47 protein-coding genes and 1 riboswitch (1 of these 48 cut by a window edge) are annotated in these 52,389 nt (G+C 70.7%); of the genes, 11 read left to right on the top strand and 36 right to left on the bottom strand.

Annotated elements, in window-relative coordinates:
* The 7 genes from SGA01_RS02165 to SGA01_RS02135 all read right to left on the bottom strand — a co-directional run.
* Nucleotides 1–211, bottom strand: a 211-nt coding sequence (locus tag SGA01_RS02165; protein WP_167533979.1) for an NAD(P)-binding domain-containing protein, incomplete at its 3' end; no start/stop codon positions are given.
* On the bottom strand, nt 208–1,296 hold the full coding sequence (locus SGA01_RS02160; protein WP_141292708.1) for an enoyl-CoA hydratase/isomerase family protein: 1,089 nt from the start codon (nt 1,294–1,296) through the stop codon (nt 208–210). The genes SGA01_RS02165 and SGA01_RS02160, both read right to left, overlap by 4 nt.
* The gene (locus SGA01_RS02155) at nt 1,293–2,444 is read right to left on the bottom strand and encodes an acyl-CoA dehydrogenase family protein (protein WP_141292706.1); all 1,152 of its coding nucleotides are present in this window, start codon (nt 2,442–2,444) and stop codon (nt 1,293–1,295) included. The genes SGA01_RS02160 and SGA01_RS02155 overlap by 4 nt, the downstream gene beginning before the upstream one ends.
* Entirely contained in the window at nt 2,441–3,940 is a 1,500-nt protein-coding gene (locus SGA01_RS02150) for a CoA-acylating methylmalonate-semialdehyde dehydrogenase (RefSeq protein ID WP_141292705.1), read from the bottom strand. Before SGA01_RS02150 ends, SGA01_RS02155 begins: the two co-directional genes overlap by 4 nt.
* A 230-nt stretch (nt 3,941–4,170) precedes the next feature.
* A riboswitch (cobalamin riboswitch) is annotated at nt 4,171–4,349 on the bottom strand.
* Nucleotides 4,350–4,500: 151 nt separating this feature from the next.
* Nucleotides 4,501–5,718: an MFS transporter gene (locus SGA01_RS02145; protein WP_141292703.1), complete on the bottom strand. Its 1,218-nt coding sequence runs from the start codon at nt 5,716–5,718 to the stop codon at nt 4,501–4,503.
* 7 nt (nt 5,719–5,725) lie between these two features.
* Entirely contained in the window at nt 5,726–6,199 is a 474-nt protein-coding gene (locus SGA01_RS02140) for an ArsI/CadI family heavy metal resistance metalloenzyme (RefSeq protein ID WP_141292701.1), read from the bottom strand.
* A gap of 47 nt (nt 6,200–6,246) precedes the next feature.
* A complete protein-coding gene (locus tag SGA01_RS02135; RefSeq protein ID WP_141292699.1) occupies nt 6,247–7,635 on the bottom strand; it encodes an NAD(P)-binding domain-containing protein in 1,389 nt (462 codons plus the stop codon).
* Nucleotides 7,636–7,802: 167 nt separating this feature from the next.
* On the opposite strand from SGA01_RS02135, the gene SGA01_RS02130 reads away from it, so the two are divergent.
* From SGA01_RS02130 to SGA01_RS02120, 3 genes are all read left to right on the top strand, one after another.
* Nucleotides 7,803–8,165, top strand: coding sequence for an ArsR/SmtB family transcription factor (locus SGA01_RS02130; protein ID WP_055645404.1), 363 nt, complete (start codon nt 7,803–7,805; stop codon nt 8,163–8,165).
* A gap of 134 nt (nt 8,166–8,299) precedes the next feature.
* Nucleotides 8,300–9,442: a hypothetical protein gene (locus SGA01_RS02125; RefSeq protein ID WP_141292697.1), complete on the top strand. Its 1,143-nt coding sequence runs from the start codon at nt 8,300–8,302 to the stop codon at nt 9,440–9,442.
* Nucleotides 9,443–9,499: 57 nt separating this feature from the next.
* Nucleotides 9,500–10,012 (top strand): GNAT family N-acetyltransferase, encoded by a 513-nt coding sequence (locus tag SGA01_RS02120; protein ID WP_141292695.1) that lies wholly within the window; start codon nt 9,500–9,502, stop codon nt 10,010–10,012.
* Between the two features lie 76 nt (nt 10,013–10,088).
* Here the strand turns inward: SGA01_RS02120 and SGA01_RS02115 are convergent, their stop codons facing one another.
* Both SGA01_RS02115 and SGA01_RS02110 read right to left on the bottom strand, forming a co-directional pair.
* Nucleotides 10,089–10,466: an ArsR/SmtB family transcription factor gene (locus SGA01_RS02115; protein ID WP_371865969.1), complete on the bottom strand. Its 378-nt coding sequence runs from the start codon at nt 10,464–10,466 to the stop codon at nt 10,089–10,091.
* A gap of 11 nt (nt 10,467–10,477) precedes the next feature.
* Entirely contained in the window at nt 10,478–10,807 is a 330-nt protein-coding gene (locus tag SGA01_RS02110) for an ArsR/SmtB family transcription factor (protein WP_229917725.1), read from the bottom strand.
* A 233-nt stretch (nt 10,808–11,040) separates the two neighbouring features.
* Between SGA01_RS02110 and SGA01_RS02105 the strand changes: the two genes are divergently transcribed.
* Together SGA01_RS02105 and SGA01_RS02100 are read left to right on the top strand one after the other, a co-directional pair.
* The gene (locus SGA01_RS02105) at nt 11,041–12,159 is read left to right on the top strand and encodes a permease (RefSeq protein ID WP_167533978.1); all 1,119 of its coding nucleotides are present in this window, start codon (nt 11,041–11,043) and stop codon (nt 12,157–12,159) included.
* Between the two features lie 132 nt (nt 12,160–12,291).
* On the top strand, nt 12,292–12,804 hold the full coding sequence (locus tag SGA01_RS02100) for a GNAT family N-acetyltransferase (RefSeq protein WP_141292691.1): 513 nt from the start codon (nt 12,292–12,294) through the stop codon (nt 12,802–12,804).
* Nucleotides 12,805–12,847: 43 nt separating this feature from the next.
* On the opposite strand, the gene SGA01_RS02095 is transcribed toward SGA01_RS02100, so the two are convergent.
* The 6 genes from SGA01_RS02095 to SGA01_RS02070 form a co-directional block, all read right to left on the bottom strand.
* On the bottom strand, nt 12,848–14,110 hold the full coding sequence (locus SGA01_RS02095) for an ATP-grasp domain-containing protein (protein WP_167533977.1): 1,263 nt from the start codon (nt 14,108–14,110) through the stop codon (nt 12,848–12,850).
* 359 nt (nt 14,111–14,469) lie between these two features.
* Entirely contained in the window at nt 14,470–14,778 is a 309-nt protein-coding gene (locus tag SGA01_RS02090; RefSeq protein WP_255325132.1) for an ArsR/SmtB family transcription factor, read from the bottom strand.
* Nucleotides 14,772–15,146 carry an ArsR/SmtB family transcription factor gene (locus SGA01_RS02085; RefSeq protein WP_141292687.1) on the bottom strand — a complete coding sequence of 125 codons (375 nt, stop codon included), beginning with the start codon at nt 15,144–15,146 and terminating at the stop codon, nt 14,772–14,774. Before SGA01_RS02085 ends, SGA01_RS02090 begins: the two co-directional genes overlap by 7 nt.
* Before the next feature lie 88 nt (nt 15,147–15,234).
* On the bottom strand, nt 15,235–16,293 hold the full coding sequence (locus SGA01_RS02080; RefSeq protein WP_141292686.1) for an ArsO family NAD(P)H-dependent flavin-containing monooxygenase: 1,059 nt from the start codon (nt 16,291–16,293) through the stop codon (nt 15,235–15,237).
* Between the two features lie 74 nt (nt 16,294–16,367).
* Nucleotides 16,368–17,459: an ACR3 family arsenite efflux transporter gene (gene arsB / locus SGA01_RS02075; protein WP_174867193.1), complete on the bottom strand. Its 1,092-nt coding sequence runs from the start codon at nt 17,457–17,459 to the stop codon at nt 16,368–16,370.
* Nucleotides 17,450–17,758 carry an ArsR/SmtB family transcription factor gene (locus SGA01_RS02070; protein WP_141292682.1) on the bottom strand — a complete coding sequence of 103 codons (309 nt, stop codon included), beginning with the start codon at nt 17,756–17,758 and terminating at the stop codon, nt 17,450–17,452. The genes arsB and SGA01_RS02070 overlap by 10 nt, the downstream gene beginning before the upstream one ends.
* A gap of 71 nt (nt 17,759–17,829) precedes the next feature.
* On the opposite strand from SGA01_RS02070, the gene SGA01_RS02065 reads away from it, so the two are divergent.
* On the top strand, nt 17,830–18,249 hold the full coding sequence (locus SGA01_RS02065) for an arsenate reductase ArsC (RefSeq protein WP_141292680.1): 420 nt from the start codon (nt 17,830–17,832) through the stop codon (nt 18,247–18,249).
* 5 nt (nt 18,250–18,254) lie between these two features.
* Nucleotides 18,255–19,244 carry a thioredoxin-disulfide reductase gene (gene trxB / locus SGA01_RS02060; RefSeq protein ID WP_141292732.1) on the top strand — a complete coding sequence of 330 codons (990 nt, stop codon included), beginning with the start codon at nt 18,255–18,257 and terminating at the stop codon, nt 19,242–19,244.
* A 214-nt stretch (nt 19,245–19,458) separates the two neighbouring features.
* Here trxB and SGA01_RS02055 read toward each other — a convergent pair whose 3' ends face one another.
* From SGA01_RS02055 to arsL, 6 genes are all read right to left on the bottom strand, one after another.
* Entirely contained in the window at nt 19,459–19,827 is a 369-nt protein-coding gene (locus SGA01_RS02055) for an ArsR/SmtB family transcription factor (protein WP_229917723.1), read from the bottom strand.
* 169 nt (nt 19,828–19,996) lie between these two features.
* Nucleotides 19,997–20,332, bottom strand: coding sequence for an ArsR/SmtB family transcription factor (locus SGA01_RS02050; protein ID WP_141292678.1), 336 nt, complete (start codon nt 20,330–20,332; stop codon nt 19,997–19,999).
* A 132-nt stretch (nt 20,333–20,464) separates the two neighbouring features.
* On the bottom strand, nt 20,465–21,253 hold the full coding sequence (locus SGA01_RS02045; protein ID WP_055645391.1) for a methyltransferase domain-containing protein: 789 nt from the start codon (nt 21,251–21,253) through the stop codon (nt 20,465–20,467).
* Nucleotides 21,254–21,272: 19 nt separating this feature from the next.
* Entirely contained in the window at nt 21,273–22,379 is a 1,107-nt protein-coding gene (locus tag SGA01_RS02040) for a GTP-binding protein (protein WP_141292676.1), read from the bottom strand.
* A 37-nt stretch (nt 22,380–22,416) separates the two neighbouring features.
* Nucleotides 22,417–23,679: a GNAT family N-acetyltransferase gene (locus SGA01_RS02035; protein ID WP_141292674.1), complete on the bottom strand. Its 1,263-nt coding sequence runs from the start codon at nt 23,677–23,679 to the stop codon at nt 22,417–22,419.
* 30 nt (nt 23,680–23,709) lie between these two features.
* Complete coding sequence (gene arsL, locus SGA01_RS02030) at nt 23,710–24,960, bottom strand: arsinothricin biosynthesis radical SAM protein ArsL (RefSeq protein ID WP_055645388.1); 1,251 nt, start codon at nt 24,958–24,960, stop codon at nt 23,710–23,712.
* A gap of 683 nt (nt 24,961–25,643) precedes the next feature.
* Here arsL and SGA01_RS02025 point away from each other — a divergent pair.
* From SGA01_RS02025 to SGA01_RS02015, 3 genes are read left to right on the top strand one after another with little or no spacing between them, the layout of a single operon-like run.
* Complete coding sequence (locus tag SGA01_RS02025) at nt 25,644–26,564, top strand: phosphate ABC transporter substrate-binding protein (protein WP_141292672.1); 921 nt, start codon at nt 25,644–25,646, stop codon at nt 26,562–26,564.
* A gap of 2 nt (nt 26,565–26,566) precedes the next feature.
* The gene (gene pstC / locus SGA01_RS02020) at nt 26,567–28,399 is read left to right on the top strand and encodes a phosphate ABC transporter permease subunit PstC (protein WP_141292670.1); all 1,833 of its coding nucleotides are present in this window, start codon (nt 26,567–26,569) and stop codon (nt 28,397–28,399) included.
* Nucleotides 28,387–29,175 (top strand): ATP-binding cassette domain-containing protein, encoded by a 789-nt coding sequence (locus tag SGA01_RS02015; RefSeq protein ID WP_141292668.1) that lies wholly within the window; start codon nt 28,387–28,389, stop codon nt 29,173–29,175. Before pstC ends, SGA01_RS02015 begins: the two co-directional genes overlap by 13 nt.
* 86 nt (nt 29,176–29,261) lie before the next feature.
* Here SGA01_RS02015 and SGA01_RS02010 read toward each other — a convergent pair whose 3' ends face one another.
* From SGA01_RS02010 to SGA01_RS01970, 9 genes are all read right to left on the bottom strand, one after another.
* Nucleotides 29,262–32,387 carry an alpha-mannosidase gene (locus SGA01_RS02010; RefSeq protein WP_141292666.1) on the bottom strand — a complete coding sequence of 1,042 codons (3,126 nt, stop codon included), beginning with the start codon at nt 32,385–32,387 and terminating at the stop codon, nt 29,262–29,264.
* A gap of 49 nt (nt 32,388–32,436) precedes the next feature.
* Entirely contained in the window at nt 32,437–34,083 is a 1,647-nt protein-coding gene (locus SGA01_RS02005; protein WP_141292664.1) for a glycoside hydrolase family 13 protein, read from the bottom strand.
* A gap of 60 nt (nt 34,084–34,143) precedes the next feature.
* Nucleotides 34,144–35,418: a Gfo/Idh/MocA family protein gene (locus SGA01_RS02000; RefSeq protein WP_229917721.1), complete on the bottom strand. Its 1,275-nt coding sequence runs from the start codon at nt 35,416–35,418 to the stop codon at nt 34,144–34,146.
* A gap of 47 nt (nt 35,419–35,465) precedes the next feature.
* Nucleotides 35,466–37,223 (bottom strand): glycoside hydrolase family 35 protein, encoded by a 1,758-nt coding sequence (locus SGA01_RS01995; RefSeq protein WP_141292662.1) that lies wholly within the window; start codon nt 37,221–37,223, stop codon nt 35,466–35,468.
* 54 nt (nt 37,224–37,277) lie between these two features.
* A complete protein-coding gene (locus SGA01_RS01990; protein ID WP_229917719.1) occupies nt 37,278–39,248 on the bottom strand; it encodes a glycoside hydrolase family 5 protein in 1,971 nt (656 codons plus the stop codon).
* Nucleotides 39,249–39,330: 82 nt separating this feature from the next.
* Complete coding sequence (locus SGA01_RS01985; protein ID WP_229917717.1) at nt 39,331–40,176, bottom strand: carbohydrate ABC transporter permease; 846 nt, start codon at nt 40,174–40,176, stop codon at nt 39,331–39,333.
* A 5-nt stretch (nt 40,177–40,181) separates the two neighbouring features.
* Nucleotides 40,182–41,171 (bottom strand): carbohydrate ABC transporter permease, encoded by a 990-nt coding sequence (locus SGA01_RS01980; protein ID WP_141292660.1) that lies wholly within the window; start codon nt 41,169–41,171, stop codon nt 40,182–40,184.
* Entirely contained in the window at nt 41,171–42,442 is a 1,272-nt protein-coding gene (locus SGA01_RS01975) for an ABC transporter substrate-binding protein (protein ID WP_141292658.1), read from the bottom strand. The genes SGA01_RS01980 and SGA01_RS01975 overlap by 1 nt, the downstream gene beginning before the upstream one ends.
* A gap of 179 nt (nt 42,443–42,621) precedes the next feature.
* Nucleotides 42,622–43,779 carry an ROK family transcriptional regulator gene (locus SGA01_RS01970; protein ID WP_218037799.1) on the bottom strand — a complete coding sequence of 386 codons (1,158 nt, stop codon included), beginning with the start codon at nt 43,777–43,779 and terminating at the stop codon, nt 42,622–42,624.
* A gap of 166 nt (nt 43,780–43,945) precedes the next feature.
* On the opposite strand from SGA01_RS01970, the gene SGA01_RS01965 reads away from it, so the two are divergent.
* Nucleotides 43,946–46,063, top strand: coding sequence for an alpha-galactosidase (locus tag SGA01_RS01965; protein ID WP_141292656.1), 2,118 nt, complete (start codon nt 43,946–43,948; stop codon nt 46,061–46,063).
* Between the two features lie 28 nt (nt 46,064–46,091).
* Here the strand turns inward: SGA01_RS01965 and SGA01_RS01960 are convergent, their stop codons facing one another.
* The 6 genes from SGA01_RS01960 to SGA01_RS01935 all read right to left on the bottom strand — a co-directional run.
* Nucleotides 46,092–46,997, bottom strand: a complete 906-nt coding sequence (locus tag SGA01_RS01960; RefSeq protein WP_141292654.1) for a helix-turn-helix domain-containing protein — start codon at nt 46,995–46,997, stop codon at nt 46,092–46,094.
* Nucleotides 46,994–47,758, bottom strand: a complete 765-nt coding sequence (locus tag SGA01_RS01955; protein ID WP_141292652.1) for a phytanoyl-CoA dioxygenase family protein — start codon at nt 47,756–47,758, stop codon at nt 46,994–46,996. The genes SGA01_RS01960 and SGA01_RS01955 overlap by 4 nt, the downstream gene beginning before the upstream one ends.
* A 173-nt stretch (nt 47,759–47,931) precedes the next feature.
* Nucleotides 47,932–48,864, bottom strand: a complete 933-nt coding sequence (locus tag SGA01_RS01950; RefSeq protein ID WP_141292650.1) for an ROK family protein — start codon at nt 48,862–48,864, stop codon at nt 47,932–47,934.
* A gap of 123 nt (nt 48,865–48,987) precedes the next feature.
* On the bottom strand, nt 48,988–49,851 hold the full coding sequence (locus SGA01_RS01945) for a heparin lyase I family protein (protein ID WP_141292648.1): 864 nt from the start codon (nt 49,849–49,851) through the stop codon (nt 48,988–48,990).
* Complete coding sequence (locus SGA01_RS01940; protein WP_141292646.1) at nt 49,848–51,872, bottom strand: outer membrane protein assembly factor BamB family protein; 2,025 nt, start codon at nt 51,870–51,872, stop codon at nt 49,848–49,850. Before SGA01_RS01940 ends, SGA01_RS01945 begins: the two co-directional genes overlap by 4 nt.
* 126 nt (nt 51,873–51,998) lie before the next feature.
* Nucleotides 51,999–52,389, bottom strand: the final stretch of a protein-coding gene (locus SGA01_RS01935) for a hydroxyacid dehydrogenase (RefSeq protein WP_141292644.1). 623 nt of this gene lie beyond the right edge of the window; only the last 391 of its 1,014 coding nucleotides appear in the window; the start codon falls outside the window, past its right edge; it ends in the stop codon at nt 51,999–52,001.

Raw genomic sequence — 52,389 nt, 5'->3', positions numbered from 1 at the left:
GGCGGCCCGCCGGCAGCATGGTGATCACGACGTCGGCCGCGGCGGCGGCTGCCCGAGCCGAGTCCGCCGTCTCCACCCCGGCCGCGGCGGCGGTCGCCAGGGCCTCGGGGACGAGATCGAATCCGAGCACGCGGTGGCCGGCGGCGGCGAGACGGGCGGCCATGGGGCCGCCCATGTGACCGAGACCGATGAACGCGATGGCGGTGGTCACCAGGGCACCTCCTGAAGCGGGTCGGGGGCCGCGAGCCGCAGCTCGCGGTCGGCTCCGAGCGGGGTGAAGTAGCGGGCCACGTCCTCGTCGGTGACGTCTGCGAGGTCGGCCGGGGACCAGCGGGGATCGCGGTCCTTGTCGATGACCTGGGCCCGGATGCCCTCGACGAGGTCCGGGGAGGTCAGGGCCGCACACGAGACGCGGTACTCCTGTTCGAGGACCCGCTCCAGCGGTCCGAGCCCGCGGGCCCGGCGCAACGAGGTCAGCGTGACCTTGAGGGCGGTCGGTGACTTGGTGGTCAGGGTGGCGGCGGCCTCCTTGGCTGCCGGCACTCCGCTTCCCATGAGCCGGTCGAGGATCTCCTCGACCGTGTCGGCGGCGTAGCAGTGGTCGATCCACTCGCGGTGGGCCGCCAGTTGCCCTGGCGGCGCCTGGCCGACATGTGCCGCCAGAGCGTCGTGGACGGACGTGTGCGCGAGCCCCGTGACCAGGCGGTCCAGCCGTTCGGCCGGTACGAAGTGGTCGGCGAGGCCGCAGAGCAGGGCGTCGGCGGCACCGACGGGTGCCCCGGTCAGGGCCAGGTGGACGCCGAGCTCTCCCGGCGCCAGGGCCAGGAGGTAGGTGCCGCCGACGTCGGGGACGAAGCCGATGCCGGTCTCCGGCATGGCGACGCGGGAGCGCTCCGTGACGATCCTTACGGTGCCGTGGGCCGAGACTCCGACCCCGCCGCCCATCACGATGCCGTCCATGAGGGCGACGTACGGCTTCGGGTAGCGGGCGATGAGGGCGTTGAGCCGGTACTCGTCCCGCCAGAAGGCGGCCGTGGCCGTGCCGCCCGTCCGCGCGTCCTCGTGGATGGCGCGGACGTCACCGCCCGCGCACAGTCCGCGGTCCCCCGCGCCGGAGATCACGACCGCTTCGATGTCGGGATCCTCCCGCCAGGTGGTGAGCGCCTCCTCGATGCGCAGCACCATGGGATGGCTGAGCGCGTTCAGGGCGCCGGGGCGGTTCAGGATGAGACGGCCCGTCCGCCCCTCGATGCGGACCAGGACCTCCTCGGTCCCGGTCGTCGCGTCCCCGGTCATCGCAGGTGCTCCGTCAGGCCGCGGGCGACGATGACGTTCATGATCTCGTTGGTCCCTTCCAGGATCCGGTGGACCCGCAGGTCGCGGACGATCTTCTCGATGCCGTACTCGCTGAGGTAGCCGTATCCGCCGTGCAGCTGCAGCGCCCGGTCGGCGACGGAGAAGCCCGTGTCGGTGGCGAACCGCTTGGCCATGGCGCAGAGTTGCGCGGCCTGCGGGTCGCCGCGGTCGAGGGCTTCGGCAGCCTGTCGGACCAGTGCGCGGGCGGCGGCGAGTTCGGTGGCCATGTCGGCGAGCCGGAACTGCAGACCCTGGGCGTCGAGCAGCCGGGCTCCGAAGGCCTCACGGTCGGCGAGATGGGTGAGGCTTCGGTCGAGGGCGCTCTGCGCCCCGCCGAGCGAGCAGGCCGCGATGCCGAGGCGGCCACCGTTGAGGCCGTGCATGGCGATGCGGAAGCCCTCGCCCTCGGCGCCCAGGCGCCGGTCGGCGGGGATGCGCACGCCGTCGAGGACGACTTGGCGGGTGGGTTGCGCGTTCCAGCCCATCTTGCGTTCGTTCCCGCCGAAGGAGACTCCCGGGTCACCGCGTTCGACGAGGAAGGCGGAGATCCCGCCGGGACCGGCCCCTCCGGTGCGAGCCAGGACGACGTACAGGCCGGAGGCTCCGGCGCCGGAGATGAACTGCTTCACGCCGCTCAGGACGTAGTGGTCGCCCTGCCGCTCGGCGCGGGTGCGCAGTGCGGCGGCGTCCGAGCCGGCGCCCGGTTCGGTGAGGCAGTAGCTGCCCAGGGTCTCGGCGGAGCAGAGGCCGGGCAGCCACCGGGCGCGCTGGGCCTGGTCTCCGTACCGGTCGATCATCCAGGCGACCATGTTGTGGATGGAGAGGTAGCCGGCGATGGAGGGGCAGCCGGTCGCCAGGGTCTCGAAGACGAGGACGCCGTCGGCCCGGGTGAGTCCGGAGCCGCCGTGCTCCTCCCGTACGTAGACGCCGCCGAGGCCGAGCGAGGCGGCGCTGCGGATGACGTCGACGGGGAAGTGCTTGTCCTGGTCCCAGGCCACGGCGTGCGGGGCGAGCTGCTCCTGGGCGAAGTCCAGGGTGACTTCGGCGAGGGCGAGCTGATCCTCGGTGAGGGTGGTCACGGCGCTCATCCCATCGTCGGCATGGTGAAGCTCGCGCCTTCCTTGACCCCGGAGGGCCAGCGCGAGGTCACGGTCTTGGTCCGGGTGTAGAAGCGGATCGAGTCCGGGCCGTGCTGGTTCAGGTCGCCGAAGCCGGAGCGCTTCCAGCCGCCGAAGGTGTGGTACGCCACGGGGACCGGGATGGGGACGTTGACGCCGACCATGCCGGTGTTGACGCGTCGGGTGAAGTCGCGGGCGGTGTCGCCGTCGCGGGTGAAGATGGCCACGCCGTTGCCGTACGGGTGCTCGCTCGGCAGCCGGAGCGCCGACTCGTAGTCGGCGGCCCGTGCGACGCACAGCACCGGGCCGAAGATCTCCTCCTGGTAGATCCGCATGGCCGGGGTGACCCGGTCGAAGAGGGAGGCGCCTGCGAAGAAGCCGTTCTCGTGTCCTTCGAGCGTGAACCCCCTTCCGTCGACGACGAGTTCCGCGCCTTCGCCGACCCCGATCCCGACGTAGCGGTTGACGCGGTCCAGGGCGTCCCTGCTGACCAGGGGACCGAAGTCGGCGTCCGGGTCGTCGGAGGTCCCGATGCGCAGGGAGGCGATGCGCTCCTTCAGCTTCGCCACCAGCGCGTCGGCGGTCTCCTCCCCGACGGGGACGGCGACGGAGATCGCCATGCAACGCTCGCCCGCGGAGCCGTACCCGGCGCCGATCAGCGCCTCGGCGGCCTGGTCGAGATCGGCGTCCGGCATCACGATCATGTGGTTCTTGGCACCGCCGAAGCATTGGGCGCGCTTGCCGTGGGCGGCGGCGGTGGCGTAGATGTGCGCGGCGATCGGGGTGGACCCGACGAAGCCGAGCGCCTGGACGCGGGGGTCTTCGAGAAGGGTGTCGACGGCCTCCTTGCCGCCGTTGACCACGTTCAGCACACCGGGCGGGAGGCCGGCTTCGAGGAAGAGTTCGGCGAGGCGGAGCGGTACGGAGGGGTCGCGCTCGGACGGCTTGAGGATGAACGCGTTTCCACAGGCCAGGGCAGGCGCGGCCTTCCACAGCGGGATCATCGCCGGGAAGTTGAAGGGAGTGATCCCGGCGACCACACCGAGCGGGGCGCGCAGCGAGTGGACGTCGATGCCGGTGCCCGCGCTGTCGGTGAACTCGCCCTTGAGCAGGTGCGGGATACCGGCGGCGAACTCCACGACCTCCAGGCCGCGTTGCAGGTCGCCGTGGGCGTCGGCGACGGTCTTGCCGTGCTCGGCGGACAGCAGCCGCGCCAGGGAGTCCCTTTCTCCTTCGATGAGTTGGAGGAAGCGCATGAGCACGCGGGCGCGTCGCTGCGGGTTCCACTGGCCCCACTCCCGCTGGGCCTCCTCGGCGTCGGCGATCGCCGCCTCGGCGTCGGCGCGCCCGGCCAGGGGGACCCTGGCCTGGACGGCGCCGGTGTTGGGGTCGTAGACGTCGGCGAAGAGTCCGGACGTGCCGGTGGTGTGCTTTCCGCCGATGAAATGGGTGAGCTCGCGGACCATCGAAGCCTGCTCTCGTCAGGTGAGGATCCGAGGAAGGCGCGGCGAGGGGCCGCGACGCGACACCGATCGGGGTGCGCGCCGCGGGTCCGACCGCGGGACAAGGGAAGGCGAGGGCGCCTTCGTCGAGTCACGAACGCGGGGACAGGGCCTCGGGGTTCGGGTACTCCGCCGGATCACCTGGGCCGTGGTCACGTACCGGTGCCATGCGTGTCTGCTCCATCCTCGTGGACAACACGGAACACCCCACGGCCGGTATCCTGACTCCCGGATCAGCGCGCGCTCTCCGGCCTTCCCGACGGATGGTTTCCGCCAGTGGCCTCTCTTGCTGAAGAGCACACTCCCCGGTCACAGTGGCGGGACCGCGCCGGATTCACACCGGCTTCCCTGCACCGCGGGCTTGTCACGAACATATAGTTGGACGTCCTAGTAAGTCCACCCCCCCCATCCTCGGCGCGGGCGTGTCGTCCGGGCCCGGCGGCCCGGGCACCTGAGGCCCCGGCCGCCCGCACGTGACCGTTCTCAGTTCTCGCGGTGTCGAACCAGCCCTTGACCCCAGGGGCCTACACATCCCTCCGGACGGAGGTCGCCGTCGCGACCAGCGCCGCCACCGCCGCGAGACCGGCGAGCGCGGCGAACAGCTCCGGGTAGCCGCCCAGCGGGCCGGCGAGAAGGGCTGCGGCGAAGGGGGCGAGGGCCGAGGCCGTCATGGCGGGGGCGTTGAGGATGCCGGAGAGTCGGCCGTAGTGCCGGGTGCCCCAGCGGTCGGTGATGGCGGTGGCCTGGAGGAGGGTGAGGTTGCCGCGGACCATCCCGGCCACGATCGACACGGCGATGACCAGGCCGTACGGGCCCGGGGTGACGGCGAGGGCCGCGGTGGTCAGGGCGCCGAGTGCGATGAGCGTCGTGGTGCGGAGCGTCGGGCCGGTGTGGCGGGCGAGCGGGGCGTAGAGGGTGCGGCCGAGGGTTTGGCCCGCACCCCCGAGGCCGAGGGCCCAGGCGGCTTGGGCTGTGGTGTAGCCGCGTTCGAGCAGGAGCGGGACGAGGGTGACGACCACGGCGTACATCGCGAAGGCGGAAAGCGTGAACGCGACCGCGAGCAGGAGGAACGGCCGGCTGCGGGTCACCGTGCCGGGGCTCGTGTCCGCACCCTCCGGGGCGGACGGCGCCGGCGGCCAGGGGGCGCGCAGGGCGAGGGCGTGGGCCGGGAGGGTGACGATGGCGAGGATCGCGGCCAGCACGAAGTAGGTCTCACGCCACGACAGGTGCTCGGCCAGCGCGGCGGTGACCGGGGCGAAGACGGTGGAGGCAAGACCGCCGGCGAGGGTGACGATCGTGAGGGCGCGGACGTGGTCGGGAGCCCACCAGCGGGTGAGGGCGGCGAACGCGGGTTGGTAGAAGGTGGCCGCCATGGAGAGCCCGGCGAGGATCCAACCGGCGAAGAAGACAGGCAGGTTCGGCGCCAGGGCCACGATCCCGAGGCTCAGGACCCCGGCAGCGGAGCCCGCGGTCATGATCGTGCGGGGGCCGCGGTGGTCGATGATCCGGCCGACGCGGATTCCGGCCAGGCCGGAGACGACCAGGGCCAGCGAGAAGGCCGCCATCGTGGCGCCGGTGGGCCAGCCGGTGTCGGCGACGATCTGGGGGTTGAGGACAGGGAAGGCGTAGTAGACGATGCCCCAGCTGGTGATCTGCGTGGCGCAGAGCGCGGGCAGGACGGCGCGGAGCCGCGACCGGTCCCCTGTTCCGGTCGCGGCTCCGCGGGTGTGAAGTTCGGTCATGGAGTGATCAGCAGCAGCCGACGGAGGCGGCGGCGACCGGTTCGCCGGCATCGTGCCCGGCGGTGTCCGTCGTGCCGGTGCAGCAGGTGCTGCCCTGTTGCCTGGTCAGGGTGTCGGCGTCGGCCTTGACGACGTACACCTCCCACGGTTCGCGGCCGGGGCCCTGGACCCACACCTTGTCCTGGACGGCGTAGCAACAGGTGGTGTCGTTCTCCTCCTTCGTCGCCAGACCTTCCTCGCCCAGCCGCGCGGTGGCGGCATGGACCGCCTCGGTGGTGTCGACCTCCACGCCGAGGTGGTCGAGACGGGTGTCCTCGTCGTCGGCGCCTTCGATGAGGACCAGCTTGAGCGGCGGCTCCGCGATGGCGAAGTTGGCGTAGCCGTCACGGAGTTTGGCCGGCTCGGTGCCGAAGAGCTTGGTGTAGAAGGCGACCGATGCCGCCAGGTCGGGTACGCGCAGGGCGAGCTGTATGCGGGACATCGTGTTCCTCCGGCTGTGGGTGTGGTGGTGAGGTGGATGGGGCAGGGTCAGCAGCCGCCGGAGGCGGCCACCGGGACGCCGGCACCGATGCCGACGCCGATCTGGAGCGGAGCCGGGGTCGGGGTCGCGCAGCATTCTCCGCCGTCGGCCTCGGTGTCGGCAGGCTGGTCGAAGAGGCCGGCGCCGCCGCAGACTCCGGTCTCGGGGAGTACGAGTTCGACGCGCTCGGCCGACTCGCGGTCGCCGGCGATCGCGGCGACCACCGAGCGGACCTGCTCGTAGCCGGTGAGGGCGAGGAAGGACGGGGCGCGGCCGTAGGACTTCATGCCCACCAGGTACACGCCTTCCTCGGGGTGCGACAGCTCCTTCACACCGTGCGGGTAGACGGTGCCGCAGGAGTGCAGGTTCGGGTCGATGAGCGGAGCGAGCTCGACGGGGGCCTGGAGCCGCTCGTCGAGACCGAGGCGCAGTTCGTCGAGGAAGGTCAGGTCGGGGCGGAAGCCGGTCAGGACGATCACCTCGTCGACCGGGTCGAGTCGGCGCCCGTCCTCGGCCACGAGGACCAGCTGCTGGTCCGCGCGCTCGATGGCGTCCGTACGGAAGCCGGTGACGGCTTCCGCGTACCCGTCCTCGACGGCGGCCTTCGCGGCGAGGCCGAGGGCGCCGCGGGCCGGGAGCTGGTCGGCGTCTCCCCCGCCGAAGGTGGCGCCGGAGATGCCGCGGCGCAGGATCCAGGTCGCGTGGGTGCTCGTGCCGTCCTCGGCCTTCGCGAGAGCGGCAAGGGAGGCGAGGGCGGTGAAGGCAGAGGCGCCGGATCCGATGACGGCGGTACGTCGGCCCGCGTAACGGGCCCGCACGGCAGGGTCCTTGAGGTCGGGGACGCGGTAGGAGATCCGGTCGGCCGCCGCACGCTCACCGAGGGCCGGGAGGCCGTCGCCGCCGGCGGGGCTCGGGGTGGACCACGTACCGGAGGCGTCGATCACAGCCCGCGCGAGGACGCGCCCCTCGTGTCCGTCGCCGTACCGGATGTGGACGGTGAAGGGCTGCTCCTCGCGCTCGGCGTCGACGACGCGGTCGCGGCCGGTACGGGAGACGCCGGTGACACGGGCGTCGAGCCGGACCCTGTCGCCGAGGACGTCCGCGAGGGGCTGGAGGTAGTCGCCTGCCCAGTCCGCGCCGGTCGGGTACGTGCCCGTGTCGGGCTTCACCCAGCCGGTCGGGGCCAGCAGCTTCTCGGCGACCGGGTCGACGACCTCGCCCCAGGTGGAGAAGAGCCGCACGTGCGACCACTCGCGTACCGCCGCGCCGGCCCGGGTTCCGGCCTCCAGGACCAGCGGCTCCAGCCCCCGGTCGACGAGGTGCGCGGCAGCGGCCAGCCCGGCGGGCCCGGCTCCGACGATCACGACAGGCAGCTGGTCGGTGGCGGTGACGTTCACGGCTCTTCCCCTTTTGATTCGACGTTTGTCGATGTCTTGCACCTTCAGCTTGGCACCTGATTCGACAGCCGTCAACATAGACATTCATCGAATTCATGAAGCCCTGGGCCGAACGCCAGGGGAGCGAGTCCCTGGGCGGCTGGTTCGACATGTGTCAACATAGATAGATGTCGAACGTGAAGATGTTGCCGGTACTGGAGCCCGAGATAGCGCCGTGCTGCCCGCCTCTGAACGAGCGGCCACTGACCGCCGAGGAGGCCGAGCGGACCGCCGTCATGTTCAAGGCGCTCGGCGATCCGGTCCGGCTGCGGCTGTTCTCCGCCGTCGCCTCGCACGAGGGCGGGGAGGCCTGCGTCTGCGACATCTCCGACGTCGGCGTCTCCCAGCCGACCGTCTCGCACCACCTGAAGAAGCTGAAGGAGGCCGGGCTGCTCTCCTCCGAGCGGCGCGGCACCTGGGTGTACTACCGGGTCGAGCCCGCCGTCCTCGCCGCCATGGGAGCCCTCCTCACCAAGGCGGCCTCGGCCTGACACCACCGCCACTGCCGCCGCTGCCCGCGGGCCCGGGCGAGTGGCGTCACCGGCAGGCGAACCGCGGGACGCACGGCCCGATGTCCGAGGAGCGTCGTAGTCTTCCCCGCGTGTGATCACCCTGGGAGGTTCGCTTGTCCGCTCGCGCTCGGCTCCGTGCCACCGTTCCCGCGCTCATGCCCGCGTCACGGTCCGGCCCTCCGGAGATCGCGGGACTGCCGGGGCGCAGGATGCTCGTCCAGCGGAACGACGAGGAGGTCGTGGCCCAGCCTCTGGACGATGCCTTCGTCCCACGCTCCGGAGAGAGCGTCCGCTTTCCCGCGCCCTGGCCGCGCCATCGCGGGACGTGGGAGGTGGCGCCGGACGCGAGTGTGACCGTGTTCGCCGGCGTTCACGCCGTGCGGGCGGTGGAGCCGTCGGGTGCGACGCGCTGGGAGGTCCGGCACGGCTGTTGGTACGGCGCGTGCCGAGAGATGCACGAGTCGTACGACGAGTACGCGGATCGGCCGGACCATCGGTACCCGGAGAGCGGCTCCGTGGGTTTCTCGGCGGACGGCAAGATCGTATGGGCCCACGTACGCGGCCCGTTGCCCGAGGGTGAACTGAACCCTGACACGGTCGACGAGTGGCTGGTCGTCGACGCCGAGAACGGTCGAGTGCTCGCACGCGCCAACGCCGAGGCCGCGGCCGCGGGCAGCGTCCACCTGACCCACCCCACCGACCCGCGCCAGATGGGACTGAGCATCGGCGAAGGGCAGGACGGGGCGCCGCTGCGCTGGGGCCGATGGGACGGGAAGGAGCTGACGGTGGACCACCTGGAAGGCGACCTCTGCCTGCTGAGCCTCAGCCCCTCGGGCGACCGGCTGATGACCGTCTCGCATGACCAGGACTCGCTCGCCGTACGCGATTCCAGCGGAACCGTCATGGAGGCGCTGGAATGGGAGGCCGAGGCTGTCATCCCCAGACACCCTGAAGCCGCCTCTGCCGATGAGGATGACGATGATGACGACGACGAAATGCTCGTCTGCTGGGACTGGGCAGGTGGCTTCCTCGATGAGTCGACCCTCGTCGCCTCCACTGCCGAAAGCGACGACGAGTGGGGCCAGGGACGGCACTGGCTGATCGACACCGCGGGGGCGGCCGGCTTCGTGCCGATCACCTACCCCTCGCCGGTCTCCTGCGAGCCGACCGCGCTCGGAAACGGCACGTGGTCGACGGTGTCCGAGTCCCGTGACGTCCTCCATGTCTGGGGTGTGCACCTCCCGAACGGCGCCTGATCTCGGCAGCCCAGGGACGTTCCGGCGCTCGGCGCTGCGTCTGGGAGACTCCGCCCCATGACCGGATCAGCCACGGGCTCCATCACCGTCGTACCGCTCACCGCCGACCATGCCGACGAGGTCGTCGCGATCTATCAGGCCGGGATCGACGAGGGAAACGCCACCTTCGAGACCGTCGCCCCGACCTGGGAGCAGTTCGACGCGGCCAAGCTGGCCGAACACCGCTTCGCCGCGCTCGACGAGAGCGGCCGGGTGCTCGGGTGGGTGGCCGCCACGAAGGTCTCCGACCGGTGCGCGTACGCCGGCGTCGTCGAGCACTCCGTGTACGTCCACCCCGACGCCCGCGGCCGGGGCGTCGCCTCCGTACTGCTGAAGGCGCTCGTCGAGTCGACCGAGGCGGCCGGGATCTGGACCGTTCAGTCCGGTGTCTTCCCCGAGAACTCCGCGAGCCTCGCCGTCCACGCCCGTGCGGGCTTCCGGGTCATCGGCACTCGCGAGCGCGTCGGTCGTCACCACGGGGTCTGGCGCGACACCGTCCTCATCGAGCGTCGCAGCCCGTACATCGACTGACCCGGACAGGGGCAGAACAGCTCACGCCGCCCCGGATGCAGGGCTACGGAGCCGCGTGTCAGGAGGCCTGGGCCGCCTACGGAACCTCTGACTCGCCGCGTTTCTCGGTGTCGGCGAGAAACGCTCCCAGTGAGGCCAGGACGCCGGGCGCGGGGCGGTAGTACACCCATGTTCCGCGGCGCTCGGAGGTGAGCAGGCCCGCTTCACGAAGCTTCTTCAGGTGGTGGCTGACCGTGGGCTGGGAGACGCCCACGTCGGCTATGTCGCAGACGCATGCCTCACCGTTGGGGTGTGAGGCCACTCTGGACAGGAGTCGGAGGCGGACGGGGTCGGCCAGCGCCTTGAACATCGCGGCCATGATCTCGGCGTCCTGTTCGGAGAGCGCGGCGGTCACGATGGGCGGGCAGCAGGCGCCGATCGGCGCGCCGGCTGCGCGAAGGGTCGAGTCGGTCAACGAGCCCGACCTCAGACGGAGGCCGCGGGGCGGCCCATGACGGCGTCGGCGGCGCTGGGGAAGCAGGCCACGCAGGCGACGTTGATGCTGTACAGCATGGACGTCCCCCGGCGCTCACGCCGGACGAACCGCGCATCGGCGAGCAGCTTCAGGTGGTGGGACACCGTCGACTGTCCGACGCTCAAACGGTTCACGATCTCACCGACACTCATCGGCTCGGCCGCGAGCGCGAGGAGATTGAGGATCCGCACGCGGGTGCGATCGGAGAGGGCCTTGAACCAGGTGGCATAGGACTCGGCCGCACGTCGGTCGATCGGCCGGGCATTCATCGCGCTGCTCATGATCCATCGATGCTATTCGATGACGATCCGCGACGACAAGCCTCTTCCGCCACCACTGACACAGTCACCACCCGTCCCCGATCTCCATTGCAGGGCATCCCATTAATCGTCTATCATCGATATTCGATAAAGCGGATGCCGAACGACCCTCCCCACGCAGCTCGCCACGTTCCCCGTACGCCCCTGCACGGCGCCGCTCCCCTCATGTGTCACCGTCTCAGAGAGGTTCACCTGTGGACGAATTGCGGGCGCTTGCCCTGTTCATCCTGTTCGAGGTGCTGCACTATCTCCCGTGGTTCCTGGTAGCCATCGTCCTGGGGATCGCCGTCCAGCGTCTGTCCATCGACGTCGTCGCGCGCCGCAGCTTCGCCCACGGGCGAAAGGGCGTCCTCGGCATCGCCATCGTCACGGCCATCGGAGCGTTCAGTCCCTTCTGCTCCTTCACCGTGATCCCCCTGATCCGCCGCTTCCTGATAGCCGGCGTCCCGCTCTCGGCGGTCATGTCGTTCTGGATCGCCTCCCCGTCCATGGACCCGGAGATCTACGCCCTCTCCGCCGCCCAGCTCGGGATCCCCATCGCCACGGCCCGCCTCATCGGCGCGCTGGCGCTGAGCTTCGGCGCGGGTCTCATCGTCCTGGCGCTCGAACGGCGCGGACGGTTCGCCGATCCGCTGCTCGACTCCACCGAGGAGAAGACGCCCGCCAAGAGCTGCTCGCAGGAGACGGTGACCGTTCCCGAGACGGCGTGCTCCACGACGAAGGCGACCGTCCCCGAGCCCGTCACCGTCGGTGGGGGTGGCACCGGCGGCGGCACGTCCGAGGGAGGCTGCGGCGCCGCCCAGGAGCCCGCGCCCGAGGCCGGCGGCTGCTCCGCCGCGGCGCGGAACGACGCGGACGACGACGGCACGCCGTGGCGCGTACTCGTCCGGCGTGACATCAAGAACCTCCGCGCCGGCGAGATCCTCAAGGAGATCGTCAGCGACTCCCTGATCCTGGGCAAGTGGCTGCTGCTGGCCATCGTCCTCGAAGCCCTGATCATCCGCTACGTGCCCACCGACGTCGTGTCGGGCGTCCTGGGCACTGACGGCGCCCTCTCCGTCCTGGTCGCCGGACTCATCAGCGTCCCCTTGTACCTCAACGGCGTCGGTGCCATCCCGGTCGTCGAAGGCCTTCTGAACCAGGGCATGGTCGCCGCCGCAGGTGTCACCTTCCTCCTCGGCGGTGCCATCACGACGATCCCGGCGATGGTGGCCGTCAAGAGCGTCGTCAAGGCGAAGGTCTTCGCGTTCTACCTCACCGTCGGTCTCCTCGGCAGCGTGGGCATCGGGCTCGTCGCACTGCCCTTCCTCTGACCCGAACGCTCCCCCACACCCCCCACACCCCCCACCCACGATCCTGTGGCGGCCTGTGCCGCCACAGGATCGTCGCCGTACCCCGGCCGCCCGTACGCCGCTTCCTGGAGCGCACCTCGGAAAGGAGCAAGCATGACCACATCCCCGCGCACCGACATCACCCTCGCCCCCATGACCGACGATCACGCGCCTGCCGTCATGGCGATCTACCAACAGGGCATCGACGAGGGAAACGCCACGTTCGAGACGGCCGCACCCCCGTGGAGCGCCTTCGACACCGCCAAGCTGCCCGCACATCGGTTCGTCGCGCTCGGCCGTGAACGGCGGGTCGTCGGATGGACGGCGGTGTCCCGCGTCTCGGCTCGCCCCGCCTACGCGGGGGTGGTCGAGCACTCCGTGTACGTCTGTCCCACGGCACGCGGAGCGGGCGTGGGGCGCACGCTCCTGGAAGCGTTGGTCGCCTCCACGGAGAAGGCCGGTATCTGGACGATCCAGGCGGGCATCTTCCCGGAGAACTCGGCGAGCCTCGCTCTGCACGAGTCCGTGGGGTTCCGCGTTCTCGGCCGACGGGAGCGTGTGGCCCGGCATCACGGCGTCTGGCGCGACGTGCTGCTCGTGGAACGCCGTAGCCCGGTGGTCGCATGACTGATGCCGGTCACCATGGTGACCGGCATCAGGGCGGAGGGTGTCAGGCGTCCAGGGGACGCGAGCGCAGTTCGACGAGCGCGGGCGCGGCATCCGCGTCGGCAGTCACCTGGTCGCGGTCCTCGCCGACGGCGATGACGTAGCCGTACCGGTTCATGTACGCCCGGGGCGGGAGGGCCAGCGTGGTTCCGGGGCCGGCCGTCGCGACCGCGCTGTGCACCGTGGGCCCGAAGAGGTCGGTGCGCACGGTCACCTCGACGGCCTCGCAGTCGCTCTCCGGGTACAGGAACCTGATGGCAGCGGTCTTCCGGGCCTTCGGCGCGGTGTCCGGAGTGAGCCCGGCCGCCACCTGGGCGGCGGCGACGGCGGGGTCGGTACCGGTGGCGAGCATGCCGATGAGAGGGATGAAGTCACCACCGAGGCGCGCGTTGATCTCGACGAGTCGGGGGCCCTTGGGGGTGAGCTTGAACTCGGTGTGCGTGGCGCCGTGTCCAAAGCCGAGCGCCCGGTGGATGCGGTGCAGTTGGTCCAGGAGCTCCGGGTCCTGGAGCAGGGGGTCGGCGGCGTCGACGGTGTGGCCGGTCTCTTCGAAGTACGGGTCCATGCCGACCTGCTTGCGCGCCACGATCATCGGGGTGCACACGCCGTCGACGACGACCGCGTCGATGCTGATCTCGGGACCGGTCAGGTACTCCTCGACCAGGACGTCGGCCTCGTAGCGGGGCACTCCGGGCCAGTTGGCGGAGCTGGCGGCTTCGAAGGCCGCTTCGACGGCGTCGCCGTCGTCGGCGCGGACGACGCCGAGGCTTCCGGCGAGTCCACGGGCCTTGATCACCACGGGGTAGCCGGTCCTGTCGGCCGCGCTGCGGGCCTCGGCGGCCGTGGCGACCGGTGTGCAGGCCGGCTGCGGGACGTCCGCGGCGGCGAGCCGTGCCCGGGTGGTCGCCTTGTCGCGGCACGCGAGCACCGCGTCGGGCGCGCTTCCGGGCAGGCCGAGGGCTTCGGCCAGCCGTGCTGCGGCGTGTACGAGCGACTCGTCGTAGGTGAAGACGCCGACGACGGGGAGCTGTTGCATGACCTTCTTCGCCTCGGCGAGAAGTTCGTCGAGGTTCTTGGTGTCGAGGAGCGAGGTCCCCTCCACGTACGGCAGCTGCCAGCTCGGCTCGTGCGCGTCGAGGAGCCACAGCCGGAAGTGGCGGGAGACGGCCGCCACGATGTACTCCCGGTAGCGGCGGTCGCCGCTGCCCATGACGAGCAGGACCGGTGCCTCGGTGGTGGGCGAGTGCGGGTGGGGCGTGGCGGCCATGGTGGGAAACCTTCGTGTCGACGTGTGGTCGGGGCCGGGGCCGGCCGACGGGGCGGGGTCAGAGCCCAGGTCGGCAACTACGCTGTCTGCCGACGGCCGGAACCCTGTCAGCATTAAGCGATGCATGTCAATAGATCGATGAATGGTCGACGAGGCGCCCTCAGTCGAGGGTCATCACCAAGGAGAGCCGCCCGCCTTGCGTGACACACGGGCGGATGTCGATCGGCAGTCGTCGATACCCTCGCGAGCGACAAGCGACCGGAGTAGCGTTCGCGCACGGATCACGATGCGCGGCCTGACGGGTCACGGGCGAGTCGGCGTCGGGATCCGAGAGCTCCGAAGAAGCGGCGTCCGGGTTCTCAGCCGCAGGGCCGCCGCACCGGGGCCGTTTCCCGCCCCCCGTCGCCCAGGCCGTTGAAGAACGAGGCCAGATGAACCAGCGCCTCGGGACGAAGCCGGTAGTAGGTGAAGCGCCCGCAGGGCTCGGTCTCCACGACGCCCGCTTCGCGGAGAACCCGGAGATGGTTCGACAGGTTCGTCTGGCGTGCACCCGTCTCCTCGACGAGATGAGTCGTACACAGCGACTCACGGGCAAGAAGGCACACGATGCGAAGCCGCAGCGGGTCCGCCAGGGCCCTGAGCAGTTCCGCGTTCACCGACGTCAGCATGGCCCGATAGCTCGTGGGAAGGCCCGCCCCCTGAGCTCCTGAAGAGCCTCCCAGCGGATGGAGAACCAGGCCCAGGTCCCTCGCTGTTCACGCCGCAGGAGTCCGGCGGTGGCGAGGATCTTCAGGTGGCGGCTCACCGTGGGCTGTGCGAGGTCGAGCGACTCCGTCAGATCGCAGACGCAGAGCTCTCCGGCCGGCGACTGGTCGATGAGGTGAATGATCTGGAGACGGGTCTGGTCGGCCATCGCCTTCAACTGGGCGGTCAGCGTCTCGACTTCGTCGCGGTCGATCAGTGTCCCCGGAGAGCAGGGCTCGCAGATGTCCTTGCTCGCGTCCTCGATCGGTGCACCCGCCAGCGGAATTGCCATCCGGACACCATACGAGCCGACAAGATCGCACGGCGAATCCGGGTGACGATTTCCGTCAGACTTCACCTTCTGTTCACCCGCAAACGCCTCAGTGCAGGAGGGCGGCGATGCTGCGGGCGGCTTCGCGGGCGGGACGGCCGACGCCGATGAGGGTGGCCGAAGCAGGGCCGGTCCAGTCGCCGTACCCGAGCAGATGAAGACGAGGCTCTCCGACGGCTTCGGTTCCCACGGTGGGGATGTGTCCGCGAGGTCCGCGGAGCCCGAGCGGAGCGAGATGGGCGAGGGCGGGGCGGAAGCCGGTACACCAGATGATCACGTCGGCGTCCGCCCGCGTACCGTCGGCCCATTCGACACCCGTCCGCGTCAGGCGCGTGAACATCGGCTGCGCCTTGAGGAGTCCGGCGTCGCGGGCCTCGCGCACCGGCGGGACGGCGACGATGTCGCCGAGCGAGGCCACTCCCCCGACGTCGTCCCGCCCCTCGTCCAGGGCTCGGCGGCGGGCGGTCGCGTGGTCGAAGAGCGCGCGGCCGTCGATGTCGTCGGCGAGGAACCGCGCGGGTCGCTGGGTGACCCAGGTGAGGTCGGTGCCGTACGCGAGATCGGCGGCGACCTGCGCTCCGGAGTTCCCGCCTCCGACGACGACGACCCGCAGTCCGGCGAACTCGCCGGGGGTGCGGTACTCGACGGTGTGGAGCTGCCGCCCCTGGAACACCTCGCGGCCGGGGACGGAGGGAAGGAACGGCCGTGTCCACGATCCGGTGGCGCTGACGACGGCGCGGGTGCGCCAGGTGCCGGAGTCGGTCTCGACGCGAAGGTGCTCGCCGTCGCGGCGGACCGCCTGAACCCGGACGGGCCGGTGGACGGGGAGCTCGTAACGCTGCTCGTAGTCGGTCAGGTAGTCGACGACGTGGGCGGCGTCGGGGTACGTCTCCCCTTGCTGCGACGGCATGAGGCGGCCGGGCAGGGAAGAGTACGCGGCCGGTGAGAACAGGCGCAGCGAGTCCCAGGTGTGCTGCCAGGCGCCGCCCGGTGCGGGCTGGGCATCCAGGACGGCGAAGTCGAGGCCGCCGAGGCGACGCAGGTGGTAGCCGGCGGCGAGTCCTGCCTGACCGCCGCCGATCACGATGACGTCGACTGCCCTGCTCATCTCCCTGACTTCCCTTCGTACGGCCGTGCCTCGCCCGTGTGAGGGGCGAGGCGCGGACTGGTGACACGGCGGGGCTACTGCCCGACGGAGGCGAACTTCTTGCGCCAGGCCAGCGACACGTACACGAGCGCGACCAGGACGGGCACCTCGATGAGGGGTCCGACGACGCCGGAGAGGGCCTGGCCGCTGGTGACGCCGAAGGTGGCGATGGCGACGGCGATGGCCAGCTCGAAGTTGTTTCCTGCGGCGGTGAACGCGAGCGTCGCGGTGCGGTCGTAGTTCAGGCCGATGGCCTTGCCGAGGGCGAACGTACCGAACCACATGACGGCGAAGTAGACGAGGAGCGGCAACGCGATCCTCGCGACGTCCAGCGGCTGCGACGTGATGGTCTTCCCCTGGAGGGCGAAGAGGACGACGATCGTGAAGAGCAGTCCGTAGAGCGCCCAAGGACCGATCCTCGGCAGGAACTTCGCCTCGTACGACTCACGGCCCATCCTCTTCTCGCCGATCCGGCGGGTGAGGAAGCCGGCCACCAGCGGGATGCCGAGGAAGATGACGACGTTCAGGGCGATCTTCCACATGGAGATGTCGAGGGTCTCGCCCTCGCCGAGGCCCAGCCAGCCGGGCAGCAGGTCGAGGTAGAACCAACCCAGGAGGCCGAAGGCGAGGACCTGGAAGACCGAGTTCAGAGCGACCAGGACGGCGGCCGCTTCACGGTCGCCGCAGGCCAGGTCGTTCCAGATGATCACCATGGCGATGCAACGCGCCAGGCCGACGATGATCAGGCCGGTGCGGTACTCGGGCAGGTCCGGCAGGAAGATCCAGGCGAGCGCGAACATCAGCGCCGGGCCCAGGATCCAGTTGATGACCAGCGACGAGACCATGAGCTTCTTGTCGCCCGTGACGGCGTCGAGCCTGTCGTAGCGGACCTTGGCGAGGACCGGGTACATCATGATCAGCAGGCCGACCGCGATGGGCAGCGAGATGCCGCCGATCTCGACCTTGGCGAGCGCGTCGTTCAGGCCGGGGATCAGTCGACCCAGGCCGATCCCGAGACCCATGGCCAGGAGGATCCAGACGGCCAGGAAGCGGTCGAGCGTCGACAGCTTCGCGACGACGGAGGAGCCCTCCGCGGCGGTGGGCGCGTGGGGTGCGGTCACGGACAGACCCTCTTGTTCTCAGTGGCGGCACGGGCGGATTCGGCCAGGTCGGCGAACTGGCCGGCGAGCTGGGCGATGACGTCCGGCTTCAGGCGGTAGTACGTGAATCGGCCGCAGGGTTCGGTCTCCACGACGCCGGCCTCGCGCAGCACGCGCAGGTGGTTGGAGAGGTTGGTCTGCTTGGCGCCCGTCTCCTCGACGAGGTGGGTGGTGCAGAGGGTCTCGCGGGCGAGCAGGGTCACGATCTGGAGCCTGAGGGGATCGGCCAGAACCCGGATCAGATCAGTATCGACTGACGTCATCATGGACTGATACTGTCACATCACTCGCTGCTGATACCAGCCGGGGCTGACCTCTTGCCGGCAAGGAAGAACCGATGACCACCGCTCCGCTCGCCTCCGTGCTCTTCGTCTGCGTCCACAACGCGGGCCGCTCCCAGATGGCCGCCGGATTCCTCGACCACCTCGCCGGCGACCGCATCGAGGTCCGCTCCGCCGGCTCGGTCCCGGGCGACCGGGTCAACCCGGCAGCCGTCGAGGCCATGGCCGAGGTCGGCGTCGACATCTCCGACCGGAAGCCGAAGGTCCTCACCACCGAGGCCGTCCAGGCGTCGGACTACGTCATCACCATGGGCTGCGGCGACGCCTGCCCGATCTTCCCCGGCAAGAAGTACCTCGACTGGGCCCTGGAGGACCCGGCCGGCCAGGGCGTCGAGGCCGTCCGCCCCATCCGCGACGAGATCAAGGTGCTCATCGAGGGCCTCATCGCCGAGATCGACGCGAAGCAGGAGGCGTGACCGAAGTGACCGAGCCCCTCACCGACGACGTCCGCGAGGTCATCGTCATAGGCTCCGGCCCCGCCGGATACACCGCCGCCCTCTACACCGCACGCGCCCAGCTGCGACCCCTGCTCTTCGGCAGCTCCATCTTCGTCGGCGGCTCCCTGACCACCACGACCGAGGTCGAGAACTTCCCCGGCTTCCCCACCGGCATCGACGGCCCCGACCTCATGGACAACATGCGGGCCCAGGCCGAACGCTTCGGCGCCGAGATGATCGACGACGACATCGTCTCCGTCGATCTCACGGGCGACATCAAGGAAGTCACCGACAGCGAGGGAACGGTCCACCGCGCCAAGGCCGTGATCATCGCGACCGGCTCCGGCTACCGCAAGCTCGGTCTGCCGAACGAGGACGAGCTCTCCGGCCGGGGTGTCTCCTGGTGCGCGACCTGTGACGGCTTCTTCTTCCGCGACCGCGACATCGTCGTGGTCGGTGGTGGCGACACCGCCATGGAGGAAGCCACCTTCCTCACCCGCTTCGCCCGCTCCGTCACCGTCGTCCATCGCCGCTCGACCCTGCGCGCCTCGAAGGCCATGCAGAACCGCGCCTTCACCGACGACAAGATCTCCTTCGCCTTCGACAGCGAGATCGCCGAGATCAAGGCCGAGAACGGCATGCTCGCCGGCGTCGTGCTGCGCGACACCTTCACCGGCGAGACCCGCGACCTCGACGCCACCGGCCTGTTCATCGCCATCGGCCATGACCCGCGCACCGAACTCTTCACCGGCCGGATCGACCTCGACGACGAGGGCTACATCAAGGTCGAGGCGCCCTCCACCCGCACGAACCTCCCCGGCGTCTTCGCCGCCGGCGACGTCGTCGACCACACCTACCGCCAGGCCATCACCGCCGCCGCCTCCGGCTGCCAGGCCGCGCTCGACGCCGAGCGGTACCTCGCCGCTCTCGCCGACAGGAACAAGCTGGCCGCGGGCGTCTCCGTCACGGCCTGAAGCCATCGACGAGCTCGCATCCCGGACGCCCTCCGCGCCGCCGGCCCACCCATGAACACCAGCTTCTGCCCGCCGCGTTGGCGGACCTGGCAGGCAGGAGCTGGACCCCAACCTGGGCCTCACCTGGGGCCGGACCGCACGCTGAGCCGCACCGAGGCCGGAGCGCGCCAAGGATCCGCCACGGAGAGTGGCGGATCGAGTACGTCCGAAATCCTCAGGCGGAAGCGGCGGGGCGTCCCATGACCGCGTCCGCGGCGCTGGGGAAGCAGGCCACGCAAGCGACGTTGATCGAGTACAGCATCGAGGTGCCCTGGCGTTCGCGAAGGACGAACCGGACGTCCGCGAGCAGCTTCAGATGGTGCGACACCGTGGACTGCCCGATGTTCATCCGGTCCACGATCTCGCCGACGCTCATGGGTTCGGAGGCCAGCGCCAGAAGGTTCAGAATCTGCACACGGGTGGGATCGGAGAGGGCCTTGAACCAGGTCGCGTAGGACTCGGCAGTCTCTCGATCGATCAGCTGGGCATTCATCGAACCACTCATGATCCATCGATGATATTCGATGGCGGTGTCATTCAGCAAGGCTCTTGACGATCTCCGGGCATGCATGCCGTGGCACACCCCCGAAGGTCACCGGCACCGTGGGCGATCCGGGGCGGCTCCCCCTCAGGGGGCGATCTTCGGGAGGAAGCCGTTGCCACGCCCCACTCCATCGCCAATCATCGATTCTCGATGCAGGAGTGAGGGAGCGTCAGCTGGATCCCGGCTCCTGACAGGAGCGGATCGGGGCGCCGAGGAGGATGTCGGCGGCGCTGGGGAACTCGGTGACGCAGCGGGGGTTGACCGCGTACCGCATGCTGGCGCCGGCCCGGCGCCTGGTGAGGAATCGGGCGGTGTGGAGGATCTTCAGGTGATGGGAGACGGTCGACTGGTTGAGTCCAAGGTGGACGACGATCTCCCCCACCGGCACGGGGTCCGTACGGCCGCTGAGGAAACGCATGATGCGGATGCGCGTGGGGTCGGCCAGAGCCCGGAACCAGCGGGCGTACTCCTCGACGGTCTCGGGAGCGAGCGAGGTCTCGGACATGGGAATCCTTTGCGGACCATGGGGAAGTCCGCCGCCGCTCCGGCCGGCGGAGGGATCGGTATGCCTGCGCGCACGCCGTGCGGGCCGTGGCCGGAGTCTCGGCTCCGGCCACGGCCCGGGGGTGCGGCCGGGTCAGCAGCAGGTGCCGCCAGGGGCGCATTCGGACGGTGCGGTGAGGCTGTCGACGGGCTTGTGGGCGCGGATGATCGCGGCGTGCAGGCCGTCAGCCGCCTCCTGGGTGAAGACGACCTCCGCGTCCTTCAGACCGACCGCGTCGAGGAGTTCCTTGTACTCGGCGACCGACAGCGCGCCGGCGATGCACTGGCTGTGTCCGCCGCGCTCGGCCCGCTCCTCGGGGCTGAGCCGGTCCTCGGCGACGACGTCGCTGATGCCGAGGCGGCCGCCGGGGGTGAGGACGCGCGCCATCTCGGCGAAGACGGCGGGCTTGTTCAGCGACAGGTTGATCACGCAGTTGGAGATGATCACGTCGACGGTGTCGGCGGGCAGCGGGATCGACTCGATCGTGCCCTTGAGGAGGACGACGTTGTCGATCTCGGCGTCGGCGACGTTCCGGGCGGCGAGGGCGAGCATCTCCTCGAGGAAGTCCAGGCCGAAGACTCGGCCGTCGGGGCCGACGCGCCGGGCGCTGAGGATGACGTCCAGGCCGCCGCCGGAGCCGAGGTCCAGGACCGTCTCGCCCTCGCGCAGCTCGGCGACGGCGCTCGGGTTGCCGCAGCCGAGGCTGGCGAGGAGGGCGGCATCCGGGGCGGTGCCGGGGCCGATCTCGTCGTACGCGGCGGGGCCGAAGGTCTGCGGGTCGGGCGAGCAGCAGGCACCGCTCGTCTCGGCTTCGGCGGCCTTGGCCCGGTAGTACTCCCGGACCTCTTCCTGCAGGCTGCCGGCGGTGGTGGTGTCGCTCATGGCGGGTGGTCCTTCTCGGTCAGGCGCCGGCGGGGGCGAGGCGGTGGACGGGGCGCGGGTAGGAGGGCTTGAACGACACCGGGGTGGTCGCCGAGGAGGTGACGGCGGTGGCCGCGTCGGCGGCCTTGACCGCCGCGGTCACGGCCGCGTCCAGAGCCTCGGGCTCGCAGGCGACCCGGGCGTTGACGACGGCGCGCCCGGACGGCGCCTGCGTGCCGGCGGCGCGGTCGAGCGTGGGCTGCGCGCCGGACTCGGTGAGGCTGAGCTTGGCGAAGTCGCCGTCGGCCGTCTCCACGGTGATCTTGGCGTGGCCGATCACGGCGTCGTGCTCCGCGGCCCAGGCGGACAGCTCCTGAAGGACGGTGCGGGCCCAGGCGGTCGCGTCGAATCCGTCCTCGGCGGCGGTGAGGTCGAGCTCCTGGTTCATCCAGGCGAGCTGGGCCTCGGCGGCCGCGTAGCGGTCGTAGTCGATGTCGAGGACGACGTCCTCGTTCGTGGCCGGTGCCTGCCACGCGTCGAGCAGCGTGTCCAGGTGGGCGCCCGTGGTGGCGGAGTATCCGACGACGGTCGCCTTCGGGTTGCCCGCACGCAGCGAGGCGAGGAGTTCCTCGGCCCGGTCCGGCTTGATGGTGTCCAGCTTGTTCACGGCGATGACGTCGGCCTCGGTGACCTGCTGGCGGAAGAGGTACGACAGGTCCGACTCCGGCTCGCCCCGCTCCGCGGCACGGGCGAAGGCCAGGTGCCGCAGCGGGTCGACCACGGTGGTCAGGGGCGCGACGACCATGTCGTCGCCGTAGTACTGACGCAGCGGCCGTACGACGGTGGCCTGGAGGTCCGTACAGCTGCCGACGGCCTCGGCGATCACGGTGTCGACGCTGTCGGAGGCGACCAGCGCGACGATGGCCTCGACGAGGTCCTCGAACTTGCAGCAGAAACAGCCGCCGGTGACCTCGGCGACGCTGTCGAGCTTGCTCCGTACGAGCTTGGTGTCGACCAGTTCGACGCCCTGGTCGTTGGTGATGACGGCGACCTTGCGGCCCTGCTCCTGGAGCGCGAGCGCGGCGGCGGTCATGGTCGTGGTCTTGCCCGCCCCGAGGAATCCGGTCAGGGGGATGAAGGTGATCATGTGGTCCTTCTCGTCCTTGTCGTGGAGTCGGGCGGGGTCAGCCGCAGCAGCCGCTGTCGCCGGAGCCGCCCAGCAGGGGCAGGTTCGCGGGCTGGGCCGGTGCGGGTGACGCGGCGCCGAACGCGACGCTCCTGCTGTTCCCGAAGGCGTCGAGCCAGGCGCTCGCCTGCGGCCGCAGCGCCGGGTCGGACAGCAACATCGAGGTGGTGACCTCGCGCGGGGTGCAGCCGCGCAGGGCCTTCGCCTGGTGGGCGCCGGCGCCGAACTCGACGGTGCGCAGCCCCTCGGCGTACGCGTCGCGGACGGGTGCGTCGAGGACGAGCGCGAAGTAGATGCCGCTGCGCTCGCCGATCGCGGCGTAGTCGAATCCGGCCCACTTCGGGAAGAGACGGTGGTTCTTGCGGATGGTGACGCAGGTGGCGACCAGCGCGCCGTCCTTGTAGCCGAGGTAGGCGCGGACGTCCGCGCCCTCGTCGATGAGCGCGGAGAGGATGCCGACGATGTGCGCGGGCTCCTCGCCGGCGCCGTTCTTCTCCCGGTTGAGGCAGGTGAGTTCGGCGATACGGTCGACGTAGGGGCGGATGTCGGTGCCGTCGACGCGCTCGATCGTCACGCCGGCGGCTTCGGCACGGCGGACGTCGCCCTTGATGCGCTGGCGCTTCTTGAGCGGCAGGGCGGCGAGGTGCCCTTCCCAGTTCGGCGCGTCGAGGCTCATGAAGTCCTCGTAGCCCCAGAAGGTGCTGGAGGCGCCGGCCGCGTCGAGCGCGTCGACCAGGGCGTCGTTGCCGCGCCGGCTGGGGATCCAGGGCGCGATGATGCAACGGATGCCGGCCTCGAACGCGGCGGGCACGAGCTTGTCGACGATCGACCCCATCAGGGTGGGGGTCCAGAAGTTGTAGGCGACCTCGGTGCGGTAGCCCAGCGGGGAGCCGAGCAGGAGGGTCGGGAAGAAGGGCTCGGTTCCCAGGGCGTCGACCTCGGCGCTGCGCGCCGCGTCGGTCTCGGCGCCGCAGCAGACCTCTTCGCCGGAGGGTGCCTGCCAGCCCAGGTAGGTGCGCGGCTCGTGGTCGACGACCGGCGGGGTGGTGAGGATGTAGCCGGGGAGGAGGGCGAGCTCGCCGCGGGCGCGGTGGGCGAGGGTGTGCCAGGGCTGGACGTCGGGGAGTACCTTCTCCGTGGCCCGCAGCCAGGTGGGGCCGAGGTACGGCCAGGAGTCGGTGAGGCCGGCGAGCTCGCCGGTCCAGTCCATGTCCGGGAGTGCCTGGCCGGTGGAGATGACGACGCGGGGTGATCCACCCATGTCAGTGTCCTTGTCTCGTGAGCGGGTGGGTCAGCACTTCACGCAGCAGCGGATCTTGCCTGCGTCCTCGGCGTCGGTACGGCGCTCCTGCCAGAGCTCCTCGACGCGCTTGTCGGGGTGCGTCCACTCCACCCAGAACCCTCGGTCGACGGTGGCGATGTCCTCCATCCACGGCGAGGAGAGCAGCGGGGAGCCCTTGAACAGCAGCAGTCGCGTCTGCAGGGCGGTGGGGTCGGTGACCCGGGCGAGGCCCGTCTCGACCAGCCAGTCCTCGAAGCCGAGGAGCTCCTCGTACTCGATCCACGGGGTGAACGGGATGAAGGTGGGGTACAGCTCGAAGCCGATCCGCTCGGCCTCGGCGACCGCCTCGCGCATGTGGTCGACGTCGATGTGCTTGTCGAAGATGCGCAGGATGCGGTTCGAGGGGAACTCGAGGGCGCACGTGACGCGGCGCAGCCCGAGCGAGACGAGCTTCTCCAGTTCCTTGGTGTAGTCGAGGACGTGGTCGACGCGGGTGGTGAACTCGAACGTGATCGGGCCGATGGCCTCGACGAGCCGCTCGACGACACCGATGCCGATGGTCCGCGAGTTGAAGAACTCGGCGTCGATGAAGCAGAAGTGCCGGACGCCTTCCTCGGCGAGCTGCAGGGCGTCGGCCAGGACGCTGTCGGCGTCGTACGCGGCGACACCGCCGTCGTACGCGCCGTAGACGGAGCAGTAGGTGCACTTGTGGTGGCAGCCCCGGGACGCCTCGATGTTGCCCATCAGGCCGAACGGCGAGTGGTGGGCGGGGTAGTGCACGAGGGAGGGGAAGAGTTCGCGGGCGGGCCTGGTGACCGAGATCCGCCGACGCGGGGGCTTGGGCCGCATGCCCGTCCGGGTCATCAGGGCGGGCACCGCGTCGAGCGCGACGGTGCCGGCGGCGAGCTGGACCAGCTCCTCGCTGATGAGCTCGGGCTCCTCCATGATGATGCCGTCGGCGACCTGGAGGAACTCCCGGTGGTTCATCTGCGCGTACTGCCCGAAGGTGACGACCGTGGTGCCGTACGCCTCCGACACCCTGCGGGCCAGGGCGATTCCGCGCTCGAGGCCTTCGAACTGCTGGACCGACACGAGCGTGAGGTCGAAGGGGCCTTCCGGTATGGCGTCCGGAAGCAGGTGCGCGTCCCAGCCGACGACATCGGCGCCGTGGTGTTGCAGAGCGGCGGCCGCACACGCGGACGTCAGGGGTTGGAGCTCCGCTTCGAACGCGGAGGCAACCAGAACACGGGGACTTCTCACACTTCCCCCCAGGGAGTGATCAAGGTGCGTGACGGATCGAGATCGGGCCGGGTCAGAGCCCCGGTCGGTAACGACGCTGTCGACCGACGGCCGGAACCCTGCCAGCGTTGAGCGATGTATGTCAATAGATCGATGAATGACGGAAAGGCCATTGCTCCACCCCGCCGTCGCCGCAGAACGCGGCTGCCCCGATTCGCCCTCGTCTGTTGCTGGTTGCGAAGAGACGCCGATCCCTTGATTCGGTTCGTTTGCACAGCTTGTGGCCGTCCGGGACGAGGGCTTCGAACGGCGACACAGACGCCTTCGAAATCCGCAGCCGAGGCGAGCCGGCGTACTTGCTCCGCCCGCGCATGACCCGAATTCAATCGCTGATCGTCGATGATTTCAGCCCGTCGACATATCGCCAGGAGGACACGGAGGCGATAGCGTTCGCCCACGGCATCGCGGTCCGCACCTGGGGTCAGCGGGTGAACGGGTACCGATTTCCGATGCCTTGGGCCCTTCAAAGGGGAGCGGGCCCCACACCGGTCGTCCAGGCGCATGAGCGCCATGCGGCGGCCTCGTACTCCTCTTCTCCCTCCCGACGGCCGACAGCCGACCTGTACTCCTGTGTGTCCAAGGGCCGGCGATCTGCTGTCGCGTTCCTCGATTCCCACCCCATCTCTCACCGCAAAGGCACCGCCATGTCTTTCCTGTCCACCGAAACCCGCCGCGCAGCGCCACCCCTCACCGGACGGCGTGTCCGCCAGGGCGCCTCCGTCGCCTCCGCCGGCCTCCTGCTCTCCGCCGCCCTGACCGGCTGCGCCGGCTCCGCGAAAGCCGGCTCGGATGCCATCCAGGCCAGCGGTTCCACCACGGTCGCCCCGGTCGCCTCCGACGCCGCCGAGGCACTGAAGGCCAAGGGCCTGAACATCACCGTCGCCACCCAGGGCGGCTCCGCCGGCGGCATCTCCCAGCTCGGCACCGGGCAGATCAACATCGCCCTCAGCTCCAAGCCCCTGTCCGACAAGGACCACAAGGCCTACCCCGACACGGACTTCGTCGCCACGCAGATCGGTGCGGACGCCGTCGGTGTCATCATCACCAAGGAAGTGGTCGACGGCGGCGTCAAGGGCCTGACCAAGGCTCAGGTGGCGGGCCTGTTCGAGGGCAGGATCACCAACTGGAAGGAGGTCGGCGGCCCCGACCTCCAGGTCTTCGTGTACGACAAGGAGCCCGGCCGCGGCACCCGTGAGGTGCTCGACAAGTTCATCTACGGCAAGGGCGAGCCGCCGGCCCCGCCCAAGTCCGCGAACTACGCCGTCGTCGGCGGCAACCTGGAGACCCGCAACAAGCTGAAGTCCACGCGCGGTTCCATCGCCCCGCTGTCGACCGGCTTCATCGAGGGTCACCCCGACCTGGTCGCCGTACCCCTGGAGGGCGTCGCCCCCACCCTGGCGAACGTGGCGTCCGGCACGTACCCGATGACCCGCCCGCTGTACATGATCACCAACGGCAAGCCTCAGGGCACCGTCAAGCAGTACATCGACTACATCCTCTCGTCCGAGGGCCAGAAGCTGCTGCCCAAGCACGGCTACCTCACGCGCGAGCAGATGGGCCTCTGACGATGGGTCTCATTCTGGAGCGCCCTGCCCGGGCGCCCGGACCCGCCGTGTCGCGGCCCTCCTCCGGGAGCGGCCGCGGCAGCCGGGCGAGATGGGTCTGGAGCTGGGCGTACAGCGGCATCCTGTCCGTGCTGCTCACCCTCGCCGTCCTGCTCGGCTACCTGGTCACGGGCATCGCGAGCGGAACGGTCGACTGGACGGCCCTGCTCACCTCGTCCACCTGGAGTCCGGGGAACCTCGCCTTCGGCGGCCTGGCCATGATCTACGGCTCGGCGGTCGTGTGCGTCCTGGCACTGGCGCTCGCCGTCCCCGTCGGCTGGGCGGCGGCCGTCGCCCTGTCCGAGTACCTGCCGCCCCGGCTCGCCAAGCCGCTGCGCCTGAGCATCGAACTCCTGGCAGCGGTCCCCTCCATCGTCTACGGCCTGATCGGCATCATGGTGATCCGGCCGTTCGTGGCGGACCTCGGTGACGTGCCGGGCGGAGACAGTCTGCTCGCCGCCGGCATCGTGCTCGCCGTGATGATCACGCCGACGATCGTGGCCGTCAGCGTGGACGCGCTGGCCTCCGTACCCGGCCGGTACCGCGAGGCCGCGTACTCCCTCGGTCTCACCCGCCGCGAGGTCATCCGATCCGCCGTCCTTCCCCAGGCACGTCCCGGCATGCGCGCCGGCGTCCTCCTCGGACTGGCCCGGGCACTGGGTGAGGCCATCGCGGTCTTCATGGTCATCGGCCGCGCCGACGGGCGGCTCCCGGAGTCAGCGGGAGACGTCTTCTCCTCCCTCGTGCGCCCCGGCCAGACGCTCACCACCAAGCTGGCCGGCCCCGAGCCGATGCTCGCGGGCACCTCCGGCCCGTACTTCGCGGCCCTGTGCGGGCTGGGCATCATCCTGCTGGTGCTGGTCGCCGTCGCCACCGTGTGGGGCACCCGCGGCTCCACGGGCCGGGCCGCGCGAGCTCCACGTGCCCGGCGGTCCTCCGCGTGGCTGCGCACTCCGAAGGACCGGCTCACCACCGTGGTCCGGCTCGGGGCCCTGCTGCTGCCGGGGGCCCTGCTCGTCGGCATGCTCGGCATCCTGCTGGCCCGCGGAGGCGCGGCACTCAACCCGGTCTTCTGGTTCTCGGCCTCCGAAGGCGCGTCGGGTGGCGGCATCCGCGACCAGATCCTCGGCACCCTCCTGCTCCTCGCGACCGCAGCCCTGATCGCGCTGCCGCTCGGGTACGGAGCGGGCATCGTGATCGGCACGCGTGCCTCGGCGAGAACCGCCCGCGTGCTGGAGACGCTGACCGTGGCGGTCGGCGGGACACCCACCATCCTGCTGGGCCTCGCCGGGTACGTCCTCTTCTGTACGACCATGGGCTGGGGCCGTTCCTGGCTGGCCGGCGCCGTGGTCCTGGTGCCGGTGGTGGTGCCGGTGGTCGCCCTCACCACAGCGGGCCGGATCCGGAGCATGCCGGGCGAGATCACCGAGGCCGCGCTCGCCCTCGGCCTCACCAGCTCCCAGTACGTCCGCTCCGTGGTCATCCCGTACACGTGGCCGGCCACGCTCACCGGCCTGCTGCTCGGCCTGGCCCGCGCGGCGGGCGAGACGGCCCCCCTGATCTTCACCGCCACGGTGTTCTTCGGGGCACCCGCCCTCCCGACCGGCATCGTCAACGCTCCGGTCCAGGCCCTGCCCACACACATCTTCACGCTGTCCCAGGACTCGGGCGCCCCCGAGGCGATCGCCCAGGCATGGGGCAGCGCCCTCGTCCTGGTCCTGATCACCGCGGGCCTGCTCAGCCTGGCGGTCCTCCTGCGCAACCGCTTCGAAGGAGCACGACGATGGACGACGTGACAACGGGTGTCACGACCCTGGACGACACGATCGACACGGTCGATTCGGTCGACACCGTCGATTCGGTCGATTCGGTCGATTCGGTCGACAAGACCGTCATCGCGGTCCGCGACCTGCAGATCCTCTCCGGCACCAAGCGCCTCGTCGGACCGGTCACGTTCGAGCTGTCCGCCGGATCCACCACCGGCCTGTGCGGTCCGTCGGGCGCAGGCAAGTCCACCGTGCTCCGCGCCCTTGTCGACCTGCTGCCCCACGGTCTCCGCCGCCAGGGCGAGGTGGAGGTCCTCGGCCGTCCCGTCCGGTACGGCAAGGGCGACTCCGGTCTGCGCAGCACGGTCGTCCTCGTACCGCAGACCCCCGTCGTCTTCGGCGGCAGCATCCTGGACAACGCCCTGTTCGGCCTCCGCCACCTGGTGCGGGCCTCCCGGACCGAGATGCACGACCGCGTGGAGCAGGCCCTGCGCGAGGCAGGCCTGTGGAGCGAGGTGTCCCACCGCCTGGACACACCGGCCCAGACCCTCTCCAACGGCCAGCGCCAACGGCTCTGTCTGGCCCGGGCGTTGGCCCTGGAGCCGGCCGCCCTCCTGCTCGACGAGCCGACCAGCGCCCTGGACGAGCGAAGCCGCGACACGGTCGAGGAGTCCGTGGCCGCCCTGCGTGGCAACCGCACGGTCCTGCTCGTCTCCCACGACCCCGCACAGGTGGAACGGCTCTGCGACCGGACGATCCGTGTCGACCTGCCGACGGCCACCGAACCTTCCCTGGCAGCGGTCTGAGCGCTCACCCACTCCGCACTTCGTGCACGCTGTGCCCCGGGCCCGGTTCCCCGCGAGAGACCGCGAGGAACCGGGCCCGACGTCCGTCACCCCGGCAGCCGGTGCGGCTGTGCCGTGGAGGTGGACCTCAGCCGGAGGGTGATGATCTGGAACGGGCGCAGGGTCAGGGACAGCTGTCCGGCGGCGGTCTGTCGGGCGGCACCGGAGTCCTCGCCGGGGGCGAGCGGGCGTTCCAGGAGGTCGGTCACGGTGGCCGACTCCAGCGGGAAGCCCGTGTTCAGCAGGGCCGTGGCTCGTCCGCCGTGTGCCTCGTAGAGGCGCACGACGACGTCACCGGAGCGGTCGTCGGCGAGCTTGACCGTGTCGATGACGACGGCGTCGTCGTCCGTGGCCACCAGGGGGACGACCTCCGCCGAAGAACCGGGCACGGAGCGCCCGGGCACGTTGAAGCCGTATCCCTCGCGCACCGCGTCCGCGATGTCGGCGCCGATCACGAACCCGTATCGCAGGTGGTGCCGGCCCCGGTCGGAGTCCGGGTCGGGGTAACGCGGGGCACGGAGCAGCGAGAGTCGGACCGTCGTGGTGGTGCCGCCCTCGGAGCGGACATCACGCGTCACCTCGTGCCCGTACGTCGAGTCGTTGACCACGGCCGCGCCCCAGCCCCGTTCGCCGACGTGGAGGAAGCGGTGGGCGCAGAACTCGAACTTGGCCGCGTCCCAGCTGGTGTTGGTGTGGGTGGGACGCTGGACGTGCCCGAAGGGGATCTCCGCGCTGGAGTGGTCGGCCCGCACGTCGAGCGGGAAGGCGGCCTTGAGGAGCTTCTCCCTCTCGTTCCAGTCGATCACGGTGTCGATGTCCAGGCGCCGGGATCCCTCCCCGAGGGAGAGGAACTGCTCGATGCGGGAGTCGCCGACGGTCCGCACGATCCGCACACCGTCCGCCTCCGCCGTCACCGAATCGGCTTCGGTGAGGTCGTGCACGGTGTTGCGGTAGAAGGCGTCGATGTCCCAGGCGTCGTACTCGTTGGGGAAGTCCTGGTGGAGCTGGAGGAGGTTCGCCGTCGTGCCGGGGGCCAGGGCCTCGCGGGCCGCCGTGATGTCGTACGCCGAGGTCACCAGGCCCCGGTCGTCGAGGCGGACGCGGACGAGCCCGTTGTCGAGGACATGGCCGCCCTCGGCCGGCGCGGGCGCGACCGGGCGGGCCGGTGAGTCCGTGCGGGGCGCCGCGCCCAGGGCGGGGACGCCGTCTCGGGTGTACGGGGAGGCGTTGAAGACGACCCGCTCCTCGCCCTCCCCCGCCAGCGCGTGCTGTGCCGCGGCGGTGATCGCCTCCAGCTCGGCGGTCACCGCGGCGTAGGTCGCCTCGGCCTCGCGGTGCACCCAGCCGATGGAGGAGCCGGGCAGGATGTCGTGGAACTGGTGCAGCAGGACCGTCTTCCAGAGCCGGTCGAGAGCCTCGTGAGGGTAGGCGAGTCCGGTGCGGACGGCCGCGGTCGCCGACCACAGCTCGGCCTCCCTGAGAAGGTGTTCGCCGCGTCGGTTGCCCTGCTTGGTGCGCAGCTGGCTGGTGAGCGTGCCGCGGTGGAACTCCAGGTAGAGCTCGCCGAGCCAGACCGGGGCGTCGGGGTACTCCGCGTGTGCCCGCTCGAAGAAGTCGGCCGGGCTCTCGATGGCGACTCTCGGCGAGCCCTCCAGGTCCTCGACCCGGGCCGCGCGGGCCAGCATCTCGCGGGTGGGGCCGCCGCCGCCGTCTCCGTAACCGAACGGGAGGAGCGAGGTGTTGGCCGCCTCCTTGTCCTGGAAGTTCCTTACGGCGTGGGCGAGTTCGGCGCCGGTGATCTCGGCGTTGTAGGTGTCGACGGGCGGGAAGTGGCTGAAGATGCGGGTGCCGTCGATGCCCTCCCACCAGAAGGTGTGGTGCGGGAACTTGTTGGTGGTGTTCCAGGAGATCTTCTGGGTGAGGAACCAGCGCACGCCGGCGAGCTTCATCAGCTGCGGCATGGCCGCGTTGTAGCCGAAGGTGTCGGGCAGCCACATCTCTTCCGTCTCGACGCCGAACTCGTCGAGGTAGAAGCGCTTGCCGTGGATCAGCTGCCGGGCGAGGGACTCGCCGCCGATGATGTTGGTGTCGGGTTCCACCCAGAGGCTGCCGACGGGGAGGAACTGTCCGGTCTTCGCCTTCTCCTGGACGCGGCCGTAGACCTCGGGGCGGTGCTCCTTGAGCCAGGCCAGCTGCTGGGCCTGGGACATCGCGAAGCGGAAGTCGGGGTGGTCGTCCATGAGGTGGGTGACGTTGGACAGCGTCCTGGCGACCTTGCGTACCGTCTCGCGCAGCGGCCAGAGCCAGGCGGTGTCGATGTGGGCGTGTCCGACGGCGGACATGCGGTGGGCGCTGGGGGCGGCGGGAGCCGCGAGCGCGGGTCGGAGCACCTCGCGGGCGGCGGTGGCGCTGCCGGACACGTCCTGCAGGTCGATGCCGTCCAGCGCCCGCTCGATGGTCTGCAGGAGTTGCCAGCGGCGCGGTTCGGACTCGGGGAGCTCGCGCATGAGCTCGCCGAGGACGTCCAGGTCCTGGGCCAGTTCCCACACCTCGGTGTCGAAGACCGCGAGATCGAGGCGGAGCAGCTGATAGATCGGGGCATCCACGTGCGGGCGGCCGATGTACGGGTTGCCGACGTCGCCGGCGACAGGGCCGCCGTGGTCGCTCCCGCCGCCGGTCAGCCAGGCGGGCCGGTCGCCGGTGTGGCTGGGCAGGTGGTCGTCGTTCAGGTTCGGGTTGGCGGCGGCCTCGACGTAGTACGTGAACTCCTCGCCGCCGACCGCCGGATCGGCGACCGGAATATAGGCGTTGCGCGGGTTGAGGGCCTTCACGACGGTGCCGTCGGCGCGGTAGACCAGGCCCTCGCTGGAGAAGCCCGCGCCGGTGAAGTTGAAGCCGATGTCGACGACGGCCTCGACGCGGCGGCCCGCCCACTCCTCCGGCACTCTGCCGCTGATCCGGAACCAGCTCGTGGTCCACGCGGGCCCCCAGCGGTGGCCGAGCGTCACCGGCTCGTACGGTGCGGCCAGCCCTTCGGCGACGGGTACGGGTTCGCCGGGGACGTCCCAGATCGCGATGTCGAGCGGGGCCGTGAGGGCGTGGACGGCCGGCCTGATGCGCTGGTCGAGGACGCGGGCGAGCCGCTGCTCGGTGAGGCGTTGCTTGCTGTGCATCGATGTCTCCGTTGTCGTACGTGCGAAGGGCCGACGGGGCCTCGGTACGTCAGGTCGTCCACCACACGGTGGTGTGCGCGGGCAGGGCGAAAGCCGCGCCGGGCGGGCCTTCGACGGTCTCGATCGGGGAGCTGGCGAGGAGCGGGCGCCCGGGCGAGGGGATGATCAGCGCCCGGTCCGCCGTGTTGCTCGTACAGACGAAGCCCGGCCGCCGGAAGGCGAGGACGCCTTGGGGAGCGTCGTCCCACTCGACGGTGTCTCCGGCGCCGAGTCCCGGATGCCTCCGGCGCAGGGCGAGCGCCGCACGGTACAGCTCCAGCGTCGAGTCCGGGTCGCCGGTCTGGGCCTCGACACTGAGCGTTCCCCAGTCCTCGGGCTGCGGGAGCCAGCTGCCGCCCGTCCCGAAGCCGTACGAGGGGCCGTCGACGGTCCATGGAAGGGGCACTCGGCAGCCGTCGCGGAATCCCTCCATGTCCCCCCGGCGGGCGAAGGCGGGATCCTGGCGCGCCTCGTCCGGCAGGTCGACGACCTCGGGGAGGCCCAGTTCCTCGCCCTGGTAGAGGTACGCGGAGCCGGGCAGCGCGAGCATGAGGAGCGTGGCGGCGCGGGCCCGGCGCAGGCCGAGCTCGCGGTCGCCCGCCCGCCGGCGCTCTCCCCCGGCCTGCGGACCGGCGAACCGGGTGGCGTGCCGGCAGGTGTCGTGGTTGGACAGCACCCAGGTCGCCGACGAGCCCACCGTCCGTCCGGCCTCCAGTGAGGTGTCGACGGCCTGCCGGATCTCCTCGGCGTCCCAGGAGACACCCATGAGGTCGAAGTCGAACGCCTGGTGCAGCTCGTCGGGACGGACGTACAGGGCGGTACGTTCCGGCGTCGGCACCCACGCCTCGGCGACCGACATCCGCTCCCCCGGGTACGAGTCGAGGATCCGGCGCCACGAGCGGTATATCTCGTGGACGCCGTCCTGGTCCCAGTACGGTGTGGCCTCGGTGCCGAGCATCCTGCGCTGGTCGGTGCGGCCGACGTCGGGCAGTCCCTCGGCCTTGACGAGACCCTGGGCGACGTCGACCCGGAAACCGTCGACTCCCCGGTCGAGCCAGAACCGCAGGATCGAGTGGAAGTCCTCCCGTACGGCCGGGTGGTCCCAGTCGAAGTCGGGCTGCTCGGGGGCGAAGAGATGCAGGTACCAGTCGCCGGGAGTGCCGTCCGGGTTCTCCGTGCGGGTCCAGGCGGGGCCGCCGAAGACGGAGGTCCAGTCGTTGGGCGGCAGCTCCCCCTTCTCGCCCTGTCCGGGGCGGAAGTGGTAGCGGTCGCGGTACGGCGAGCCCGGTCCCTCCTCCGTCGCGCGCCGGAACCACTCGTGCCGGTCGGAGGAGTGGTTGGGCACGAGGTCCACGATCACCCGCATCCCGAGTTCGTGGGCGTCCAGGATCAGGCCCTCGGCGTCCGCGAGGGTGCCGAGCACGGGCTCGACGGCCCGGTGGTCGGCGACGTCGTAGCCCGCGTCCGCCTGGGGGGAGGCGTAGAAGGGGTTCAGCCACAGGGCGTCGACGCCGAGTTCCTTCAGGTACGGCAGCCGGTCGCGGATGCCGGGGAGGTCGCCCATGCCGTCGCCGTTGCCGTCGGCGAAGCTGCGCGGGTACACCTGGTAGATGACGGCGTCCCGCCACCATGCCGGTGCGGAGAAATCAGGGGACATCGACTGTCTCTCTCGCAGATTGTGAGGGCCCGGTGCTCCCCGGGCGTCCTGAGTGGGGTGTCAGAGGGGGAGGTGCTCGACCGTTCCCCGGTGTCGCGAGCGTTCGGCCGCCCAGGCCACCAGGTGGCTCTCCAGGCTGGTGGCGGGGTCGGAGAGGATGTGGGCCGCGTCACCGGTGGCGAGGGCTTCGAGGAAGGCGTCGACGAGGCGTTCGTCGCCGCCGCCGTGGCCGCTGCCGGCGTCGGGACCGCCGAGGCCCGGCTCGAAGGTCTCCTCCTCGCCGGTGACGAAGTCGGTGACGGTCACGCGCTCGCCGTCACCGTCCAAGAAGCCTCGGGTGCCGAAGATCCGGGTCTTGCGGTGGGTGAACGGCGTGAAGGCCGTCATGGTGAACGACGCGGTCGCGCCGCCCGCGTACTCGAGGTTGACGACCTGGTGGTCGACGACGTCGTTGTCGCAGGCGTACACGCACCGTCCGTACGGGCCCTCCCGCAAGGCCCGGACCACGCCTTCGGGCGTCCGGGACCGGGTCACCGCGTCGAGCGGCCACCGCTCCCGGCGCGGATCGCCCAGGCACCCCAGGTACAGGCGCGGCGCGGAGTAGGGACAGGTGGACTCGACGGAGCAGTCCAGGCAGTTGTCCGCCGCGCCGGCGGGACGGTTCTCCGGGCGGAAGTGACTGAGCGAGCCGAACGAGGAGACCTTGGTGACCCGCGAGCCGACGATGTACGAGAGCCAGTCCAGGTCGTGCGAGGACTTGGCGAGGATCATCGGGGAGGCCAGGTCCTCGCGCCGCCAGTTGCCGCGTACGAAGGAGTGGGCCTGGTGCCACCAGCCGACCGGCTCCAGGTGCTCGACGCTGACGATGTCGCCGAGTCGCCCGGAGTCGACGATCGCCTTCACCCCCTGGGTGTAGGGGGTGTAGCGCAGCACGTGGCAGACCGCGAGCATGACCCCCGCGCCGGCGACGGCGGCAACGATCCGGCGCACGTCGTCCTCGCCGGTGGCCATCGGCTTCTCCAGCAGAACGTGGTAGCCGAGTTCCGCGAATCGGATCGCGGGCTCGACGTGGTCGGCGTCCTGGGTGGCGATGATGACCGCGTCGGCTTCGAGGGGCCTGTCGGCCAGCTCGCGCCAGTCGCCGTACCGTTCGGCGTTCGGGTGCCGGATCCCGGCGGCGGTGGCCCGCTCGGGGTCGGGTTCGGCGATGGCGACGATCTCGGCCCGGCCGGTGTCCGCGGCGTGGTCGGCGTACGTCCTGCCGCGCAGCCCGGCGCCGGCGAGGATCAGCCGCAGGGGACGGCCGGGGGGCGCGGGGGCGGGGTTCTGGTCCACAGCGGTGGATCTCCTCGGGAAGGGTGGAGGACGGGCGGTCCGCGCCCTCAGTCCTCGACGATTCCCAGGTCGGGCGTGCCGCGTAGCTCCACCGTCCGGGTGGTGGAGCCGTGGAGTTCGAGGACGGTGATCTCGTTGCGTCCCGCGTGCAGGACCGGAGCGGGCACGTAGAGGGTGGTCTGCGGGCCCCGTGACCAGTAGCGGCCGAGCGCGAAGCCGTTGATCCACACCAGGCCCTTGGTCCAGCCGTCCAGGGCGATGAAGCCGTCGGCGGGGCGGTCGATGTCCACGTGGCCGCGGTGGAAGGCCGGTCCGACCGGGGGCGCGGACGTTTCCAGGGCCGTGTAGGACGGCGCGCTCGGGTCGTCCATCGGCAGCGGACGGCTGTGCCAGTCCACGAGAGTCAGGCCGTTGGCGGTGACGGCACCGAGCAGTCCCTTGCGGTCGTGCATCGCTCGCCCGTAGTTCACCCGGCCCTGGTTCTCCACGAGGACGGCCAGGCGGGCGCCCCGCCGGGGGGCGAGGAAGGTGAGCGCGTGCTCGTGGTTCTCCCGCTCCAGGACGCCGACGGGCTGCCCGTCGACGAAGACCTGGGCCCGGTCGCGCACCTCGTCGACGCGGAGCACGGTGCGGCCGGCGTCCGGGAGGGTCGTCTCGTACAGGACGAATCCGAAGGGCTGGCCGAGCCGTTCCATGGTGACCGGGTGGTCGGCGTGCACCGCGGGGCCGCCGAGCAGCTCGATCTGGTCCAGGAGGGCGGCGCAGGTGGTGAGTTCGGCGACGGTCTCGGCGAGCTTGGGTGCGGGTGCGGGGACCGGTTCGTCGGGTACGGGGGCGTACCGGGCGATGACCTCGCGGAACGCCGCGTACTTGGGTCCGGGGTCGCCGGCCTCGTCCAGCGGGGCGTCGTAGTCGTAGGAGGTGACGGTGGGGCGGTAGGTCCCCTTGTCGTTGGCGCCGTTGGTGAAGCCGAAGTTGGTGCCGCCGTGGAACATGTAGAGGTTGACCGAGGCGCCGGCCGCGAGCAGCCGGTCGAGGTCGGCCGCCGCGTCCTCCGCGCTGCGGGTGACGTGCGTGCCGCCCCAGCGGTCGAACCAGCCGATCCAGAACTCGGAGCACATCAGCGGGCCTTCGGGCTGCTGGGTGCGCAGTGCGGCGAGTCCGGCGTCCACGCGGCTGCCGAAGTTGACGGTGCGCAGGACTCCGTCGAGGCCGCCGCGCTTCAGGTCGGAGGGCTGGTCACAGGTGAAGAGCGGGACGTCCACGCCGTGCCGGTGCAGCAGTTCGGCCAGATCGGCGAGGTATCCGGAGTCGTCTCCGTAGGCTCCGTACTCGTTCTCCAGCTGGACGGCGATGACGGGGCCGCCGCGGGTCGCGAGGTAGGGGCCCACGGTCGCCATGAGGGCGCCGAGGTAGTCGTCCACCGCCTTCAGGTAGCGGGGGTCGCGGCTGCGCATCTCGATGTCCTCGTCCGCGAGCAGCCACGAGGGAAGGCCTCCGCCCTCCCATTCGGCGCAGATGTACGGGCCGGGGCGCAGCAGCACGTGCAGTCCCTCGGCGGCGGCGAGGTCGAGGAAGCGGGGCAGGTCGAGGCCCCCGTCCACGTGGAACTCGCCGCGCCGGGGCGCGTGCAGGTTCCACGGGACGTAGGTCTCGACCGTGTTGAGCCCCAGCAGCCGCGCCTTGTGGAGCCGGTCGGCCCACTGCTCCGGGTGGACACGGAAGTAGTGCAGTCCGCCGGAGATGATGCGGAACGGACGGTCGTCGAGACGGAAGCCGTCTGCGGCGATCTCCAGTCGAGGCATGGCTGTGGTGCTCCTAAGTTTCGGTGCTGAGGTGCCGGTACCTGAGGCTGTCGGTCAGCTCAGGGGGCGGCAGAGGAGTGCGTCGGGGGCCCCACCGTGCTGCCACTTCCAGGTGTAGGCGACGCCGGCGAGGTACTCGTCGTCCCTGCACTGGCCCTTGTAGGCGCCGGGCGCCCAGTCGCTCCTGGTGGAGCCGCCGGTGGCGGGCCGGTTGTCTCCGCGGTCGAACCAGAGCAGCCGGTTCGTGGTGGGCAGCGGTGTGGCGGAAGGTGCGCAGAGCAGGGCGGCCATCGCGTTGCCGTTGACGCTGTAGCCGACGGCGTACGTGTTCTTGGGGCATTCGAGCTTGTTGTAGCCGCTCGCCCAGTCGCCGCTCTTGACGTGGCGCTCGTCGATGACGGTGATCCACATGGTGTCGGCCTTGGCGAGCTCGCCGCCCGCGTCGGTGCACAGGCCGCGGTTGTTGCTCCGGGCGAGGGCGACGAGCCGCTGGCTGTCGGGGCAGTTGCCCTTCCGGTTGCCGACGCTCCAGTCCGCCTGTCGGCGCATGGTGGCGGAGAGGTTCTGGTCGGCGAAGTCGAGGTCGACCATGTTCCAGTGGTCGACCTCGGCGACCCGGCCGGTCTTGCCTGGGGCGTTGACCAGCTTGTTCCAGTGGGCGGCGCGCCAGTCGCCGGGGTCGTTGATCGCCTGCCGGTTGCCGGCGTCGTCGTAGGAGATCAGCGCCCAGTTGTCGTTGATCTTGCCGTTGGTGGTCCAGCCGACCAGCGGCCACTGGGCGAAGTCGGTGTCGTTCTCCACCAGGATGTCGGTGAAGCGGGCGAACCAGTCGATCTCCTTCTGGTCCGTCTGGCCGCGTCCGCCGGTGCCGAACTCGCTGATCCACACGGGAGCGGTGAAGTGCTGGCCCTCCTCGGTGACGAACAGGGCCTGGTCGTCGACGACCCGGACGAGGTCCTCGGGCGAGAGGTCGCGGTAGCGCGGGTCGTTGGTCTCACCGTTCTGCCAACCACCGCTCGAACCGGTGTGGTTGGGGCCGGTGAAGCCGTAGAAGTGGGCCGCGTAGACCAGCTTGCCGGAGTTGATCAGCGTGTTGGACAGGTTGCGGACCGGCGTCAGCGTCGGCCGGCCGTGGGGGAACATGCCCTGCGGGATGCCCTGCCAGTTGATGCCCTCCATGATGACGAGCATGTCCGGGTTGGCTTCGAGGATCCTGTTGCCCGCCAGCTGGAAGGCGTTGTACAGGTCGTGCTCGTTGCCCCAGCCCCAGTTGGGGTCGTTCCAGGTGTCCCGGCGGACCTCGTTGCGCAGGTCCGCGCCGACGACGCGCTTGTTCGACTCGTAGCGCTCCACCAGGAACAGCCAGTTGTCGATCCACTTCTCGGTGCTCTGGCTGGTGTTCCAGCGTTCGTTGCCGTCGAGGCCACAGCACCAGCGGTAGGTGGTGGTGTGGTTGTTGAGGATGACGGCGAAGCCGTCGGCGGTGAGGGCGGCGACGACCGCGTCGAACACCTGGAGCGGGGTCTTGTCCTCCAGCTGCGGGTTGGCCGCGACGGCGTAGTTCGGCACGAGGGTGTCGTCGTCGATCATCGCGTCGGAGTACGGCAGCCGAATCGTGTTGAGACCGAGCGCGTGGAAGTCGGCGAGGATCCGGCTGATCGGCGTGCGATCCAGGCCGAGCGGGATGTTGTTCGACTTCTGGTCCGCCTGGTGGTTGGCGACATCGCTCTCGCTGCCGCTGCCTTCCCAGGTGCCCTGGGCGCCGGCCCAGTTGCTCGCCTTCAGCTTGAAGCGGTCGCCGTCGGCGTCGACGATGTACCGGCCCCGCGTGCTCAGCGGGCCGGTCCAGGAGGCGGCCAGCTGCTCGCCGGTCAGCGCGACGGGGGCGTCGGCCACGGCGGCGGGTGCGAGGGCGGTCGCCGTGCCGGGGAGTGCGGTGACGAGCAGGGCGCCCGTGGCCAGCGCGGCGGTCAGGGCCCGGGCGACGGCCCTCGCCAGGGCGCCCTCGGGCATGTGAGATCTCATGGTGCTGTCCTCCAAGGTGTGGGAGTGAAGGAGGTACTGCGTTCCGGACCGACGGCCCGGAGTCGGGGAGCCGGAGGCGCCGTCAGCCCTTGAGGCCGGAGTGGGCGATGCCTTCGACGATGTGGCGCTGGGCGACCAGGAACATGACCACCAGTGGGGTGATGGTCACGACGGCGCCCGCGAAGAGACCGGGCAGGTTGATGGTCTGCGCCGTGAGGAAGCTGGACAGGGCGATCTGCGCCGTCCAGGAGGACGGGTCCTGGCCGATGACCAGCGGCCACAGGAAGGCGTTCCAGCTGTCGATGAAGGCGAGCGCGCCGAGGGAGGCGAGCATGGCTCCGGACGACGGCAGGGCGATCCGGCGGTAGAGGCCGAGCCAGCCGAGCCCGTCGAGGCGGCCGGCCTCCTCGATCTCGCGGGGGAACTGCAGGTAGAAGTTGCGGAACAGCAGGACCGCGAAGGGGTTGAACAGGCCGGGGACGATGATGCCCCACAGGGTGTTGACGCCGCCTAGCGAGCCCACGACGACGAAGGTGGGCACGAAGGTCGCCGCGCCGGGGATCATGAGCGTGGCCAGGACGAGGCCGAGGATGACGCCGCGTCCGGGCACGGGGATGCGGGCGAGCGCGAATCCGGCGGCCGAGGCCAGCAGGGTCGACACCGGGGCCGTGATCGCGGCGATCAGCAGGGAGTTGGCCAGGGACCGGCCCATGTCCAGGGTGGGGTCGTCGAACAGGTCGGTGAAGTTCTCCCAGTGCATCGTGGAGGGCCACCAGGTCCACTCCGGCGACGTCAGGGTCTGCGTGTCCATCAGCGCGTTGCGCAGCATCAGGTAGAAGGGGGCGAGGAACACCACCATCAGGACCCCGGCCAGCAGGCCGCGCACGGGACGCCGCAGGGTGCGCGCTCCCTCTCGTACGGTCGTCACCGGGCTCACTCCTCGCTCTTTCCGAAGCCCGTGATCCGCCCCTGGATCAGCGTCACTCCGACGATCAGGGCCGTGAGGACGAAGGAGCCGGCCGATCCGAGACCGTAGTTCTGGGCGCCCATCGCGGTGTCGTGCAGGTACATCAGCGGGGTCTTCACCGGCGCGGTGCCCGATCCGGACATGCCGCCGCCGAACAGGTTGTAGAACTCGTCGAACGCCTGGAACGCCGCGATGAACATCAGCATCAGCACGGCCACCGAGGTGTTGCGCAGCATCGGCAGGGTGATCCGGCGCAGCAGGCGCAGCCCGGTGGCTCCGTCCAGGGCCGCGGCCTCGTAGACCTCCTTCGGGATCGCCTGCAGGCCGGCGAGGAAGAGCACCATGTAGAAGCCGACCTGGAGCCACAGGCGCAGGGTCACCAGAGCGATCCAGTACAGCGGGGGATCACCGGCCTGCAGCCAGGGGACGGCCTCCATCCCGAACCAGCCGCCGAGCATGTTGGCGATGCCCGCCGGCATCCCGCTGAACAGGGACATCTTCCACACCAGCGAGGCCGCGACGTAGGAAACGGCGGCCGGGATCAGGAACGCGGTCCGCAGGACGGCCCGGCCCCGTCGGATCCGGTTCACGAGGAGCGCGAGACCGAGCGAGGCGGCGAACGTGATCGGCACGATGAAGAGGGTGAACAGCAGGATCTTGCTCAGCGAGTTCCGGAAGACGGCATCGCCGAGCAGCTGCCGGTAGTTGTCGAGCCCCACCCAGTCGCCGAGCGCGATGGTGCCCTGGGCGTCACTGAGGCTGAGCAGGAAGCTCCAGCCGATGGCGATGTACTTGAACACTCCGAGGCCGATCAGCATCGGAGCCGTGAGCAGGGCGAACGCGCCCCAGGTGCGCCAGTCGAAGCGGCGGCGCCGGGCCCGGGCGGGGCCCCGCGGTGTGTCCGCGGGGCGCCCTGCTCTCTCGGAGCGTGGAGCGGTGTGCGTGGTGGCGTTCATCAGGACAGCTGCTTGTCCACGGCCAGCTGGGCCTGCTTGGCCGCGTCGGCCAGCAGTGCGGCGGCGTCTCCCTGACCGGTGACGATCTTCGAGGCGGCGGCGACGAACGGGGTGCCGGAGGCGGAGTCCCAGGTGTTGGGGTTGATCCTGCCGTACTTGGCGGCCAGCTCGACGGCCTCCTTGGCGGTGCCCTTGCTGAGCTTGGCTGCCGTGGCGGCGACGGACTTGCGCGGCGGGACGTGGAAGCCGTAGCTCTCGGACCAGTCCTGCTGGAGCTTGGTCTGATCGATCCAGAGCCACTTGACGAACTTCTTGGCCGCGTCGACGTTCTTGCCCTTGGCGTTGACGCAGCTCGTCCAGCCGCCGACGCGCACGACCGGGGTGCCGCCGGCCTTGAAGGCGGGCCACGGCAGGATGCCGAAGTCGTCGCCGAGCGCCTTCTCGATGGCGGGCATGGCCCAGAGCCCGGACCACTGGATCGGCGCGACACCCTGGACGAAGGCCGAGGGGTCCCACCAGTCGGTGGTGAAGCCGAGCAGCAGGGACTTGTCGTCGTGGAAGCGCTTGAGGGCCGAGACGGCCTCGACGGCCTGGGGAGCGGCGAAGCCGATCTTGCCGTCGGCGACCAGCTCGCCGCCGTTGGAGAGCAGCGAGAGGGCCGGCATCTCGCCGACTCCGTCGTTGCCGACGAACAGGCCCTTGGTCTTCTTGGTGGTCAGCGCCTTGGCGGCGGCGACGAGGGCGTCGAAGGTGGTGGGCGGGGCGATGCCCGCCTTGGCGAGGACGCTCTTGCGGTAGTACAGCATCATGACGTCGTCGATCATCTTGACGCCGTAGAGCTTCCCGTCGACGGTCACCCCGTCGCGGCCGGTCTGGTTGAAGTCGTCCTTGACGCTGCCGTACTCCGCGTCCAGGGCGGCGACCTGGCCGCGGCGGGCGAGCCCCTGGGTGAAGTCGCCGTGCTCGAAGACGTCGGGCGCCGCGTCGGTGAGCAGCGAGGCGTTGAGCTTGGCCGTGTAGTCGCCGGGCACCCAGGTGACCTTGACCGCTATGTCCGGGTTCGCCTTGGTGAATTCGGCGGCGTAGCGGGTCAGGGCCTGCTGTGTGCCGGCCTCGCCGTAGGCGTGGGACCAGACGTTCAGGGTGGTCTTCGCTCCGGACGAGGAGCCGCCGGTCGGGCTGCTGGTGCAGCCGATCGCCGTACCGGCGACGAAGAGAAGGGAACCGCCGAGGAATCCTCTACGGCTAAGCTGGGCTCTCTGTCCGCTCATGTCGCTTCCTTGCGTGGTGATGTGGGCGTGCGGGTTGTGTTGTCCGGCGGGGCCGGTGTCCGACGTTCACGGCTGGCAGGCGGTGACGGACATCGGTCGCGTCGGTGACGCGGGCCGGTGACCGGGGTCCCGGTCACACGGCGTCGGTGGGGTGACCGCTCGTCGCGGTCAGTGGCGCCTCACGGGAAGAGCGCCTGGATGCTGACGACGGCCGCCGCTCGGGACCATTCCTCCCAGGGCAGGGGCCTCAGGGTCAGCGGGCACTTCGCGGCCGCCTTGAAGCAGTGCGCGGCGTACGCCTCCCTGATGTGCACTCCGAAGAGGTCGTAGGTGTCGAGTCCTTCTCCGGTGACGACGACGCGCTCGGGCCCCAGGAGGCTCACGAGATTGGCGATGCCGACACCGATGGCCTTTCCGGCCCGGGCGAAGGCCTCCCGCGCGGCGGGGTCTCCGTCGCGGGCGAGGCGGACCGTGCCGTCGAAGTCGAGGTCGGTGTGGCCGGTGGCCCGGCGTACCGTGCCGAGGATGGCGTCGCTGGAGGCGATCGCCTCGACACAGCCGATCGAGCCGCAGTGACAGCGCGGTCCCGCCGGATCGACGCTGATGTGGCCCATCTCGCCGGCGACGCCGTAGGCGCCGTCGACCAGCTGGCCGTTGACGACGATGCCGGATCCGATGCCCGCGCCGATCGTGACGAGCGCGAAGTACTCGGTCCCGATGCCGTCGCCGAACCAGTGCTCCGCGACCGTCAGGGCCTTGACGTCGTTGGCGATCGAGACGCTCAGCCCGGTGGCACGGGCGACGATCTCGGCCAGCGGCACATCGCGCCAGCCGGGGAGCACCGAGTACCGCACGCGCCCACCGGGGCGGTCGACGTCACCGGAGACGGCGATGCCGACGTGTCGCGTACGGGAACGGAACTCGGGCTGTGCGTCGAGGAGTTCGTCGACGAGGTCGGCGATCAGGGCGCACACGGCCGTCGGTCCGCGGTCCCCGAGCGGGCGGCTCGCGTGGAAGCGGGGCCTGGATCTCAGGTCGCACACCGTGCCGTACAGCGTGTCGGCACTGATCTTGACTCCGACGAAGAACTCCCGGTCGGGGGTGACCGACAGGGGGTTCACCGGGCGTCCGGCTCCTGGAGCCGTGCGCTCCGGTGGGAGTTCGTGCAGGTAGCCGTCGTCGATCAGGGGCCTGGCGGCCTTGGTCACCGCGGTCGACGACAGCCCGGTGCGGCGGGCCAGTTCGACCCGACTGAGCGGGCTCTCGGCCAACAGCAGGCTCAGGATGGCGGTTTCGGCCGGAGCGGTGACCAACGGCCTTGTCTGGTTCGGAAACACGGCGGCAACGTACCGGTAAATAAATAAGTTCGTCCAGTATTGATTTTCGCGAAGTGGCGCCCCTACTCTCGGGTCACTTGCGTGCCCCTCCGGAGGTTTCGGCGACAACCGCCCCTCCGCGGCGCGCCTGACTCACACGTTCGCCCGAACTTCCCTGGGACCACTCGTGCCTCGAACGTCCTCGACCGTCTCGTTCGACCGCGCCCTCGGGCTCGCGGTCCTCCGGACCCCCCACAGCGCGTACGCCCTGCGCATCGGCGCCGACGGCAGCCCCCGGCATCTGTACTGGGGGCCCGACCTCGCCGACACAGAGCTCAAGGCGCTGCCCGACGCCACCTCCCCCGCGGACAGCAGCTTCGAGGCCGACGCCGCCCCGGACGAACTGGCGCCGCAGACCGGAGCGCGCTTCGGTCCCGCGGGCCTCCAGGTCCGCTTCGCCGACGGCACACGGGGCGCCCAGTGGCACTTCGCCGGCCACCACATCGAGGGCGGTGAGCTGCGTCTGCGCCTGACCGACCGTCACTACCCGCTGGCCGCCGAGCTCTGCTACCGGGTCCGCCCGGGCAGCGACGTCATCGAACGCTGGACGGAACTCACCCACACCGGGACCGAGGACTCTGGCCCGATCGCGGTCGACCGGTTCGACTCCGCCTCCTGGACGGCCCCCGCCCTCCCCGACTACCGGCTCAGCCACCTCGTCGGGGGCTGGAACAGCGAGTTCCAGCTGCACCGCGACAGGCTCCCGGTCGCCGAGACCGTCCTCACCAGCCGCCGCGGCGTCACCAGCCACCACGCCAACCCCTGGCTCGCCCTCGACGACGGCACCGCCGGCGAGGAGGACGGCGAGGTCTGGAGCACCGCCCTGGCCTGGAGCGGAAGCTGGCGCATCACCGTGCACCGGGATCCGGTGGGCCGCACCACCTGGACCGGCGGCCTCGGCCACGAGGGGATCGGCTGGACGCTCGCCCCGGGCGAGACCCTGCGCTCCCCGGTCTTCGCGGGCCTGTACACCGACGGCGGCTTCGGTGCCGTGAGCCGCGCCTGGCACACGTATCTCCGTGCCCATGTACTCCCCTCCCCCGACCGGGACCGGCCCGTCCTCTACAACTCCTGGGAAGCCACCGGCTTCGGCATCGACCACCCCGGACAGCTGCACCTGGCCCGCCTCGCCGCCCGCCTGGGAGCGGAGCTCTTCGTCGTGGACGACGGCTGGTTCGGCGCCCGCACCAGCGACCGGGCGGGCCTCGGCGACTGGACGCCCCGGCCCTCGGCCTTCCCCGACGGACTGCGGCCGCTCGCCGACGAGGTGCACCGCCTGGGCATGGACTTCGGGCTGTGGGTCGAGCCGGAGATGGTCAACCGAGACAGCGACCTCTACCGCGCCCATCCGGAGTGGGTCGTCCACACACCGACCCGGGATGCCACGGAGCTCCGCAATCAGCTCATGCTGAACTTCGCTCGCCCCGAGGTCGAGGAGTGGGCACTGCGGACCCTGGACCGGCTGGTACGTGACCATGCGGTCGACTGGCTCAAGTGGGACGCCAACCGGGTCGTCACCGAAGCGGGTCGGCCCGGACATCCCGACCCGGACCGGCTGTGGATCGACCACACCCGCGCCGTGTACCGCATCATGGACCGCCTCCGCGCCGACCACCCCGGCCTGCGGATCGAGGCATGCGCGGGCGGTGGCGGGCGGGTCGACCTCGGCATCCTCGCCCGCACCGACCAGGCCTGGACCTCCGACAACACCGACCCCGTCGACCGCATCGGCATCCAGCACGGCTTCAGCCAGCTCTTCCCCGCGCAGGCCATGGCCGCCTGGGTGACCGACAGCCCCAACGTCACCACCGGCCGCGCCACTCCCCTGCGCTTCCGCTTCCACGTGGCGATGGCCGGAGCGCTCGGTCTCGGCGGGGACCTCACCCACTGGTCCGAGGAGGAACTCGACGAGGCCGCCGTGCTCGTCGCCCGCTACAAGGAGATCCGCCCGCTCGTCCAGCGGGGGCGGCAGCACCGCCTCAGCGGCCCCGGCGGTGTCACGGGCATGCACTACGCCTCCGAGGACGGCACCGAGCACGCCGTTCTCGCCTGGCGCCCCACGACCCGCTTCGGCCACCCACCCACGGCACTCGCCCTGCCGGCCCTGGACCCCGCGGCCCGGTACCTGGACCTGGAGGACGGCACCGCCCACAGCGGCGCCGTCCTGGCCCGGCGCGGCATCGACCTGGCCCTGCCCGAGGGCGACTACGCCAGCCGGCTGATCCGGCTTCGCCGGATGGCCTGAGAACCGGTGGCTCCCGCCGCCGGCGTCGTCACAGGTGCAGCGTGCCCTGGAGGGCACGGTGCACCAGTGGCGCATGCCCGTGCGTGCGGCGGAAAGCGGTGCTGAAGGCGCGGACGTCGGCATAACCGCAGGCTTGGGCCACTTCCGTCACCGAGGGGCCGGAGTCGAGGAGCAGGGCCGCGCCCAGATCGAGCCGCATCCGCCGCAGGGTCGCCATCAGCGAGCCACCGGTCTCGTGCCGGAACAGCCTTTCGGCATGGCGTGCCGACAGGTGGACGGCGGCCGCGACGTCCCGGACCGTCACGGGCCGGGACAGGTTGTCGGCCAGGTAGCGCTGCATCGCCGCCACCTCGGGCGACAACCGGGTCGCCGCAGGGGATCGCGTACACAGGTCGTCCTCGGCCGCGAAGGCTCGCGCGGTGTCCACCACGAGTGCGGCCCCGAGGCCGGAGAGTACCGACTCGTATCCCGACCGCACCGGAGCCGCATGCTCCGCGAGTGCGGTGACCAGGGACGCCAGCGAACCGATGCGCCGTGACACCGTCGGCCTCGTGGTGTCGGTGAGCCCCGACCACCAGCCCCGTTCTCCGGGACTCGGGCCGTCCTGCCCGGCCCGCAGAGCGAAGCTCCAGAAGGCGATGCCCAGGGGGTCCGTATGACTCGACTCGATCTCGTGCACGTCACCGGGCCGGGCGAGGAAGACATCACCGGCACCGACGTCGTGGTGCTCCGCGCCGGTGCTGAACCGCCCGGCGCCGCTGTAGGCGAGGCAGACCTCGTAGAAGGAGTGCCGGTGCCAGTAGTTGCGCCAGGGCGACGTCGGATAGAAGCCCCAGCTGAAGAAGTCGACCTGGAAGGCCCCGGCCTGGCAGGTCTGCAGCACACCGCTCAGCTCGGTGAGCGAGCCGGCATGCGCCACATTCTCCAGGTTCAACCGGTTCTCCTGCCCGTGGGGTCGACGCCGGCCAGCATCATGCCCTGTCCGAGTGAGTGGTCGTGCGCCCGGATCGCCGGCGGATCCGCCGGGTCCCGGAACTGCACCAGCCAGGTGGTGCGAGCCTCTCCGCTGAGGTTGACGCCGGAGGCATGGACGGTCAAGTAGGAGAAGAAGAGCACGTCACCGGCCTCGGCGGGAAGCGGCACGGTCGCGTCGAACGGGACGTCGGGAAGGTGATGGCCGCCCTCCTCCACATGCTCCAGAGGCCCCTGCCGGTGGCTGCCCGGCACGATCCGCACGCAGCCCTTCTCCTCCGGAGCGTCGTCCAGGTGAAAGATCGCGGCACCGACGCGGTGGTGGGTGTGCGGGAAGAACGGGTGGTCCTGGTGCGGAGGAAACGGAGACCCGTTCTCCGGCGGCTTCACGAACAGCTTGGTGTGATGCAGCTGTACGTTCGGCCCGCCCAGCACCGCCGCGGCGACACGGGTGAAGCGCTCGTCCGTCAGCAGCCGGGAGAACGCGGCGGCGTGGAACTGCACGTCGTGCAGGTGCTGCAGCCGGGTCGGTGTTCCGGCCGCGATGCCGGCCGCCGAGTCCCACGTCGCGTTCTCGTCGTCGTCCAGGGTGGCCAGCGCATCGTGGGCGCACTGGCGGTAGGCGGCCGCTTCCTCCCTACTGAGCAACCCCTTGACGAGCACGTACCCGTGCTCGCCGTAATGGCCGGCCAGGGCCGTGAGGTCGGCCGTTTCCCACGTCATCGTCACTGTCTTCCTCCACCGTCCTGGCCGTTCGGAGTACGGCCGGGTTCGGGAACGACACTAGGTATCCGGCCGGTGCCCGCTGTAGACCCGCGACGGACGGCGGTGTTCGTGAGACGGACATGGCCCCCGCACCGCCGATCCCGGTGATCGCCAGGTCAGGGCGACGGCCGTCAGCCGGCTGCCGCCGCGGCCAGCAGGTCCCGGGCGAGCAGCCCCGCGCCCACACAGCCGGCGGCGTCGCCGAGGGCCGCCGGGACGATCGCGGGCAGCTTCTGGAACGTGACACGTTCCCCGACCGCCGTGCGGAGAGGTGTGAACAAGGTGTCGCCGGCCCCGGCGAGTTCGCCTCCGATGACCAGGGTGCGGGGATCCAGGACCGTGAGCGCGGTGACCAGGCCGTCCGCGAGGGCGTCCACCGCCTCTCGCCACACTCCGGACGCGGCCTCGTCGCCCGCCTCGACGGCCCGGGCGCAGTCGGCGGCGTCGGCGGTCCGCTCGCCGCCGGCGGTGGACCAGGCACGACCGACCGCGGCGGCGGAGGCCACGGCCTCCAGACAACCGCGCCCGCCGCAACCGCACGCGGGGCCGCCGGGGCGTACGACGATGTGGCCGATCTCGCCGGCGCAGCCGTGGGCACCGGCCTCGATTCCGTCGTCCATGCCGATCGCACCGGCGATTCCGGTGCCGAGTGACACGAACAGGAACCGACCGGTGCCCCGGCCCGCGCCGACGCGGCCCTCGGCCAGGCCGCGGGTGCGTACGTCGTGCCCGAGGGCGACAGGGATCCGCCCGAGCCGGTGGCCGAGCAGCCCCCGCAGCGGGACGTTCCGCCAGCCGAGCTCGGCGGAGTGGACGGCGACGCCCCGCTCCGTGTCGACGATGCCGGGCACGGCGACCCCCACGGCCTCCGCCGCCAGGCCGAAGTGCGTCTGTCCGTGGACGCGCAGGTCCTTCGCGAAGCCGAGGATCGACTCCACGACGGCGGCGGGCCCCCGCTCCCGCCCGGTGGCCCGCCGCGTCCCGTACAACAGCGCCCCGTCCAGGCCGACAAGAGCCGCCTTCATTCCGGTGCCACCCACGTCGAGGGCGATGACATGTCTCACGATTCACTCTCAGTTGAAGAGGGCGTTCCCCTCAGGGAAGGGAAAGAGGGCGAGAGCCGCGCGCCGCCCCGGCCTTCAGTGGCGGCCGGGGCGGCGCGCGGGCCGGTCAGAGATCGCCAGGGCTCATCGCCCGGAGGGCTGGGAAAGGTCCAGGATGCGGATGTCGTCGTGGTGGACGATCCGCGTCGGTACGTCTCCCTTCGTCGGCGACTGGCCGGGGCGGTAGAGGCCCCACTTCAGGTAGCCGAAGTCGGCCGGGTTCACGGGGTGGAAGGTCTTCACGTTCTCGTACGTCTGCCGGAGCGTGAACTGCGAGCTGCCCGGCATCCGGGTGGAGACCTTGTAGTAGCCGGTCATGTCGTCCGTCCAGCGCACGTCCACGCGGAAGTGCATCCACTGGTCGATGTGCGGGCGGAAGTCGTCGACCACGGTGGACTGGAGGTCGAGGGTCGGCGAGCGGAAGGCGATGCTGTTCCGCTTGGCCATGAGGTAGAAGGACGGAAGGTTCCCGCCGGCGTGCTTCCCCTGGAAGATGATGTCGCCGCTCTCCGAGTCCCCGGGCCGGAAGGGCTGCCAGTCGTTCAGCAGCACGCTGAACTCGTACCGCTGCTCGTCGCCCACGACGAACTTCCCCTCGTGGACGTCGTTCGTGGCGCTCTCGCTGCGCGGGGCTCCGTCGGAGACGTACCCGGGATCGCCCAGGGTCACCTTGTGGGCGACGGCGTGGTCCGCACCGGACGGGACGACGTACGACGCGTCGGCGGCCGTCGCGTGCGTCGTGGTCAGGTCCGGGATGCCGGAATTCAGCCTGCCGTTCCTGTAGTCGATGGTCAGCAGGGGCGAAGGGCCGTCGGCGGCGGCGCACGACGGGCCCGAAGCGGCCCGGTCCTCGCTGTTCTGCCCCGCCTGCGCGGCGGTCAGGCACGCCAGGGTGAGTGCTCCCGCCATCGCCGCGGCCGTCACGGACCGCCTCGTCGACGTCTTCATGATCCGCTCACCGGCCTGTCTTCGACGCGGACGAGGTTGTGGCCGCGCATCGTGTACAGCCGGCCGCGGTGGTCGGCGGTGACGTGCGGACCGCTGTACCAGGCGCCGTTGATCCCGGCCACCACGGTGCTGACGGCGAAGGTCCTGGGGTCGAAGCGGAAGAGGGTGGTGTCGGAGACGCCATAGACCACGCCTCGGCTGGTGACCATGGCCGCGAAGCCGGGACAGACGGCACGGTGGTCGGCGGTGTGGATCACCCGGCGGACGGTGAGGTCGACGACGAAGAAGCCGCCCTTCCTGGTGAGTCCGTACAGGTGGCGGCCGCGCACCGCCAGCGCGGCGGTGCCCGTGGTCAGGGCGGCGGGGAGATCGATGCGCCACAGCTCACGTCCGGCGACCGGGTCGAAGGCGACGAGGGTGCCACGCGGTCCCTGCGTGGTGGGGTTGTCGCCGCCGAGGTACGCGACGCCGTCCCGGGTGGCGACGGCCCGCACCAGCTGGTTCCCGTCGACCGGATTGATGTACGCGGCCTTCTTGCCCGTCCCGGGCGCGTAGGTCCACAGGGAGCCGCCGCCCTCGGTGTCGGACTGGACGCCGACCAGCAGGAGTTCGTTGACGGCGTCGTAGCAGACGTCGAGCGGACGGTTCTGTTCGCTGGGGAAGGCCGCGAGCTGGTGGGGCTGCCCGCCCTTCGTGGGGTCGTACGTCCACATGCCCTGCGAGCTGTACTGGCCGGTGTAGAGCACTCCGTTCAGCACTTCCGCGTCCTTCGCCTCGCCGGGCGCGCGGAGGTTGAGCACCGTGCCGTTGCGCAGGTCGTGCCGGGCGATGCCGTTGTTGCCCCCGACGTAGACGTACCGGTGGTCGGCGGCGATGCCCATCGTGGTCTGCGGGACGACCGGCGCGCCCGCCTGGCCGAGGTCGGTGACGACGGAGCGACCGGTGGCCAGGTCGATCTCGCCGACGAAGCCGTATCCCGAGACGACGGTCAAGGTGCCTCCGACGTGGTCGAGGCCCCATATCTCGCCGAGGTCGCCGTCGAACCCGACGGGGCTGATGACCTTGGTCGCCGTCGAGTAGGAGTACAGGCCCGTGTCGGTGGCGAAGTGGACCGTGTCGCCGTTCGCGGTCAGGTTCTTGACGACCTTGCCGCTGGTGGTCGTCACGCTGTACGAGGAGAGGTCGGCGAGGTCCATCACGGCCAGCTTGGCGGGCTCGGTCGATCCCGAGGTGCTGACCACGAGTCGGTCGCCGAGGACGACGAGGTCGCGCAGACTCGGGTCCTTCTCCATCTCCGGTGGGGTGACGTTGCCGAACGTGCCCGCGGCCCGGTCGTACGCGTACAGCGACGCCTTGCTCGCTCCGTCACCGCCGGCCAGAGTGCTGCCGGCTCCGAAGAAGACGGTCGTGTCGGTGGCGGCGACGGCCCTCGCCAGCGTGGCCTTCGGGTCGGGGACGCCGAGCTTGGTCACCTTGCCGGTGCCCGGGTCGTACATCCACAGCGCGGGTGCCTTCCCTGGGATCCCGCCGACCGCGTACACGGTGCCGTCGGGGGCGACGGCGAGATCCCGGATGTCGCGGTCCTCGGTCCGGCCGATGCCCACGGCGGGATTCTCCGGGGTGGTCAGGTCCCAGCGGAAGAGGTTCGGCCTGCCCTCGTCGCCCTTCGCCAGGATGCCCGCGTACAGGTACCTGCCGGTGGGGTCGACGGCGAGCGCCTGGATCGAGTGTCCCGTGCCGAGGACTGTCTGGGACACCACCTTGCGGGTCGGGAGGTGGAAGGCGAGCACGCGAGTCGGTTCGAGGTTGCGGGAGCCGATGTAGACGGTGTCGCCGACCTGGAGCGCACTCATGAGCGCGAACTGCTCGATGCCGGGACCGAGGTCGGTGATGCGGGTGCAGGGTTGGCGGGAGGTGGCCTGCGCCGGTGCCGTGAGCAGCGGGGCCGCTGCGGCGGCGAGCCCGAGGGCGCCGCCTGTCATGAGCAGCTGACGCCTGCCCACCGGTCGAGAGTGCTGCATGGGGGGAGACTCCATTGTTCGTTGTGCGGGGACACAGAGCGCGGAGGAGCGAACGCCGTGCTGCGGGGAGCACGGCGGGGACCGGCCGGTTCCCGGATCGGCGTCGTCCGGGACCGGCCGGAGCTGTCAGGCCGAGGTCGCGAGGGCGGCGTGGTGCACGGCGTGGGCGAACGGTTCTCCGGCGCAGTAGCGCTCGATCTCGTCGAGGGCGCTGCCGGTGATCCGGTGGAGTTCGCCGCCGAGCGAGCCGGCGATATGGGGGGTGAGCAGGACGTTGGGCAGGGAGTAGAGCGGTGACCCGGCGGGGAGTACTTCGGGTTCGGTGACGTCGATGACCGCGTGGATGCGGCCGCTCGCGGCTTCGGCGGTGAGGGCCTCGGTGTCGACGAGGGAGCCGCGAGCCGTGTTGACCAGCGTGGCGCCGTCACGCATCAGCGAGAGCCGGCGCGCGTCCATCAGGTGACGGGTCTCGGGCAGCGCGGGTGCGTGCAGGGAGACGACGTCCGAGGCGCTGACC

Source organism: Streptomyces gardneri (assembly GCF_006539185.1).
In the GTDB taxonomy this organism is placed as follows: Bacteria; Actinomycetota; Actinomycetes; order Streptomycetales; family Streptomycetaceae; genus Streptomyces; species Streptomyces gardneri.
This window is presented reverse-complemented; position numbering and strand designations above follow the sequence as displayed.

Coding starts and splice junctions, on each gene's coding strand:
- SGA01_RS02160 (WP_141292708.1), bottom strand. CDS start 1,296: ATGACCGGGGACGCGACGACCGGGACCGAGGAGGTCCTGGTCCGCATC.
- SGA01_RS02005 (WP_141292664.1), bottom strand. CDS start 34,083: ATGTCCCCTGATTTCTCCGCACCGGCATGGTGGCGGGACGCCGTCATC.
- SGA01_RS01940 (WP_141292646.1), bottom strand. CDS start 51,872: ATGCAGCACTCTCGACCGGTGGGCAGGCGTCAGCTGCTCATGACAGGC.
- SGA01_RS02015 (WP_141292668.1), top strand. CDS start 28,387: ATGGACGACGTGACAACGGGTGTCACGACCCTGGACGACACGATCGAC.
- SGA01_RS01955 (WP_141292652.1), bottom strand. CDS start 47,758: ATGACGTGGGAAACGGCCGACCTCACGGCCCTGGCCGGCCATTACGGC.
- SGA01_RS02110 (WP_229917725.1), bottom strand. CDS start 10,807: ATGAGCAGCGCGATGAATGCCCGGCCGATCGACCGACGTGCGGCCGAG.
- SGA01_RS02025 (WP_141292672.1), top strand. CDS start 25,644: ATGTCTTTCCTGTCCACCGAAACCCGCCGCGCAGCGCCACCCCTCACC.
- SGA01_RS02090 (WP_255325132.1), bottom strand. CDS start 14,778: ATGCTGACGTCGGTGAACGCGGAACTGCTCAGGGCCCTGGCGGACCCG.
- SGA01_RS02065 (WP_141292680.1), top strand. CDS start 17,830: ATGACCACCGCTCCGCTCGCCTCCGTGCTCTTCGTCTGCGTCCACAAC.
- SGA01_RS02035 (WP_141292674.1), bottom strand. CDS start 23,679: ATGGGTGGATCACCCCGCGTCGTCATCTCCACCGGCCAGGCACTCCCG.
- SGA01_RS01975 (WP_141292658.1), bottom strand. CDS start 42,442: ATGAGCGGACAGAGAGCCCAGCTTAGCCGTAGAGGATTCCTCGGCGGT.
- SGA01_RS02095 (WP_167533977.1), bottom strand. CDS start 14,110: ATGGCCGCCACGCCCCACCCGCACTCGCCCACCACCGAGGCACCGGTC.
- SGA01_RS01990 (WP_229917719.1), bottom strand. CDS start 39,248: ATGAGATCTCACATGCCCGAGGGCGCCCTGGCGAGGGCCGTCGCCCGG.
- pstC (WP_141292670.1), top strand. CDS start 26,567: ATGGGTCTCATTCTGGAGCGCCCTGCCCGGGCGCCCGGACCCGCCGTG.
- SGA01_RS02130 (WP_055645404.1), top strand. CDS start 7,803: ATGTCGAACGTGAAGATGTTGCCGGTACTGGAGCCCGAGATAGCGCCG.
- SGA01_RS02145 (WP_141292703.1), bottom strand. CDS start 5,718: ATGACCGAACTTCACACCCGCGGAGCCGCGACCGGAACAGGGGACCGG.
- SGA01_RS02100 (WP_141292691.1), top strand. CDS start 12,292: ATGACCACATCCCCGCGCACCGACATCACCCTCGCCCCCATGACCGAC.
- SGA01_RS02045 (WP_055645391.1), bottom strand. CDS start 21,253: ATGAGCGACACCACCACCGCCGGCAGCCTGCAGGAAGAGGTCCGGGAG.
- SGA01_RS02050 (WP_141292678.1), bottom strand. CDS start 20,332: ATGTCCGAGACCTCGCTCGCTCCCGAGACCGTCGAGGAGTACGCCCGC.
- SGA01_RS02080 (WP_141292686.1), bottom strand. CDS start 16,293: ATGAGCAGGGCAGTCGACGTCATCGTGATCGGCGGCGGTCAGGCAGGA.
- SGA01_RS01980 (WP_141292660.1), bottom strand. CDS start 41,171: ATGAACGCCACCACGCACACCGCTCCACGCTCCGAGAGAGCAGGGCGC.
- SGA01_RS02150 (WP_141292705.1), bottom strand. CDS start 3,940: ATGGTCCGCGAGCTCACCCATTTCATCGGCGGAAAGCACACCACCGGC.
- SGA01_RS02140 (WP_141292701.1), bottom strand. CDS start 6,199: ATGTCCCGCATACAGCTCGCCCTGCGCGTACCCGACCTGGCGGCATCG.
- SGA01_RS02070 (WP_141292682.1), bottom strand. CDS start 17,758: ATGATGACGTCAGTCGATACTGATCTGATCCGGGTTCTGGCCGATCCC.
- SGA01_RS01995 (WP_141292662.1), bottom strand. CDS start 37,223: ATGCCTCGACTGGAGATCGCCGCAGACGGCTTCCGTCTCGACGACCGT.
- SGA01_RS02085 (WP_141292687.1), bottom strand. CDS start 15,146: ATGGCAATTCCGCTGGCGGGTGCACCGATCGAGGACGCGAGCAAGGAC.
- SGA01_RS02040 (WP_141292676.1), bottom strand. CDS start 22,379: ATGATCACCTTCATCCCCCTGACCGGATTCCTCGGGGCGGGCAAGACC.
- SGA01_RS02010 (WP_141292666.1), bottom strand. CDS start 32,387: ATGCACAGCAAGCAACGCCTCACCGAGCAGCGGCTCGCCCGCGTCCTC.
- SGA01_RS02155 (WP_141292706.1), bottom strand. CDS start 2,444: ATGAGCGCCGTGACCACCCTCACCGAGGATCAGCTCGCCCTCGCCGAA.
- SGA01_RS02120 (WP_141292695.1), top strand. CDS start 9,500: ATGACCGGATCAGCCACGGGCTCCATCACCGTCGTACCGCTCACCGCC.
- SGA01_RS01945 (WP_141292648.1), bottom strand. CDS start 49,851: ATGAAGACGTCGACGAGGCGGTCCGTGACGGCCGCGGCGATGGCGGGA.